Origin of the sequence: Asticcacaulis sp., from assembly GCF_051954415.1 — a bacterium.
Lineage (GTDB): Bacteria > Pseudomonadota > Alphaproteobacteria > Caulobacterales > Caulobacteraceae > Asticcacaulis.
In genome coordinates this window covers 1-57,671 of the sequence record NZ_JBQCHT010000032.1, presented here as the reverse complement: position 1 = coordinate 57,671, position 57,671 = coordinate 1, and the positions used below count along the sequence as shown (strand labels likewise).

Sequence of the window (57,671 nt, the reverse complement as noted above, 5' to 3'; positions counted from 1 at the left end):
CCGCCGAGATCCGCAAACGTTTCTTCAGCGAGATCGACGCCCTGCGCAACCGGCTGGAAGCGCACGACAGCGGCAAATAGGCCCGTATTGGTAATCAGGTGCCGGCTGTTTTTTCAACCGCGGCCGCCGCCACCTCTTCAAGCGACCGCTTCGGCCTGACCGGTGCTTCCGGCTTGCGGATGCCGAACATCTTGCGGAAGACATCGCGGCGTTCGTGAACGCTGGCCAGGACCAGCCCCATAGGTACACCCAGGTCGATCAGGGTATTTTCCGCCAGTTGCAGCGACGCCTCGATGGTTTCCGGCACAGCGTCGGTGGCCCCCATCTGGTAGAGGCGCTGGGCATGGGCGGCGTCACGCGCGCGGGCAATGATATGCACATCGGCGCGCATGGCCCGCACGGCCCTGACCACATCATCGGTAAAGGCGGGGTTCGACGCCGTGACCACCACGGCACGGGCGCGCTCAATCCCCAGGCTATGCAGGAATTCCGCCGCCGAGGCATCGCCGTACCAGGCTTCGATATGCTGCGCGCGGGCGCGTTGGGTGACCTGCGGATTGATATCGACCACCATGTAATCGATATTGTGCAGCTTCAGCATATCGGTGACCAGCTCGCCGACGCGGCCGAAACCGACGACAATGACCTTGGGCGCTTCGCTGACGATTTCCGGCGCCACGCTTGTGGGCGCTTCGCCGTTTTTCGCCAGGGCTTTCGACAGGCGCCCGGCGCCGGCGGCCAGAAAAGGGATGCAGAACAGCGAGATGATCGAGGCCAGGATGACCGTCTGACCGATCTCTGCGTTCAGCACCTTGTGGCCGATCGCCTGGTCGATGATGACGAAGGCAAATTCGCCCGCCGGACCGAGCACAGCCGCCGTTTCGATGGCGCTGCGGTTATTGAGGCCGAACAGGCGCGCCACCGGATAGATGACGGCCATCTTGACAGCGATCAGCGCCGCCGCCAGCCCGAAAACCAGCACGGGCTGGCTGATGACGGCGGCGACTTCGAGGCGTGCGCCGACGGTCACGAAGAACAGGCCCAGCAGCAGCCCTTTGAAGGGCTCGACCATATTCTCGATTTCGCGGCGGTATTCGGTTTCGGCCAGCAGCACGCCGGCGACGAAGGCGCCCAGTCCCATGCTGAGGCCGGCCATGACCGATATCTGCCCCGCCACCAGCACGCACAGCAGGCAGGCGGCCATGAACAGTTCGCGCGACCGCGAGAAGGCAACCGTATTGAACAGCGGCCGCAGCATCCAGCGGCCGCCAATGACCAGTATGCCGATGCCGATCAGGGCCGGGATCAGGGCCAGCAGGCCGGAAAGGCTGCGGCCATCTCCCGCCGCGCCGCCGGCCAGCATGACCACGGTGATCAGGATCGGCGCGACGGCGATATCCTGAGCCAGCAGGACGGCGAAGACACTGCGGCCGGAAGTCGTCTTCAGCGCCTTGCGGTCGGCGAGCACGGGAATGACCACTGCGGTGGAGGACAGGGCCAGCGCCATGCCGAGCGCCACGGAGGACACAAAACTGCGCCCGATCAGCAGGAACAGACAGGTCAGGGCCAGGGCGCACAGCAGAACCTGGAGCGCGCCGAGCCCGAAAACCAGGCGCCGCATCGATTTCAGGCGCTCGAAGGTCAGTTCCAGCCCGATGGTGAACAGCAGGAAGACGACGCCCAGTTCGGCAAGCTGGTGGACGGTATGGGAGCGCATGACGCTGAAGGCATCGAGCACCGGCCAGGCGGTGGCGAGGCGCCCCATGACATCCGGCCCCAGCAGGACGCCGATCAGCAGGAAGCCCAGGACGCTGGAGACCTTATAGCGCTGGAAGATGGGCACGACGACCGCGGAAGCCAGAAGAAAGACGATAATGAAGATGTAGTATCCTTGCGCCTCGGCATTCAGCACTGGGGCCAGGGTTTCTTTCGCAATCGCGGACATGTGGCTCGCGGCGGATGCGTTCATCTTCGGGTACTTATCCTCTTTAGGGGTGTGCCTTAACTATAAGGGGAGCCCTGCGCGAATTGTAACCCCCGTCGCGCACGTTTTCGTGAAACATGACGGAAAATTCATGTTGGCTGCGTTCATAAAAGCGCTAAGGTCAAAACAAGTATCTTTTTCAATCAACCGGACCCGGTAAGTAAAATCGGTTCCAAGGGGTGCCTCCATATGAAACTGCTGAAAATCCTTGCCGGCTCGACCGCTCTGACGGCTTTGGCGCTTAGTGTCGCGCCGGCCCACGCCACCGAGTGCTTCGATGCCTACTGCCACATGCAAAGCCTGGAAAGCGTTGACGCCCTGCTGGCGGCCGATACCTCCACCGGCAGCGATGACGCCGCACCCAATACGGTGGCGAAAAAATACGGCACCTGGGGCATCGATATTTCGGGCATGGATACCTCGGTCAAGCCGGGCGACAGCTTCTTCGATTATGTCAACGGCACCGCGGTGAAGGAAATGGTCATCCCGGCCGACCGCACCTCCTACGGCAGCTTCCTGGCCCTGCGTGAACTCTCGGAAAACCGCATGAAGGTGCTGGTGACCGGCCTGGCCTCGCAGACCGGCCTTTCCGGCGACGATGCCAAGATCGCCAATCTCTATAACGCCATGATGGACGAGGCGACGATCCAGAAGCTGGATGTCGCGCCGCTGGCACCTAGCCTGACCGCCATCCGCAATATCAAGACCAAGCCGCAGATGGCCCGCTACATGGGCAAGACCTCCGGCGAATTCGGCTCCAGCTTCTTCGGCGCCTATATCGATGGCGACGCCAAGAACCCGCAGATCAACGTGCTTTATCTCGGCCAGTCGGGCCTGGGCCTGCCAGACCGCGACTATTACCTCAAGGATACCTACGCCGACAAGAAAACGAAGTACGAAGCCTATGTGGCCAAGATGCTGACCATGGTCGGATATCCGAACGCCACCCAGGCGGCGAAGGATATCGTGGCAATGGAAACGAAGATCGCCGAGGTGAGCTGGACCCGCATCGACCGCCGCGATGACACCAAGACCTACAATCCGATGTCGCCGGCCGAACTGGCGAAATACGCCCCGGCCTTTGAGTGGAAGGCTTATTTCGAGGGCGCCGACCTGACGAAGGCGAAGAAGATCATCGTCAGCGAAAACACCGCCTTCCCGAAGATCGCGCAGGTCTACGCCGATACCCCGCTGGAGACCCTGAAAGCCTGGCAGACCTTCAGCACGGTCGATCAGGCCGCGCCCTATCTTTCGGAGCGCTTCGCCACCGCCCAGTGGGAATTCCGCTCACGTGACCTGTCCGGCGCCCAGGCCCAGCGCGAACGCTGGAAGCGCGCCATCAGCGTCACCGACGACGCGCTCGGCGAAGCCATCGGCCGCGCCTATGTGGCGCAGTATTTCCCGGCCGACTCCAAGACCAAGATGGAAGGGTTGGTCGCCGACCTGCGCGCCGCTCTCAAGATCCGCATCGAAAACCTGACCTGGATGAGCGCGCCCACCAAGGAAAAGGCACTGGAAAAACTCTCCAAGTTCGGCGTCAAGATCGCCTATCCGGACAAATGGCGCGACTATTCCGCCCTCGATATCAAGCCGGGCGATCTGTACGGCAATGTCGAGCGCTCATCGGCCTTTGAATGGGCGTGGAACGTCGCCAAGATCGACAAGCCGGTCGATCCACTCGAATGGGGCATGACGCCGCAAACCGTCAATGCCTACTATTCGCCGACGCGCAACGAGATCGTCTTCCCCGCCGCCATCCTGCAGCCGCCCTTCTTCGATCCCAATGCCGATATGGCCGTCAATTACGGCGGCATCGGCGGTGTCATCGGTCACGAAATCACCCACGGTTTCGACGACCAGGGCCGCAACTATGACGGCAACGGCTTCCTGAAAAGCTGGTGGACCGACGAGGACTCGGCCAAGTTCAATGCCCAGGCCAAAAAGTACGGCGAGCAGTATGACGCCTTCGAGCCCCTGCCCGGCGTCCACGTCCAGGGCGGCCTGACCATGGGCGAAAATATCGCCGACCTCGGCGGCAATCTGCTCGGCCTCGACGCCTACCGTATCTCGCTGCACGGCGCCGAAGCACCGGTGCTCGATGGCTTCACCGGCGACCAGCGCGTCTTCATGGGCTTCGCCCAGGTCTGGCGCTCGAAATATCGTGATGACGCCGTCAAGCAACAGGTGGCCACCGATCCGCACTCGCCGGCCGTCTTCCGCGTCATCGGCCCGGTGCGCAATATCGACGACTGGTACAAGGCGTTCAATGTGCAGCCGGGCGAGAAATACTACCTGGCGCCGGAAGACCGCGTCCGCATCTGGTAACCAGGGTCACAGACCCTGGACCCGGAATCGTGACGGTGGCGGTGGCGCCGCCGTCACGGTTCTCACAAAAGCCCGCCTCGAAAGAGGCGGGCTTTTCTTTCATACCTCCCCAACACGTTTGGGGAGCGGGACCGCACGAACGCGCGGCGTGAGATGTGGTGGTGAGGTTTCTTGCTTACTCCCCACATAACAAAAAAACGCGGCGCTCACCCCTGCTTAACACCCCTGTGATAACACCGTTTCCAAATTCATCCGTCTTAAGGCGGTCATAAAGGGGCACATATCATGGCAAACGGCTTGGCGCTGATTATCGAGGACAGCCAGACGCAGGCGCAGATCATCGGGCGTATGCTCGAAGACGAAGACTGGACCTATGTGCTGGCCAAGACCCTGGAAGATGCCGAGCGTGTCATACAACACCAGCACCCGACTCTGCTGTTTGTCGACGTTTTTCTGGGTGAGGAAAACACCCTGCCGCATCTTGAGCGTCTGCGCGATATGGCGCTGGAAGCGACCATCGCCGTCATGACGGCCGGCGACCGCCGCGAAGCCATCGAGGAAACACTCAACGCGGCCCGCAAGGCCAAGGTCGATTACATTCTGCGTAAACCTTTCTTCCGCAATCAGGTACGCGCCATCGTCAAATCGGCCGAACAGGATCAGGCCGAAGGCCGGCACCGCCTGCACGCGCTCGTCATCGATGACAGCCAGACCCTGGGCATCATGACCGGCCAGATGCTGAGTGACGCCGGCTACCGCGTCAGTGTCGTCAAATCGATGGAAGAAGCGCTCGATAATGTCGATATCGCCCACGTCGACCTGGTGCTGTCGGATATCTTCATGCCCGGCATGGGCGGCCTGGCCGGAATCAAGATCATCAAAACCACCTGGCCCTGGGTGAAGATCCTCGCCATGTCGGCCGGATTGAACACCCGCATTTCGCCCGAACGCGCCGTTTCAGCGGCGGTCAAGGCGGGCGCAGATGCGGAAATCTGCAAGCCCTTCAAAGCGGCTCAACTCGTGCATCTGACGCTGGAAATGATGGCCACATCGTCTGCGGCCCACAGCGAAAGGCTGGCTTAAAAAACCTTATACCTCCCCGGCTCTGCCGGGGAGGTATAAAAACCGCTAAGATTTCTTCCGGTTCACAAAACGAACAAGCGCCATAACTATTCCAGTAATCGTCAGGATGCTGCCGATCCCGACAGATACGGGCATGACCGTCATGCCGAACAACGCACCCGCGTTATCGCTTTCATACTCAAAGAAATATCACGTAAGCCATATGCTGCCCCCAATCAGCAGCAAGCCGGCCACAATCAAACTGATAGGCAAAGCGATACGCATTACCGACATCCCGCCCGGATCAGCCATTCGATTTCCTCTGCCAGTTTCTGCGGCGGCACGGCGATCAGGCGCTCTTCCAGGCCGATATAGACCACTCCATGCACGGCTGAAAACAATGTGCGGGCGCGGATAGTCAATGCCTCGGCTGAAAGCCCCGGCATGATCACCGACAGAGGCGCCCCGACATGGCGGAACAGGCCAAGCTGCGCCTCAACTGCCCAGTCCGGAAGCGGTGTCGTGATCCGCACCTCGAACATCATCCGCCACAAGGCCAGGTTCTCGCGCGCGAAGCGGAAATAGGCCAGGGCCACCGCCACCAGACGATCCAGCGCTTCGGCGCGAGTGGTCATCGGCAGGTGCGCGGTGTCATGCTCGAACAGGTCGTCCAGCCGGCCTTGCGTGCGCACGGTGATGCGCAGCAGCAGGTCGTCCATATCCTGCACAATATTATAAAGCCCGCCCAGCGCCACGCCGATATCGGCCGCCAGATCGCGCGCCTTCAGCGTATGGGCGCCCGTTTCACAGATACGTTTTTCCGCCGCGGTCAGCAGGGCTTCGAGCTGGGCCTGACGGCGATCGGCGGTGCTGGTGGATATCGGTTTGGCGGACATGAAGGGCTCACTGAAAATATTTTGAACATAGTTCATTTTAATGTTGAACGTCGTTCAAATTCACGCTACATAACTATTGTGAACAGCGTTCATATCATGGTTCGCCCCCGTGAGAAAGCGCTGTTTCACGCGCACTGTACGCCTCTGGGGGGCCGGATGTTTCATCATCCGGAAATGAGGGGGGATTGCACAGTAGCGTAACCGGGCGGCGGCGGGATAGCGCCGCCGCCCGGCTCTGCTCCGCCGGTGGAGAGTCGCCGGCATCCATTTGAGGTTTCAAGAGATGAAACGCCTGATCTTCGCCGTCACCGCCGCCACCCTGCTGACCCTGGCCCTGTGGATCGCCTTCCACGCCGCCAGTCCGAATATGCGCGGTTTCGCCTATGCCGACCGTGACTGGAACCGCGACCTGGCCCTGGCCGGCAATGACCTGCCGGTGCTGTTGAAATATAATCCAACCGATGGTGCCAGTTATGCCGGCCAGGTGCGGACATCAATGAAGCTGACAAGCGTGCAGCCTTAGGCAAGCCCCCCCACCACCACTGCCTAAGAAGGGCGCCCCCCCGTAAACAGGGGAGGTATGTAAGAGTATCGATCCGCCTTAAGGCGCAGAAGCCACACCCGATAGCGGATCGTCACCGGACACTCCCCCGCCAGGGATTATCCTTGCCAGAACCTGTGGATAGAGTTAGTCTTTAGTCTTAATCTTTGATTAAGCGGAGGGGTGCCGTGTTCGGGCTTAGGTTCAAGGTATTGATACTGGCGGGCGCTGTGAGCGCCATAGCCCTGCCCTGCGCCGCGCAAGAGATTGTCGCCGCCGCCCCGTCCAACCAGTACGCCCTCGCCGCCGGCGATGTCGCGGTCAGCGCCGTGGCCCAGCTCAATGACGCCGCCGAAACCGCCCACGTCCAGGAAAAGATCGAGCTTTACAAGCAGTTGATGGAACTGAACGGCGTGGCGCGCAATGTGCGCGAGGTCATCAACGCCACCAAGACCGCCACCCGCCTGATCGTCATCGACCGCGCCGGCCTGACCACGCTGACGCCGGAGCAGGACGCGCGCTACAATCAGATCGCCGACAAGATCCTGCTTGAAACGCAGAACAGCCTGATCGAAAACATCGCCGAAGCCCAGGCCCCGGCCTTCAGTTCCGACGAAATCCAACAACTCATCACCGCCAATTCGTCGATCGCGGCCGCCAAATACAATGCCGCCAAGTTCATGCAGCAGGATACATCCGCCGGCGGGGTCCAGACCTATATGGTCGAGGCGGTGATCAAGATCATCAAGACCTTTACGGAATCGCAGGCAAGCTAGGTCACGGCGGCCAATAACAGAGAACTTTTTTGGGGGTGGGGTTTGGCGTCGGTATCTTTTAAACGGTTGCGGATCAGTGCGTTTGCCTTGCTCGCCCTGCCGGTATTTTCGGCGCACGCACAGACGGCCCTGACCGTCAATCAATCGACGCAGTTGCAAGCCTATCTCAACCAGGGCATAGGCCAGCCGGTGCGCACCCCCAGTGACACCCAGGACGAGATCAACCGCGCCGTCATGCAGTCGATGAACAGCCTGACGCCCGAGCAACTGGCGGAATCCACTGCGGCCCCGGTCAATCCGGTCCGCAAAAAAGTGGAACTCGTCCGCGACGCCGCCGACGCCAGCACGACCGACGAAACGGCGCCCATAAAGAAAGCCAAGACCAGGGGAATGCTGGCCATCCTCGATCTTGGCGCGCCGGATACGGGCACGCCCAGCATCACATATGGTCTGGCCACCGGGCAGGGCGCGGCGCCGGTTGTGCCGGCCTCGGCCAATTTCGACCATGAAACCGCCGCCGCGGTGCTGGCGGCCTTCAAAGCGCCCGCCGGCCAGACACCGAACCCAACGGCTGAAAGCGCGGCAAGCTTCGCCGTCGCCCCCGTGCTCGATCCCGCCCTGGAGGAACGCGTCGACCTGGCCCGCGCCGTCTACCGCATCGACGGCACGGACGCGCTGGTGCGCCACTTCATCGCCACCCAGCACATGAAGCTGATCATCGGCGAAGTCGCCAACCACATCGACTTCTCCAAGCTGTCGGACAGCGACAAGTACCGTCTGGCCGCCATCGCCGCCGTGGCCCAGACCGAGCTTGAGGAAAAGGTCATCCGCATGAATGCCCTGATACAGGCGCAGACCCTGACCAAGCCGGAACTGCTGCAACTGCTGGCTGCCTATGACAATGATGCCCAGCGCAAGCTGACCGATATGCGCCTGCATGATGACGGCAAGGTCGATCGCGCCGCCGAACTGGATATCCGCCTGGCGCAGTTCCAGATCGTCAAGGCTTTCGAGGACACCCATTAAAACCATACCTTGCGGCGCGTCTGAAAACGGCTAAGAATAATGTCTGGACCGTTTGAGAGATTCCGCATGAAACGCCTGACCGCAATCGCCGCCTGTATTGCCCTGTCCACGCCGGCCCAGTTTACCCCGGTAATGGCCCAGACCGTCTATACCGGCGACAAGGTCGATGGCGCGGCGGTGATAGACAAACTGGACGTGGCGGACCTGCCGCCCGGCCAGGTGACGAAACTCTATTTCCGCGTGACGGATACGTCCATCGGTCAGGGCTGGTATGTGCCGGTGATCGTGGTCAAAGGCGCGAAGCCGGGCCCGAAACTTCTGATCACCGCCGGCATTCATGGTGATGAGTTGAACGGCATTTCCGTTTTGCAGCATCTGGCGCAATCGATCGATCCCAAGACACTTTCAGGCACACTGGTCGCCGTGCCCGGCCTGAATACCCCCGGCCTGCTGCATTCGACGCGCGGCTTCACCGCCGACGAGATCGGTACCAATGGCGACAACCTCAACCGCGCCATGCCGGGCAATACCGAAGGCGGCCCCTCATCGCGCTATGCCGGCCGGCTGTGGCACCAGATCTTCATCGGCAATGCCGATTTCGCCATCGACCTGCACACCCAATCACGCGGCGGCGCCTATCCCGGCTACGTCTTCGCCCAGACCGGCGCCGCGCGGCAAATCGCTGATCTCCTGCGGCCGGACGTCATCGGCATGGATGCCGGCGTCGAGGGCACCGTGGAAAACATGCTCAATCCGGCTGGCATTCCGGCGGTGACCTATGAACTGGGCGGTCCGGAAACCTTCAATGACGCCATGATCATCCGCGCCCTGCGTGGCGTCCGCAATGTCATGGTGGGCAAGGGGATGCTGGAGGGCCAGCCCGACCTCAGCGACCCGGCGCCCTTTGTCGGCAATGTCGTTACCGATATCGACAGTCCGCGCGGCGGCTGGACCACGGTGAAGGTAAAGCTGAAGGATGATGTGAAAAAGGGCGATGTGGTGGCGACCGTCAGCAATCCCTTCGGCGAAACCATCGCCACCATCACTGCACCGTCTGACGGCCATGTGCTGTCCATAGCCACCGATCCGCGCACCGAACCGGGCGACATGGTCGTGCGGATGATCGCCTGGTCGGACCAGGGCGTCTGCGCCCAGACCGGCTGCCCGGAAACGGCCCCGATGGTCAAGAGCCAGTAAGTGGACGCAGCGACCGCGGACTCAGTCTGGCAGCAGACGACACAAGCGATCGGGCGCTATGATTTTGCCGAAGCCAACAAACGGCTGACGGAAGCGCTGAGCCGGCTTGACGGCTCTGCGCGCATCCCGTTTCTGGCCCAGCAGGGCCGCGTGCTGGGACCGATGGGCCGCCAGGCGGAGGCGGTCGAGGCTGTTCGAGAGGCCGTGGACCTGCTGGAAACACCCGGCACCGAAGGCGATGCCGCCACCTGGCATGGGCTTGGCCTGACGCTTTGCAATGCCCGGCGGGAGGCCGAAGCCCTGCCGCTGCTTAAGCGCGCCGCCGAGTTGGCGCCGCACTCCGGCCCTTACTGGAAAACGCGCGGCGAAACAGAAGACTTTCTGGGCCTGACAGACGAGGCTGAACGCAGCTACGACGTAGCCGCTCGGACAGGCAACTGGGCGGCCCATCTGGCCCTGGCGCGGTTGAAACGCTGGACCAGGGAGCATAACCACATCGATCGCCTGATCAACGCACCTGTCAGGACCGCATTGCACCAGGCTTGCCAGGGCTATGCCCTTTTCAAGGAATATGACGATATCGACGACCGCGCGAATGCCTGGCGCTGGCTGCAAAAAGGCGCCGCCGCCGCGCGCAGCCAACCGGTCACGCCGAACCGCCCGCCATGGTCGGCGGCGGCTGAAAGCACTACGACAGACGTCTGGATAGCCGCTTTTCCGCCTGAACGTTCCGCCCACGTGCCAGCCATCAGGCGGAGCGCGCCACGCCGCATCTTTATCATTGGCCTGCCGCGTTCCGGCACAACCCTGGTCGAACGCATCCTGGGCGCCCACAGCCAGGTTCAGGCCCTGGGCGAGCTGCCGACCTTCCCGGCCGCCGTCAAGACCTGTTCCGGTTCGCAGACTCCGGCCCTGATCGACGCGGAAACCATCAAGGCCGCCGCGCATATCGATCCGCAGGCCATCGCCGATTTTTATGACCGGGAAATCGCCTGGCGTCATGACGGCTCACCCTGTGTCACCGACAAGCTGCCGCATAATTCGGACTATGCCGGCCTGATCCGGCTGGCCTTTCCCGATGCAGTGATCATCCATGTCCGCCGCGCGCCGATGGATGCGCTTTTCGGCGCTTACAAGCTCTATTTCGCCGCCGGCTGGTCATTCGATCAGAACGATCTCGCCGAACATTATCGCAATTACAGCCATCTGATGGCGCACTGGAAAACCTGCCTGGGTGACGGCCTGATCGATATCTCGCTTGAAGCCCTGATCCGTGATCCCGATATGGAAATCCGACGACTACTCGATGCCTGCGATCTGCCTTTTGAGACCGACTGTCTCCGTCCGCACAACGCAAAAGGCGCGGTGGCGTCGGCCAGTTCCAGCCAGGTACGCCAGCCAATAAACGCTGAAGGTATCGGCGCCTGGCGCCGATACGAAAAGGAACTGGCGCCTTTACGTGGCCGTTTGCAAAGCATGGGCGTAGTAGATTCCAATGGCGACACTTTGTCCTGAAAAAGTCACTGGTAAATTGTGATCACAATATGTAGTCTCCGCGCAACCTGATTGACGGAGCCGTCCCATGTCCCACAATGCCGATCTCGCTGCCCGCCGCGCCGCTGCCGTTGCCCGCGGCATTGGCCACGCCACCACGCTCTATGCCAGCCGCGCCGAAAATGCCGAACTGTGGGACGCGGACGGCAACCGCTTCATCGATTTCGCCGGCGGCATCGCCGTGCTGAATACCGGCCACCGTCACCCGAAGGTGCAGGCCGCTGCGCTGAAACAGATGGACGCCTTCACCCACACCGCCTTCCAGGTGGTGCCCTATGAAAGCTATATTGCGCTGGCGGAAAAGATAAACGCATTGGCGCCGATCGACGGACCGGCCAAGTGCGCCTTCTTTACCACCGGGAGTGAGGCGGTGGAAAACGCCGTCAAGATCGCCCGCTGTCACACGAAGCGTGACGGCGTCATCGCCTTTACGGGCGGCTTCCATGGCCGCACCGCCCTGACCTCGGCCCTGACCGGCAAGGTGGTGCCCTACAAAAAGGATCTCGGTCCGCAGCAGCCCGGCATCTATCACCTGCCCTTCCCGGTGGAAGCGCACGGCATCGATACCGATGACACGCTGAAAATGCTCGACTACCTGTTCAAGGCCGATATCGCGCCCGATGCCGTGGCGGCCATCATCATCGAGCCGGTGCAGGGCGAAGGCGGCTTCCTGATCACCCCGCCGGAACTGATGCGCGCGCTTCGTAAAAAGTGCGATGAGCATGGCATCCTGCTGATCGCCGACGAGGTCCAGACAGGCTTCGGCCGCACCGGAAAGCTGTTCGCCATGGAAAACTACGACGTCAGGCCCGACCTGATGACCATGGCCAAGTCGCTGGCCGGCGGCTATCCGCTCTCTGGCGTGGTCGGCCGCGCCGAGGTGATGGACGCGCCCATAGTGGGCGGCCTCGGCGGCACCTATGGCGGCAATCCTGTGGCCTGCGCCGCTGCGCTTGCCGTGCTTGAGGTGATCGAAGAGGAAAAACTGTGTGAGGCCGCCAAGGCCCAAGGCGCCAAGCTGAAGGCCCGGCTTGAAGCCCTGGCCCAGCGCAATGATATCGTGCCGATGGCCGCCATTCGCGGTCTGGGCGCCATGATCGCCTTCGATATCGTCACTGAGCGCGGCAGTTTCGCGCCGGATGCCGCGGCCACCAAGGCGGTGACAACCAAAGCCCAGGCCAATGGCCTGATCCTGCTGTCCTGCGGGGTCTATGCCAATACCATCCGCCTGCTGGCGCCGCTTACCGCCTCTGACGACATTCTCGATGAGGGGCTGGCCAAGCTGGAAGCCGCGCTGACGGTTTAGCGCCAGGCCGTCGCCCGCACAAACACATTGCCCGTCAGCCGGCCGATCCGCGGATCGGGGCTGAAATTGAAATCGTCGGGCAGGACGGCCGAGTGCAGCAGCTTGCCCGGATAGATGACGGCGCGGTTGAACCGCGCCTCGACCGACGCCAGTTCAACAAAGCCGTCCCGATCGCCCTTGTGATAGGCCTGGGTCACGCCGTAAAGCTCGGCATCCTTCATGCGGGCCGCGCTGTAAGCATCCTTGCGTTCGTCCGACAGGGTTTCAAAGCCGGAACCGAGGTGGCGGTAAAAGGCCGTGCCGCCGCCCGGCCGGCGCGACAGGTAGTGCAGGATGGCGAAGCCGTTCGAATCGTGATGGTCGAAATGCGGCACGGTCTGGAGCGGTTGCAGGTCTTCCGGCCTCGTCGTCACCAGGGAATAACCGGCATCGAGAATATCGTATTTGGTGATACCGTAGACGGACGCCATGACCGGGGCCAGCGACTGACAGACGGAGCTGACATAGTCGAAGCTTTCGCCATCCTGCGGCGTGATGCGCCGGCGACGTCCGGGATAATAATGGCCGCTCTGGCTTGGGAAGGGCGCCATATCCACGGCCAGATCGATGATGCGCTCCGGCTCCTGGACGAAATTATCGATCACCACGACGGGCGTCTCTTCCACACCAACCTTGAACACATTGACCGACACTTTATCCTCCATCTATCCGACTGTTCTGCAACACTTTAAGCCCGGTTGCAATTCTCGACCGTCAGTTTAGGCTGCGGCAAAACAACGGGGAGATACCATGCCGGATACCAGTAACGCCGAACCCATATTGGCACTCAATCCCCAGGCGCAGATCGAGGTCATCCGGTTCGGAGACGAAGGCCAGAATGTCCTGGTTGCCGATGACGTGCTGCTCGATCCGGAAGCGCTGCTCAGTTACGCGGCGCATTCACGCTTCGGCACACCGCCCACCGGCTCGAAATATCCAGGCCTGATGGCGCCGGTGCCGCCCGCCTATATCACCCTGCTCGCCGATGTCCTGAGGCAATCCATGGTTCAGGTCTTCGGGATGCACCCTGATTTGCCCCTGAAGACCTATGGCTTTTTTGGCCTGGCCACGCTGGGCGTGGACCAGATGGCCAGGGCGCAGGCCGCCCCCCATACAGACGCCCATCGGCTGAACAGTTTCGCCACCGTCCATTACCTCAGTCCGCGCCCGCAGGGCGGGACCGCCTTCTACCGCCACAAGGCCAGTGGCCTCGAACTGATCACGCCCATCCGCAGCGACAAGTTCAGCTATCTGCGCCGTCAGGAACTGGCCGGCGCGGATAACCAGCCGGTCCGCGATGCCTTTTATGACGAGATTCTGAGCATAGAGCCCCGGTTCAACCGGCTGATTCTTTACCGGGCGGGGCAACTGCATTCGGCGAAACTGGACCCGGCCACGCCTTTGAGCGAGTCGCCGGCGGACGGGCGCCTGACCGCCAACCTTTTCTTCAATACCGAGGGCTTTTAGGCCGTAAACTCATAAATATCGCGGCCATGGCGGCTGAAATGGCAAAATAATGCCAGGAGATGGGTGCCGGTCGTAGTCAACCTACGGCCAAACCCATCGACGCCGCAGGATGAAGCCATTTCGCCGTCGGCGACGATGCGGCCCATTTGCACGGACTACGGCGTCGAAAAATCTTGAAAATGTAGGCATTTCCTTCGCTTTTTCTCCTGCTATCCGCACAAATAGTCTCGCACCATGGCCATGATATTTATGAGTTTACGGCCTAACCGCCCGCCGCTTCCAGACTCTTGAAGGCCTCGGAGGCGCAATTGCGGCGGATAAAGTCCTCATGGGTCGGCAAACCCTTGACCCGATCGAGGACGGCCGATCGCCAGCGCCCCAGATGCAGGCGCAGGTCGTCATCGTCCATGGCGTCGGCTGCGGGATGGTAGTCTTCCGGCACCAGCCCCTGACCGGTGAGGATAGCCACCCAACTGACTTCGCGGAACAGCTCGGAATCGCGCCACAGGGTCTGGCAACTGGCACGGAAGACATCCAGCCGGTTTTGCAGGCTTTCCGGAATCGCCATCTGCCGGACGTGCCGCCAGAACGGCGTATCGTCGCGCTCGGTCACCTTGTAGTGGGCGATGATGAAGTCCTTGATATTGTTATAGGACAGTTCGACCTCGCGGTTGTATTCGGCGGCGATATGCGGGTTGAAACCGTGACGCGGAAAAAGCGCCAGGAAGCGGAACAGGCCCGACTGAACCAGATGGATGCTGGTCGATTCCAGCGGTTCCAGGAAACCACTGGCCAGGCCCAGAGCCAGGACATTCTTGTTCCAGGCCAGGTTGCGGCGACCGGTGACAAAACGCAGCACCTTCGGGTCGGCCAGGGGTTTGGCATCCAGGCGGCCCAGCAAGGTTTCACAGGCCGCGTCTTCGCCGATGAATTCATCACAGAAAACATAGCCATTGCCAGTGCGATGCTGCAACGGGATACGCCACTGCCAGCCGGCCTCACGCGCCGTGGCCCGCGTATAGGGCAGCAGTTCACCGGCACGTTCGCACGGCACGGCGGCGGCGCGGTTCATCGGCAGCCAGTGGCTCCAGTCGGTATAGCCGGTCTTCAGGGTCTGTTCGATCAGCAGCCCCCGGAAGCCGGAGCAATCGATGAACAAATCCCCCTCGATCACCCGGCCGTTTTCCATCTGGACCGAGGTAATGAAGCCGGTTTCCGGATGCTGGCTGACCGTGACGATCTTGCCTTCCTGACGCACGACTCCGCGTTTTTCGGCGTATTTGCGCAAATACCGGGCATAAAGCGCCGCATCGAACTGAAAGGCATAATTCACAGGCGGTTTGCCGGGTTCGCGCCGGACGCGCCCAAAGCGCCCCTGAAACGCGGCCTCCGTCTCGGCATTGTATTTGCCGATATCGACCGCGCTCAGCCCCGCCTTGTGATAATGGCGGAAATAGTAGTGCGGGAAGCTGAAGCCGTCGATTTCGGTGCCGAAAAGGCCGAACGGATGGAAATAGCTATGACCCTGATGCCGCCAGTCCTGGAACTGGATGCCCAGCTTGAAGGTGGCATTGGTTTCACGGATGAATTCATCCTCATCGAGGCCGAGGAAGTAGTTATATTCCAGGATTGGTGGGATTGTCGCCTCCCCCACGCCGACCGTGCCGATCTCCTCGGATTCGATCAGTGTGATATCATAGGCATGACTGCCCAGCGCCTTTATCAGCGCCGCCGCCGCCATCCAGCCGGCGGTGCCGCCGCCGACAATTACGATCTTCCTGACCGCTGGTTGCATTTCATTTCCCCGGACTCTGATACTATGAACGCATTGCCCCCGATCCTTCTCGCCGCCGGATCGCAGGCCTTGTAATTACACCCGCACGGGCACAATGCCCAAAGCCTGCTCCATCGGCTTCATCGGCTCCACCGCCGCCTTGATGAAGCCAAGCATTTTCTGGAAGTGCTGGATGGCCTCCGCATCGCTGACCTGATCGGCCAGCGGATCATAGGCTTTCGGGATCAGGCCGTGCCCCAGCAGCATGGACAGCCAGTCGTCCTCCTCGAAGGTTTCGTCATCATAGACCACCAGATTGCCGCGCGCCTCGAACAGATCCAGCTTGTAACGCAGGGCGTCCGGGACCTCAATATTGCGGCAGTGATCCCAGAATGGCTGGTCGAACCTCTGATTCAGAACATAGTGGCAAAGCTGGTAATCACGGATGCGCTCCAGCGATGACTGGACATTTCGGTTATATTCGGTGCTTTCGATACCGCAGTCCCGGTTGATCGGGAACAGCGAGATCAGGTGCGACAGGCCCAGCAGGTTGACGTGCATACGCACGCTGTCGATCGGATCGAGAACCGCCGCCGCCTCGCCGATAGCCACGCAGTTCTTCTCCCAGAACCGGCGGCGTGTACCGGCGGTAAAGGGGGTGACCACCGCATCGGGGTTGAGCTTCAGGGAGGTGAAGATACCCGCCGCCTCGTACGCTGCCTCATCGGTCAGGTCGTGGCTGGTATAGACCTGCTGCACCGCCGTACAGTTACGCAACGGATAAAGCCCGGCCCAGCCGGACCGGAAGGCCGAAACCTGGCTGAACGGCGGCAGGGGTGCCAGGGGCGCCGCATAGGTGGTCATCAGACGGTCGCAAGGGAACCACTGGCGCCACGAATCAAAGCCAACCTCAAGCCCCTCGCCAAGCAGGGCGCTTTCGGCGCCTGATGCATCGATGAAGAAGTCACCTTCTATGGTCTGGCCATCAGTCAGGGTGACACCGATGATATCGCCGCTCAGCGGATCGCGCGCAACCTCGGCCAGGCGCCCCGTAATGTGTTTGATTTTTCGGTCCAGCGCCACCGTCTTCAGCACATGGCAATAGCCCTTGGCTTCGAGATGATAGGCGTAATCGCAGATGGCAAAGCCATCTACCGCCTCGCCCGGCAGGAAAAAGCGGCCGTATTTCGCCGCCACGGCGTTCAGGGAGAAGTCATCGAACTCGGCCTTCAAGCCTTGCGCGCGCGCCTTGACCCAATAATGGTGAAAGGACACGCGGTTGAGCGGGCGCCCATAGGTCGAGTAGCCGTGAATGAAGGGCGGCTTCGTTTTCGACCAGTTATTGAAGCGCTGGCCCAGCGTATAGGTGGCGTGCGCCGCGTTCATCATCGGGCCTTCATTGATGCCGATGAGGTTATGATAGGCTTCCTGCTGTTTCAGCGTAGGGTAGACATCGCCCGGCCGCAGCAGGGAGGGCAATTCGACCACGGTAATATCAAGCCCTGACTGGCCCAGGGCCCGCCACAGCACATTGGCGCTGAGCCACAGGGCGTCGTCGCGCCCGACGATGACGACCTTCTTGACCGGATGATCAGACATTACCGGTCTCCTGCATCACCTTGGCGGAAGGATCGAAGCAGTAATCGCGCAGGAAATCGGCGTGCGTCGGCAGGGCATCGACGTTGACGGCCACCCGTTCCTGCATTTCCCGCATCTTTTCCAGCATGGCTTCAGTGCTCATATTATCGACCTGCCGGTCATAATGGCGCGGCAGGATATTCTGGCCGGTATAGACCGCTACCCAGCTTGGCGGCGCGAACAGGCCATCCCGATAGCGATGGATGTGACCGCGGTGTTTGAAGGTCTCCATCTTCTCGATCAGCGTATCGGGCACCGTCATTTCGCGGACATACCGCCACAGGCCGGTCGGGTCTTCCTCGGCCGGCTTCTGGTTGGCGTGATAATGCAGGATCAGGAAATCGCGCACCCGGTCATATTCGATATCGATGGTGCGGTTGAATTCGGTCACCAGCTTCGGATCGATCTCGCGGCCCGGAAACAGGCGCATGACAAAATCAGACGCCATCTGCGCCAGGTAGATGCTGGTCGATTCCAGCGGTTCGAGGAAACCGCTGGCCAGGCCGATGGCGATGCAGTTCTTGTACCAGGACTGTTTGCGACGGCCGGCGGCAAATTTTATGAGGCGCGGATCAGCCTGGGCCTTGCCGTCCAGACCCTCAAGGAGGACTTCAGCGGCCCGGTCCTCCGTGGTGAAGCGGCTGGAAAAGACATAGCCATTGCCGGTACGGTGCTGAAGCGGGATCCGCCATATCCACCCGGCCTCCCGCGCTGTGACGCGGGTATAGGGCGTAAAATCATCCGTCCGCTCGCACGGCACGGCCAGGGCGCGATCGCAAGGCAGCCACGGCGTCCAGTCCTCCCAGGGCACCTTCAGGGTTTGTCCCAGCAGCAGGCTGCGGAAACCGGAGCAATCGATGAACAGGTCGCCTTCGACCACTTCGCCTGAAGCCAGGGTCAGCGACCGGATAAAGCCGTCCTCCGGACGCAGATTGACTTCGACCACCTTGCCCTCGGTTCGTTGCAATCCCCGACCTTCCGCCCAGCGTCGCAGATAGCGGGCATAAAGGACCGCATCGAACTGATAGGCATAGGCGAAGGTGGAGCGCACAGACCGATCGTCTTCGGACGGGAAATCGAATTTCAGGTTGCGGCAGGCCATGATCGGGAAGGAATAGGCTTCCAGATCGCTGTCATGACCGTTGGCCCGCGCCTTCAGCCAATACTGGAACAGGGGCACGCCGTTGATGGCCTGACCATGGATGCCGAAGGGATGGACGTATCTGTCACCCTCGCGTCCCCAGTTGCGGAAATCGATACCGAGCTTGAAGGTGGCATTGGTGTCGCGCATGAATTCGGGCTCGTTCAGGCCCAGGAAATCATTGAAGCTTTTCAACTGCGGCAGGGTGGCCTCACCCACGCCCACCGTACCGATCTCATCCGATTCAATCAGGCGTACGGAGGCGAATTCCGGCTTGAAACCCTTGATGAAGCCCGCCGCAGTCATCCACCCCGCGGTTCCGCCGCCCAGGATGACGATTCGGATGGGATCTTTCTGCATGGTGCGACGCGCCTCCACTTTTTCTCTTGTTTCCGGCTCAGCATAACCAGGTTTTTCGTGACTGTGCGGTCATTTTCCGCAAGGGTCAAGCGCGTTCAAAAGGTGTTGGCCGCGACATAATTGCTTACAAAAAAAGACGCGCCGCCACGGGGGCAGCGCGTCTCTTCAAATGCCTTCCGAAGGATTAGTACTTCAGACGGATCTGGGCCTGGATACGCCGGTCGTTCTTGAACCAGGCGTTCGGCAGAAGGAGCAGCGCACGATCCGTGCCGTCACTCATCGGACCATCGACCTGCTGCATCAGAACCGTTTCGGTGCTGAGCAGGTTGGTACCTTCCAGCGACATTTCCACATTGTCGTTGATGCGGTAGGCCACGCGGCCATCGAGGAAGCCTGCGGCACGCTGCCAGATCGGCAGAGCCACGCAGCAGTCCTGGCGGGTCACGAGGTACTTGGAGCGCCAGTTATAAGCCAGGCGCGCCGACCACTTGCCCTTTTCGTACATGCCGATCAGGTTATAGGTGGTGTCTGACAGACCTTCCAGAGGTAGCTTGGTGAAGCCCAGGGCCGCCACCGAAGTACCGCCACCGGCCTGGCCGGAGGAGCCGTCGCCGGAATTGGTGACAACGCCGGTGCTTTCAATGCCGTCATTCTTCAGCTTGGTGAAGTTGGCCTGGATGCCTAGACCATTCCACGGCGAGGGCAGGTTGTCGAAGAAGGTCTGATAGGCCACTTCGAAGCCCTTGATCGCGCCACCGCTGGCATTGACCGGACCGCTGACCTCAACCGGACGGGTAATGCCGGCATTGGTGAAGTTTTGCACGTACTTACCGTAGGTAATGTAGTCGTGGAATTGCTTGTAGAAGCCCGTAAAGGTGAACGAACCGGTCTGCGAGAAGTAGTTCTCGATCGAGAGGTCGAACTGGTCGGCGGTGATCGGCTTCAGATACGGATTGTTAGCATTGGCCGTAAAGCGGGTTTTGGTGCTGACGATATTGCCCGAACTGTCGCAATTGAACGGCGAATTGGCCGACGTACAATTGTAATCAGAGAACGACAGGGACGACGTGCTCGGCAGAGCCATGCTGACACTGGTATAGTACTTCAGGTTGCCGATATCCGGACGCGACATGGCCTTCGAAGCCGCAAAGCGCACGAACCACTCAGGCGTCAGGCCGAAACGCACGTTGAAGCTGGGCAGCCAGTTCTTGTGGGTCACGTCAACCGTATAGGTGTTGGTATCCACCGTGCCGGCAAACGCGCGGTCGTCAGCCGACACATAGTAGCTCAGGCTGGGGTGCGCGGGCGCACCCGTAACCGGATCAGCCGGAACGATCGGATCCGTGTCGTAAACCGTGGTGTTGTGATAGTTCACGCCACCGGCGCTCGCATTATCTGTTTCGACATAGCGAACACCGATATTGCCGACCACAGTCACGCCATTGAAGATGGTGGCGTCAGGGCCGCCGAACTTCAACTGGACATAGGCCGCCTTCGTCTTTTCGGAGACGTCGGCGATTTCCGCCGGCAGGAAGCAGCGGCTGTCTTCACCCGCGCGGTGGCAGATGGGCGTCCACTGGTTCGACAGGGTGCCATCGGTGTAACGCGGCTGATAGTGCGTGGCATCGAAGGTATTCGCCAGGCCAGTACGGTCCTTCAGGTTGTTGATATTGAAGAACACGCCGTCAGTGATGTTGGTGACATCGCCACCGTAGAAGTTGCTGTCGAAGGTATGGATGCCGTAGGCATTCTGATCCGGGAAGGCCGAGCCGGTAATATAGTAGTTGTCGGCGTCGTAGTTCGACCAGTTATTGACAACACTGGCCCAGTTATAGGTGGTCCAGCGAACGGTCTGCTCGCGGTCGGCATAACGGACGCCGGCCTTCAGGGTATTCAGCCACGGCGAATCGAAGCTGTAGGCCAGGTCGGCGCGGGTGGCGAATTCATGACCGTCCGAATCCGTCACGTGGTCCATGATGAAGTGCTGGCGATAATTGGCCGGATTGGCGATCCCGCCCGGCGCCAGATACCAGCCCTCGGTGTGTGCATTGTCGATCGTGAACTTCGGCACGTCGCCTGTGAAATCGAGCGCGACATCGGCATAGGTCGCCAATTCAGTCGAAATGTCGTAATTGGTCTGGATGGCATCGACATACTGGATATCGAAATTGGTCTTCAGACGATCCGACACATCCCACTTGAAGTTGAACGAGATGTCCTTGGTGTCGTTCAGGCTGTCGCTCCAGCGGGTGTCGTTGGCATAGCCGCCGGCACGTTGCGAGGCCGGGCAGGCCGTCGAAGCTTCCCACGAATAGCAGGTACGCATCAGGCCGTTCGGCGAAGTGGCGCCATCCGGAGCGGTCCACGAGCCGTACCAGGCACCGTTGCCGTTGACGAGCGTACCCGACTGGATAAAGCCGTTGTCGTCAAACGTACAGTTGGAAACGCCACCCAGGCACTGGACGTTGTCGGAGGTATAAACATAGTTGATCGGCTGCGCCCAGGCATCAACGCCGGTCGAGGAGGTGGCGACGTATTCTTCCCACTGCTCACGCTTCTTCGACTGGTTGTATTGCAGGGTGGCAACCATGGTGTGGTCGTGGTTCTGCCACTGACCGGCCAGCGAGATACCGTCACGGACACGATAATAGGTGTTGTCGCGCAGGGCCGTGGTCATCGGCATATAGCGACGGTTGGTGTCGCCCCAATACGAATTGACGACCGGGACCATACGGCCCAGGGCGACGCCTTCGGAATTGGTGTAGATTTCGGAGTGGGCGCCATTGATCATGAAGCCGAATTCACCGGCCGAGGTATCCCAGCGGTCGGCATAGATGCCGGAAACCGTACCGGCGCCCTTCTTGACCAGGTCGCCATAGGTATATTCGGCGGTGGCGGCCAGGACGCGGCCCTTCTGGTCGAACGGCAGACGGGTGCGCAGGGAGATCGTGCCGGCGATGCCGCCTTCGATCAGGTCTGCGGTCTGGTTCTTGTAGACATCGACACCGCCCATCAATTCCGGCGACACGTCGGACCAGGAGAGGCCGCGCGACGAGTCGGCGGTGAAGATGTCACGGCCGTTGAATTCCGACCGGACCTGCTGCAGGCCGCGGACGACGACGCCCGATGGTTCGGCCGAGAAGTGGGCGGTATCGCCGGTGGCGGCGAAGCGGTTGACCGTGATGCCGGCGACGCGTTGCAGCGCTTCGGCAACCGACTTGTCCGGGAACGAACCGATGTCGTTGGCGGTGATCGAATCGACGACTGTATCGGCGTTCTTCTTGATATCCTGGGCCGATTTCAGGGCCTTGCGGACACCAACGACCACGACTTCCTGGGCTTCATCGCTTGAAGCGGCAGGTTCAGTGGTATCCTGTGCGTAAGCCGGTGCCACCAGAGTGGCGGCCAGGGCTGTTAGCGCAACCATGGACACGCCGCCCTTCAGAAGAGTCAGCCCCGGCCGGGCCTTAACTCCAAAACTTTTCATACTTTCTTCTCCCTAATTGTCATTGCCGGCAAACCCGAGATTTTGCCGGTGAGACCGCTTAAAATACAAAAAACAATCTGATTGAGCGGATGCGATCCTGACCTGACGGAATTGGCATTACCGCACGCTTGAGCCTTAATTTCGATTTCGCTTTTTTGACATAAACGTCAAATATCTGCGTTATCAAGGCGGGCGTGTCTTTATAAAATTCCGAAAAGGGCCCCTGGATGCGTCTCAACCTGATTTATTATTTCGTATTTATTTTTTTAGCCAACTGTTGGCCGAATATCCAGCCACATTATGACATTTTGGCCATAATCCAGTCTGACAATGGCGCGAATGTCACACATGCTGCAACAGTCTGAAACATTTATCCAGCCTCGATCCTAAGCGGAGCGCAGGCGAACCGCCATCCGCAAACCAAACCATCTCATTGTTTTACATACGAATTTAAAATTAAAATGCACGTCAGGGCAAAAAGTTGATTGAAATTTCGAAGGCTTTGCAACGCCGCGGGCAATTCAGGCCATCCGTCAGAGATTAATGATTTATGACAGCCTTCTGATGGCTTTCAGGAGGATATAACTGATTTTCCAGACAAGTTTTCATTTGCGCAACGCCTCATTTACCGAAAGATAGACGCCAGAACAGGCGTCATACATCCGCCGCGAACCACTCCAATACGTTTTCATAGTTATGTCAAAAATCGCTTCCCATCCGCCATTCCCCCCCGTTGAAACGCTTTCGCACCCCTCGCCGGAACGCCTTGCAAGCCTTGTCAGCGATGGCCGCCCCGTCCTGATCAAGGGGCTTGTCGCGCACTGGCCGGCGGTCAAGGCGGGGCAGGACGGCTCACAGGCGGTTGCCACTTATCTGAAGAGCCTGGATAATGGTCACCCGGCCAGTGTGCTGGAAGCGAATAACACCATACAGGGCCGCTTCGCCTACGGTCCGGACATGAGCGATTTCAACTTTCATCGCCGCCTCAAGTCCGTATCGGCCGGTATCGACCAGATACTGGCCGCCGAGGCGCACCCGAATCCCCCCTGGATCTATATTCAGTCAACCGAAACCCGGTTGCACCTGCCGCGGTTCGTGGCCGAGAACCCCTGCCCCATCCTGCCACCGGCTATCCAGCCGCGCATCTGGATCAGCAATGCGACCCGCGCCCAGACGCATAATGACAATGATCACAATATTGCCTGCGTGGTGGCCGGGCGCCGCCGCTTCACGTTGTTCCCGCCGGAGCAGGTCGCCAACCTTTATATCGGGCCGATGGACCATACCCCTTCGGGGCGCGCCATTTCCTTGGCCAGCCTTGAAGAGCCTGATTTTGAGCGCTTCCCCCGGTTTGCCGAGGCTTTGAAAACGGCGGTCATGGCCGAACTGGAACCGGGTGACGCGCTTTATGTGCCAAAATACTGGTGGCACCACGTCCAGTCCCTCGACACTTTCAATGTGCTGATCAATTACTGGTGGGGCAACAGCGCGCCCACGGCCGAAAACCCGATGGCGCCCTTCCTGGCGGCCCTGCTGGCGCTGAAGGACATTTCCCCGGCCGACAAGCGCTACTGGAAGGCCATGTTCGACCACTATATTTTCCAGATGAATGGCGATCCGGTGGCGCATATCCCGCCCGCACATCAGGGCGGGCTCGGCAAACCGACCGTGAAGACGCGCGCGGAAATCCTCGCCGCCCTGAAGGCACTGGTTGACGGACGTGGTTAATATTCAACCGTTGTTTCTGTTAACTATTTTATAAAAATCAATAGTTGATTAAAGCGGTCGCGCCCCGCTCCAGACTGTCGCGGGATTTGGCGAAACACAGTCGTAGCACCGGCAGGTCACGACCCGTTTCGCAAAATGCCTGGAGCGGAATGGTGGCCAGGCTGTGATGCCTTACCAGGTCATAGGCGAAATCCAGGCCGGAGCCTTGGATGCCTGAGGCCCGCAGGTCGATATTGAGGAAATAGGTGCCCTCGGCCGGCAGGAGTTTGAAGCCGCCGCCCGTCAGCCGTGCGCTGAGATAATCCCGCTGGCCTTTGAGTTCCGCAAGCGCCGCCCCGAAGCGCGCCTGAGGCAGGCCCAGGCCAAAGGCCACGGCGTGTTGCAGGGCTGGCGGCGTGGCGAAGGTGATGAACTGGTGCGCCCGCGCGACCTGATCGATCAGCGCCTTTTCAGCCACCACAAACCCGACCTTCCAGCCTGTGAGCGCGAATATCTTGCCCGCCGAACCGATCTTGATCGCGCGCCGCATCAGGCCGGGAATGTGCAGGACGCTGATGTGGTGGCGGTCAAAAACGACCTCTTCCCACACCTCATCACTCATCACGTAAGAACCGAAGCGCTCGCAATATGCACCCAGCAATTCCAGTTGTTCACGCGTGAAGCAGTGCGTGGTCGGATTGTTAGGCGTGGTGATCAGGACCAGTCTGGTCTTGTCGTTAAATACGTTTTTCAGGTCGTCGTCGCTAAATTGCCAGTGCGGCGGATTGAGCTGGACGATGCGCGGAATGCCGCCGGCGCGCCGGATCAGCGGCACATAGGCGTCATACATCGGCTCGAAAACGACCACCTCGTCGCCCGGCGTGATCATGGAAAAAATCGTCGCGCAGATCGCCTCCGTGGCGCCCGAAGTGATCAGCACCTGCGTCTCCGGATCGAATTCGAGCCCCTGCCGGCGCCGATAGAAATCAGAGACGGCCTGACGCAGGGCCGGCAGTCCGCGCATGGGCGCGTACTGGTTGGATTGCTCCATCAAGGCGCGAGCGGCGGCTTCGCGCACCTCCGGAAAACCATCTGTTTCGGGGAACCCCTGCCCCAGGTTGACCGCCCCGCGTGCCTTCGCTTCCAGCGACATGGTCTCGAATATACTGACGGGCAGATCGGCAAAGACAGGGTTCATAGCAGGCTCCGGAATCGCCGCCACCATACATGAAAAGGTCCGAAGGGGTGAAACCTTCGGGCCCTGATCTACGCCTAGCCGGGAGTTGTTAACTGCCCGCGTCAACGATGGCGGCGATGGTATCCGGGAAGGCTTGCGTAGCCGCCGCCCGATCAAAAAGGCCGGAGCTATGGTTGCTGGTCGGGCCATTGTCCCAGTACATCGGCAGGAGGCCGTGCTGATAGGCGGAGCGGGTGATGTATTCGTCCCAATGGTTGCGGTACTTACCGGTTGCATCGTATTCGGTGCGCCGCATGGCCGAGTATTCGCCCAGGATGACCGGCACGCCCTTGTCGATGAACCGGGCCTTCATCTTCTGGAACTGGCCATCCGTATAGGCTTCATTGGCCCAGGTTTCCGCTGCCGATGCCTTGGTGGCGATCGATCCCCACTGCCAGATGCCACTATTGGCATTGAGGGTGAAATTATACGGATCGTAATAGTGGACTTCCATCATCAGCTTGCCGGCCGCCGAATCGGCGGGCAGGGTCGCATTGCAGGCCACCGTATAATCGATATTGGTGTTGTAGCCCTGCACGACCAGGAAACGACCGGCATTATTGCCGCCGGTGGCACGCACGGCATTCACGAAGGTCTGGTTGAAACTGTTCTGCACCGCGCAGTTTTCCCTGGTCGGCGCGCTGTAAACATTGGTGACCATGACCTCATTGGTGCCGGCGAACAGCAGATGATCGTCAAAGCTCTTGAAGTTGCTGGCGATCTGGGTCCAGAATGTGGTCAGCTTGGCGTTGACCGCCGCCTGGTCGGCATAGGTCGGCTGCATCCAGCCGCCATCCCAGTGGACGTTGATAACAACATAAAGCCCGGCATTGCGGGCATAGGTCACCACCTCGGTAACGCGCGCCATCCAGGCCGGATCGATGGTATTGCTGCCGTCGGCATATTCACTCCAGGCTACCGGAATGCGCACGCTTTTGAAGCCCGCCGCCTTCACGGTGTTCATCAGGGCCTGGGTCGCCGCCGGATTGCCCCAGGCCGTTTCCTGCGACACCGTAAAAGGGGCCTTGCCGCTGCCGATGGCCTCAAGCGTATTGCCGAGATTCCAGCCCGGTGACATATCCTGAAGCGCAGTGGCTGCGCTCAGGTTAGCACCGCTATCTTCCGCATAGGCGCTGCCGCCTATGCCACAGATAACCAATGCCGAAAGTGCAGCCGCCTTACGGATATTCAAGCTCATTCCCAACTCCCGTTTTATATTTGAACTCCATTTCATCACATCCGGCGCACAAACACAAACGCCCGGCGTCATCCGGACGCCGGGCGCTGAAATGATCGATCGACACTCAGTTTAGAGCGTCGACGACACCTTCCACAGGTCGATGCCGCCTTCGGTGGCATAGGTATCGATATCGGCCAGTTCCTCGTCGGTGAAGGCTGGGTTATCGAGCGATTTCAGCGTATCGGCCAGTTGTTCGACCGTACGCGCGCCGACCAGGGCCGAAGTCACTCTGTTGTCGCGCAGCACCCAGGCGATGGCCATGTGCGCCAGGCTCTGGCCGCGCTTTTGCGCGATCGCGTTGAGCGCCTTGATGCGGCGGATATTATCGTCCGAGATCATGGCTTGGTTGAAAGACCCGGCCTTGGCGGCGCGGGCATCGGCCGGCACGCCGTTGACATATTTGTTCGATAGCAGCCCCTGAGCCAGCGGCGAGAAGGCGATGCAGCCGGTGCCCAGCTCAGCCAGGGTGTCGAGCAGCTCATCCTCGATCCAGCGGTTGAGCATCGAATAGGACGGCTGATGGATGAGCAATGGCACGCCTTCGCTTTTCAGGATTTCGGCGGCTTTGCGGGTCAGTTCCGGCGAATAGGAGGAGATGCCGACATAGAGCGCCTTGCCCTGGCGGTGCAGGGTGACCAGCGCGCCCATGGTTTCTTCCAGCGGCGTTTCCGGATCGACACGGTGTGAATAGAAGATATCGACATAGTCCAGGCCCATGCGCTTCAGGCTCTGGTCGCATGAGGCGATCAGATATTTGCGCGAACCGCCGACATCGCCATAGGGCCCCGGCCACATGTCCCAGCCGGCCTTGGTCGAGATAACCAGTTCGTCACGGTGCGCCTTGAAATCGCTGGCCATGACGCGGCCGAAGTTTTCTTCCGCAGACCCATAAGGCGGGCCGTAATTATTGGCCAGGTCGAAATGGGTGATACCCTTGTCGAAGGCATATTGCAGAATGGCGCGACCGGTCTCGAAGACATCGGCGCCGCCGAAATTCTGCCACAGGCCCAGGCTGATCGCCGGCAGTTTCAGCCCCGACCGGCCGCAGCGACGGTAGGGCATGGAGGTATAACGGTCATGAGCGGCAACATAGGGAACCGGAATAGCCATTTGGACGCCTCTTCTCTGGATATGATTTTCTGGTCCCGTCTCATAAATGGCTTTGCCGGCGCGTGTAAGCCTTTTTTGTGCGTCCGCCGTTATTTTAGCGCGTCAGTTTTCTCGCCTGAACGGATACCAGAATTGCTTCCAGTAACCCTTCGGCACCGGATGGCCGCCTATGCCATAGCCCGAAGGCCACTTCCCGTCCTTTGGCAGGTAGTGCGTGCCGAAAAGCTTGTCGATCCACGGGAAATGGACGGCGAAATTGACGTCGATCGCTTCCTTTTCGATGCCATGATGCCAGTGATGGAAACGCGGCGTCACCACGAAGGGCGAAAGCCATTTGTCATTGAAGCGCAGGTTGGCATGAACATAGGCCGAAACGAGATAGACGAAGAAGATATAGGAATAGAGCGCGCCCTGGCTGAAACCGAGGAGGTACATGGGAATAATGGTGAAGCCGCGCAGCAGCAGGATTTCGATCAGATGCATCCGTGAACCGGCCATCCAGTCCATGGCCTGGGCCGAATGGTGGACGGCGTGAAAGCGCCACAGGAACGGCACGGCGTGGAACGATCGGTGGAAGGCATACTGCATGAAATCGGAAACGATCATCAACTCGATGATCTGGATGAGGAAGGGCTGGCCGGCCACCATGGCGCGGAAACCGCCCCAGTTCCCCGTCTGCTTCATCAGGGCCAGGGTCGGCGCCAGCGAAATGAAGGCCATGGACTGAACGAACAGGCTGGAAATCAGGAAATAGAACAGGTCTTCGCGCCATTCGGTGCGGAAAAGGGGCTGCCTGTGCGTGCCGCTGAACAGCTTTTCCAGTGGCACGAACAGCAGGCCCTTGAGCAGCAGGTTAAGCACGAACCAGTCAATGCCGAGATTGAGCGCAGCGGCGGTGCCCGGCTGGCGGCTGCCGAGCGCGCCGAGTGACAGCGTGGCCAGGACGAGCACAATGGCCGTGAAGCCGATGATCTTGTTGCGCCGCAGGATCAGATTCAGGCAGGCCAGTCCGAAGCCCAGAAACGTCATGATCTGCACGGCCACCATATAGAAGGGGTGTTTGTGAACCGCATCCAGCTCATCAACCGAGAACCACGCCGGATATTGCTGGCTGAGAAGCAGCAGCAGGGCTGAGCCGCCAAGCGCCAGGCCCAGTACGCCGCTGATCCAGCCGGAGCCAAAGGCGCGGGCCTCTTCGGCCGCCTCCAGGTCGTTGCGGATGGCCAGACGCAGCTTGTTGATCATGTGATACCCCCATTATGACGCCGCAACCCTAGGCAGCATAACTTAACGTAAGGTTTCAGCAAGAGCCGGTATATCAAGAGGACTGTCCTTTCCGGAGCACAGTCGCGGAAAACCGTGTTTTTAGCCTGACGCCCGATTCCTTGGCAGATAAGGCATTGCAGGCTTACCTAACGGAAGGAAAGCGTATCCACCCGTTTTATGCGCTTGCGAAGGCGTCGCAAAGGGCCTAGGGCGGCGGGGCATAGACCCCGAAAATGGGGCTGTAAAAAAGAGGCCAAATATGATTTCCACCCTTTCGTGCCGTCTGCTGACGGGCACGGCACTCGCCGGCGTCCTGCTGGCGGGGCTGAATACCCCTGCGTTCTCACAAGACACGGGATCCGAACCTACCGAGGTTATCGTCACCGCACAAAAGAAGGCCGAGCCCCTGAGCCGGGCGCCGATCGCCATGTCGGTCGTCTCCGGCGACCAGATGGAGAAGGCCGGGGCGCATGACCTGAAGGACATGCAGACCCTGACGCCGTCGCTGCTGATCACCTCCACCGCCAACGAAGCCCAGACCACGGCGCGTCTGCGTGGGGTCGGCACGGTGGGGGATAATCCCGGTCTTGACTCCTCGGTTGGCGTGGTGATCGATGGCGTATCGCGCGCCCGCACCGCTACGGCGATGAGCGACTTAGGCGTGCTTGATCGCGTGGAAGTGCTGAAAGGCCCGCAATCCGATATCTATGGTAAGGGCGCCTCGGCCGGCGTGATCCAGGTGGTCAGCAAGCTGCCGTCGTTCACGCCGTCGCAAACCCTTGAACTAACCGCCGGTGAGCAGGGCACGCTTGGGATTGCCGGCTATGCCACTGGCAAGCTGACTGACAAATGGGCCGGATCGCTCTCACTGGTGAAGCGCCAGCGCGACGGGCAGTATACGGTCCATACTGGCGACGGCCCGCGCACCCGGACGGACGACGGCGACCAGAACTACTGGTCGGCCCGCGGGCAACTGCTTTATGATGGCGACGGCTGGTCGCGCCTGCGCATCATTGGCGATTATACGAAGCGCGATGAATCCTGCTGCGTCGGCACGGCCATCGCCATCGGCGGCACGCGCGCCTATGTCGATCAACTGGCGGCCGATGACGGCACCGCCTCGGTGGTCGATCCCAAGGCCCGCGAAGCCTGGTCAAATCGCCCGACCAAACAGAAGCTGATCGATTCCGGACTGTCGGCCCAGTGGGATCTCCGTCTGGCCAACAATGTCCAGCTCACCTCCATCACTGCCTACCGCCACTGGGATCACACCAATGGCTATGATGCCGATTTTTCCAGCGCCGATATCTATTACCGCGATCCGAACGGTGGTTTTGGCAACCGCATCGATACCTGGTCGCAGGAAATCCGCCTGAACGGCAAGAGCACCCATTTCGAGTGGATGGCCGGTCTCTACGCCAATTCGGAAGACCTGACGCGGCATGACGAAACCCTTTATGGCGCTGATTATGAATCCTATCTCGGCCTGCTGCTCAGCGGCGGCGCCAATATCAACCGCGTGTCGGAACTGACCGGCCTGCCGGTGGGGCAATCCTTCGTGGCCGGCCAGGGCAATCACGACACCTATCACCAGCATGAACGCAACATGGCGGTCTTCGGCCATGCGGAGTGGTTCATCACCGACACCGTCTCCCTGCTCGGCGGTCTGCGCTATAATCACCAGACCAAAAGCCTGACCTCGGCCTTCACCAACAGCGACAATGGCATTGCCTGCGCCAACGCGACCGGCTCCTTAGGCGTGCTTTGCCTGCCGTGGTCCAATCCGGCGTTCAACGACCTGACCCTGTCTCAGAAGGATGCTGAAGACGCCACTACCGGCTCGATCCGGTTAAAATGGCAGGCAACGCCGAACCTCATGACCTATGCCACCTACGCCACCGGCTGGAAGGGCGCGGGCTTCAATCTCGACCGCGAGCAAAAGACCGATTACACGGTGGATACGGATTCGTCCTTCAAGGCGGAAAGCTCGCGCTCGTATGAGGTCGGCTTCAAGGGCCGCTTCCTCGACCGGCGCCTGGCCGTTGACGTCGCGGCATTTGACGAAGCCTTCCGCAACTTCCAGCTCAATACCTTCCTCGGCACGACCTTCGTGGTCGATTCGGTCCCCCACTTGCGCTCGAAGGGTATCGAGGTGGAAAGCCGCTATGCCATCGGCGATTTCCGGCTCGATGGCGGCGTCACCTATGACGAGGCGAAGTTCGGCCCGGAAGCCGTGCCCGGCCTGCCCCTGCTGGCCAATGGCACGGCCTCCTTCGCACCGCGCTGGTCGGGTATCTATGGCCTCGACTATACGCGCGACATCGGCGGTTACCGCTTCAACGCCACCTTCAGCGCCAAGTATAACAGCGACTACAATACCGGCTCCGACCTCTCGCCGATCAAGGTACAGCCGGCCTACACGCTTTATAATGGCCGACTCAGCATCGGCGCGCCGGACGAAAGCTGGACGCTGGAACTGTGGGGGCAGAACCTGACGGACGAGACCTATTACCAGGTCGCCTTCGCGGCACCTTTCCAGAGTGGCACTTACGACGCCTTCATGGGCCAGCCGCGCACGGTGGGCTTGACCCTGCGCCTCAAGCGGTAATACCTTTTTACCTCCCCACCTCTGGTGGGGAGGGGGATCGCGCCAACAGGGCGTGGTGGTGGGGTTTCTTGCCTGGGGTTAAAGATGAACGAATTCTGGCGGGTGGCGTCCAGCCGCCGTATCGCGGTCAATGCCCTGAAGGTGTCCCTGGTGATCGGCACCGTTCTCAATATCATCAACCAGGGCGAAAATATCCTGCACGGTCTGCCGGTCGCCTGGGCGCATGTGTTTCTCAACTACTTCACGCCCTATTGCGTGGCCACCTGGAGCGCAGCGAAAAACGAACTGAGCCGCCGTACAGACAAGTGACTCTTGAGGATGTTACGGTTATAGAGCCGCCATGTCCGATACCAAACCCTACGAAGTCACTGTCCTGACCATGTTTCCGGAAGCCTTTCCGGGGCCGCTCGGCGTCTCGCTGATCGGCACGGCATGGAAAGAATCTCAACGCTGGGCCTTGGAAACACTGGACATTCGCAATTTTTCAAGCGATAAGCGCGGCTTTCTTGACGATACCCCCGCGGGCGGTGGCCCCGGTCAGGTCCTCAAGGCGGATGTGATCGCACAAGCTCTTGATTCAATTGAGCTTAACGATCGACCTCTCGTCTATATGAGCGCACGCGGCAGGCCCCTGACGCAGGCGAAGGTCAAGGAATGGGCCACCCGCCCAGGACTGATTGTCCTGTGCGGCCGGTTTGAAGGGGTGGATCAGCGGGTGCTTGACTCTCGCGGGTTCGAGGAAATCAGCGTCGGCGATGCCGTCCTAGCGGGCGGGGAAGCGGCGGCGATGGTGACGATCGAGGCGGTGGTGCGGCTTATTCCGGGGGTTCTCGGCGCGCAGGCCAGTCTTGATAATGAAAGCTTTGAGGATGGACTCCTGGAGCAGCCGCAGTTCACAAGACCGCGGACGTTCGAGGGCCTCGACATCCCCGAAGTGCTGTTAAATGGCGACCATAAAAAGGCTGCCAAATGGCGACAGGAACAAAGAGAGGCAACCACGAAGGAACGGCGTCCTGATCTCTGGGCTGCTTATCTTTCCAAATCACAGCTAAAGGGCAAATAAGCCTCAACGAGCGCGAAAGCGTTCATAATTATAGGAGGGTTCAAATGAACCTGTTGCAACAGATCGAGGCCGAAGAAGTCGCAAAGATGCGCGCTTCCAAGACCTTCCCCGAATTCCAGCCCGGCGACACCCTGCGCGTCAGCGTCAAGATCAAGGAAGGCGAGCGCGAGCGCGTCCAGGCCTTTGAAGGCGTCTGCATTGCCCGCGCCGGCGCCGGCATTAACGAAACCTTCACGGTCCGCAAGATCTCGTTCGGCGAAGGCGTCGAGCGCAAGTTCCCGCTGCTGTCGCCGCTGATCGAAGGCATCGAAGTCAAGCGCCGCGGTGTTGTCCGTCGTGCCAAGCTGTACTATCTGCGCGATCGCCGCGGCAAGTCGGCCCGTATCGTCGAGCGTTCGATGAACTCGACGCGCGGTTCCAAGGGCGCCGAACTGCGCGCCGCCATGGCCGCCGCTGAATCGTCGGGCAATGCCGACGCCGGCACCGAAGCATAAGGTTTAGCGCACGCTGAAAATGAAAGCCCGTCCTGGCAACAGGGCGGGATTTTAATTTATGCCGGCATTGAGCGCATTTCTGATATAAGGCTTTTCTTATTTCAAAAACTAACAAAAATTTGAAATAACTGGAAAGTCATGTGCGAATCTGACATAAGAGGGCCTCTTATTTCAAAAACTAAGCCATTTCTGAATTATGGACATATCTGCCTATCATGCCGGACGCTACGAATCCCAGCTTGAGTACCGCAGTTTCGTACCGGCGCCGATCCATCATCCCTGGCTTATTGCCGACCCGGAAGTGATCGAACTGTTGGGTCGCGCCGATCGCGCCCTGGGTGAACTGAACGCTTTCGCGCAACTGGTGCCGGATATCGATTTCTTCATCAGCATGTACGTCGCCAAGGAAGCAACGGAATCAAGCCGCATCGAAGGCACGCAAACCAATATCGAGGATGCTTTCAAGGCCGCCGATGACCTGTCACCCGAAGCGCGAAATGACTGGGGCGAGGTGCAAAACTATATACAGGCGATCAATCACGCTATCGCCAGCCTTGAGCACCTGCCATTTTCCAATCGTTTTCTTAAGGAAACCCATGCCATACTGATGCAGGGTGTACGCGGTCAAACCAAGCAGCCGGGAGACTTCCGTGTCAGCCAGAACTGGATCGGGGTTAGCCTGCGCAATGCCGTTTTCGTGCCACCACATCATGAACGCGTGGTCGAGCTGATGAGCGACATGGAAAAATTCCTGCATGATGACGCACTGAAAGTGCCCCCCCTGATCCGCATCGCTATAGCCCACTATCAGTTCGAGACCATCCACCCGTTTTTGGATGGAAACGGTCGATTGGGACGACTGATGATCTCGCTGTACCTGGCATCGGAGCGGTTGTTGGTGAAGCCGGCGCTCTATCTTTCGGATTATTTCGAACGCCATAAGACCGCCTATGTCGATCATCTGATGGCCGTGCGCAATGGCAATCATCTGCGAGACTGGCTTATCTTTTTCCTTTTTGGCGTGGAAGAAACAGCGCGGGCTTCGGCGGAGGTGTTCCGTCAAATTCTGACGCTCAAGGAACATATCGAGCGTGAAACCCTGCCGCGGTTTAGCCATCGTCGACAGGACAACGCCCAGCAACTCATCCGCTTCCTTTACCGGAGGCCTGTGGTGGACGTGAAAGCCGTGGTCGCGCATCTTGCGACCACGACGAATACCGCCACATCCCTGATCAACGACTTCCTGATGCAGGGTGTGCTGGTAGAAGTGACCGGCCAAAAGCGCAATCGGCTGTTTGTCTTCAGCCGGTATTTAAGACTTTTTGAAAGAGGCAGCTAAGGTTCCCGCAAACTCGTCAAAAACTCGACGGTGCCGAATCCGGTCCGTAATTGCCACTGGCCTTAAGTCCCGGTGCGGGCGCCAGGCTGGAGGACGAGGCCGAGCTTTCGCTGCCCGAAGGCAGGATTGACTTAGGAAATTTCAGCAGGTCACGGACATCGGTTTCGAGGTCGCCCGGCAGGCCCAGATCCTCGCGGATAAAGTGATACGCCTTGTTGCTGGTGCAGCTACAGACGCGCAGCTCGTTGTTCTTATTGCGCCAAATGATGAGCGGATAGGCGATGGTGACCTTGCTGTTGCGCAAAAGCGGCGCCAGTTCGGTGACGAATTCACGCGACGCCCACACCACGCCGGACCGCGCCATGTCGTCATCGGCCACGGGAATGTTTTCCGCCTTCCAGCTCTCGACCGGGGCATTGCGCCATTGCTGGTAAAGCGGCCAGCTCCGGTTCAGCCACAACTCGGCGATGGTGGAGCGTTCTTCCGGCGTCGACTGCTTGGTGGCGCCATTATCGGCCAGGGCGAAGGGCACGACACGGGTTTCGATTCCCCCGGCCTGAAGGCGTGGGAACTCGATCTCCTCATAAGCGCGGCAGGGCTGGCAGTTACGGAAGGTAACGAGATAGACCCAGCGTTTTGAAACCGGCTGGGTGACAGCGGTGGTGATGCCTGAGGCCGGCCCCGTGGTCAGGACGGCCTTTTGAAAATCGGGTGAGACATAGTCGGCGCGATCGAGCAGGCTCTGGATGGCGGCGACATCGGCCGGCGCCGTGATGGTCACAGGGGCATAGCGCTGGAACTGGTCCCAGTAGAACCAGTAGCCCAGCCCGAACAGAGTCGGCAATATGACCACCAGGGCCATGGCCCACAACAGGACTTTTCGGCTCATCATCACCCCCGCAAGCCTCCCCAGGACGTTTGATCGGAATGGACTATAATCCTTAACGCACGTCCCGAAAACCCATCATGGTTAATATAAGAAATCCATGCAAAAGGGCTAAAAATCGCCTGTCCCGTGCGGTTTGCCGGGGTCAGCGCTGCAGGAACATGGCGATGAGTGCAAAAACCACACACAAAACCGTGGCAATCCACAGGCCGGCATAGGGGGCCACGGCCTTTGGCCGCCGCCGGTCTTCGCTGACCGGCGCAGCAGATACGGCTTCCTGACGAAGCGAACGGGACGTGGCGTCGGGCATGACGGGAGTCATACAGAGACCCGCCCGCTTTGCCAAGCGCAATGCGCGCACCGGGTACACGTCGGGCACGCGTCGGCCGCTGCGGCCTTGCCGGAAGCAACCGAAGCGGGTTACGGAAAGCAAGCATGACCCTGCATATTGTCGATGAACTGATCCATGAGCGCGCGCCGAAGCTGGTGCGATCGCCAGCGTGGCCGGTGGTCAGGCCGGTGCTCTACACGGTTCTGGGGCGCAACAAGGCCGTGAGCATGGCCGATGCGATTGCCGGCATGGCGGGGCCAGAGGCGCTCGCTTACGTATCAAACCTGCTGTCGCTTGAGGTGGCCGCGCACCATCTGGACCGGCTGCCCGAAAGCGGCCGCTGCCTCATGGTTTGCAATCACCCGACCGGCATCGCCGACGGCATCGCGGTCTATGACGCCATCCTGAGGCGCCGGCCGGACGCCGTCTTCTTCGCCAATGCCGACGCCCTGCGCGTCAATCCGCGCTTTGCCGAGGCCCTGATTCCGGTGGAATGGGTCGAGGCCAAGCGGACGCGCGAAAAGACACGCCTGACCCTGCAAGGGGCGAAGGACGCGTTCGAGCGTGAACGCTGCGTGGTGATGTTCCCGGCCGGACGGCTGGCGCGGCGCAATGCGCAAAATCAATTGATCGATCCGCCCTGGGCGACGACGGTGGTTTCGCTGGCGCAGAAATATGCCGCGCCGATCGTGCCGGTCCATGTGGCCGGACCGGACAGTGTCTGGTTTCACCTGTTCAACCGCTTTTCGCAGGAACTGCGCGATATCACGCTTTTCCACGAATTGCTGAACAAGGCCGGCAAGCGCTTCGACCTGACTGTCGGGCCGCTGATCGATCCGCAGGCGGAAGGACTGGAAACCGGGCGCCTGAAAGCCTATGTCGAGTTGCAACTGCCGGAAACGCCGGATAAGGTTTTTCATGCCTGAAGCCATCGACCTTTCCCGACCAAACACCCTTCACCTGCCTGACGAAGCCGCCACGACCGCGCTGGGGACGCGCATCGCGCCGCTGCTGAAAGCCGGTGATGTCATCTACCTGCAGGGCGAGCTCGGCATGGGCAAGTCGTCCCTGGCGCGCGCAATCGTCCGTTCCCTGACAAATCCCGATCAGGACGTGCCCTCCCCCACCTTTACCCTGATGCAGACCTATGATGGCCCCGGTTTCGAGATCGCCCATCTCGATCTTTACCGGCTGAAATCACCGGAAGAATCCTACGAACTGGCGCTTGACGACGCCCTGCCGCACAGTGTCCTGCTGATCGAATGGCCGCAGCGCCTGGGGCATCTGGGCTTTGCCGACCGTCTCGATATTAACCTGACAGAGGGCCAGGCAGGTGGCCGGCAGGTTGTCATAACTCCGCGGGGGCAATTCCGATGAGCGACCGCGAAACCCTGAAACAATCCTTCCTGGCCACCCACGGTTTTGGGAATGCCGAGCGCCATGCCTTGCCGGGCGATGCCTCGACGCGTCGCTATGAACGACTGGTCTGCCCGGATGGCCCCCGCTTCATGCTGATGGACCAGCCGCCGAACGATGCCCTGCCTTGCGCCCCCGCCGATACGCCGGATGAGCGGTGCACCAAGGGCTATTTCGCCCTGGCCCGGCTGTCGGGCGGACGTCTGGAAGCCTTTGTGGCCGTGGCGCATTATCTGCGGGCGCAAGGGCTTTCCGCGCCGGAAATCATTGCGGCCGATACCGCCAATGGCCTGCTGATCAGCGAGGATCTGGGCGACAGCCTGTTTGTCTCGCTGATCGAAGAAGGCGAGGCCGAGGCGCCACTCTACCTCGCGGCCATAGAGGTTCAGGCGAAGCTGCATGAAACCACCCCGCCCGATGTGTTGGCCGGTGGCTGGCCGCTGCTGGTCTATGACGACCTAGCACTGAAAACCGGCGCGGATGTCTTTACCGAATGGTATCCGCAATATGATCGCACGATCGCACTGGGTGAAAAGGCCCTGACTGAGTGGGAATCCCTGTGGGCACCGCGCCGCAAGCGCGCCGAGGCCGGGGCCAGCGTGTTTATCCATCGTGACTTCCATGCCGAGAACCTGATCTGGCTGCCGAAACGGGAGGGCGTAGCCCGTGTCGGTCTGATCGATTTCCAGGATGCCCTGCGCGCCCATCCCGCGTGGGATTTGCTGTCCCTGCTGCAGGATGCCCGGCGCGATGTCTCTCCGGCGCTGGAAGCCCAGTGCCTCGAATACTATTTCGCGCTGCGTCCGCAGGTCGACCGGGCGGATTTCATGTGCGACTACACCGCCCTGGCGACGCTTAATGCCGCGCGCATCCTCGGCGTTTTTGCCCGCCTGGTGACGCGCGATAATAAGCCGAAATATGAAGCCTTTATCCCGCGCATGTGGGGTCACCTGAAACGCAATCTCGCCACCGAAGGCATGGAAGACCTGCGCGGCTGGTTTGTGCGCAATGGATTTGGAGAGCATCTGTGATCCCTGAAACCGCCTTTATTCTCGCCGCCGGTCTGGGCACCCGAATGCGTCCGCTCACCGATGATCGCCCTAAGGCGCTGGTCGAGGTCGGCGGTCGCACCCTGATTGATCATATGCTTGATCGGCTGAGCGCGGCGGGGGCAAAGCGGTTCGTGGTCAATATCCATTATTTCGCCGACCGGCTGGAGGCGCATCTGAGGGCGCGGACCGATCTCGATATCGTCATTTCCGATGAGCGCGACGCCCTGCTGGAAACGGGCGGCGGCCTGAAAAAGGCACGGCCCTTGCTGGGAGAGGCCCCCATCTGGGTTGCCAATATCGACAGCGTTTGGCGGGAATCCGCGCCCGACGGCACGGCGCTGAAGGCCCTCTGCGACCAATGGAATCCGGACGAGATGGACGCCGCCCTGCTGGTGACGTCGATGGAATCGAGCCACGGTTTCGATGGCGCCGGCGATTTCTTTCTGAGTGATGGCCGGCTGACGTTTCGCAATGATGCAGCGTCGGCTCCGTGGAACTATATGGGCGTCCATATCACCAAACCGCAGCTCGTCGATGATGAGCCAGACGGCGCGTTTTCCCTGTCGCGTATCTGGCGGCGGCTGGCGCCTGAAGGCCGGCTGCACGGCACAGTTTTCACCGGCGAATGGATGCACGTCGGCGATCCGGCGGCGCGTGATTTCGCCGAAGCGCGGCTTAAAGCATGAGCGGGACCGATATCTTCGCCCGGCCGGGGCCGCGCTGGTTCACCATCCCGTCCGGGCGCTGTTTTCTGGACGATCTGGCGAGCGGCATCTGCGAGGCCCTGGGTGACCGGCTATCGACCGCGCAAATCCTGACCCCGACGCGGCGCGGCGCGCGGGCCATGGCGCGGTCTTTTTCGCAACAGGCGCGCAACGACGCCCTGCTCCTGCCTCAGATACGAGCCATCGGTGATCTCGATGAGGGCGAGCCGCCATTCGATCTCGAAGCCCTGGCGCTCGATCTGCCACCGTCGCTTTCGCCCCTGCGCCGCCGCTTTGAACTGGCGCGCCTGATCACCACGGAATATGACGGGCTTGAAGGCCGCGATGTTTCGACGAAACTGGCGCTCGAACTGGCCGACAGCCTGGCCGGTTTTTTCGATTCGCTTGCCCTGGAAGAAATAGACGCCACTGAACGGCTGGAGAGCCTCGTTTCCGGCCTGGGCGGCGACCAATATGTGCTGGAAAGCTGGGCCGAGCACTGGCAGATATCGGCCAAATTCCTCAATGTGGCGGTGCGCGCCTGGCCGAAGCGCCTCGCCGAACTGGGCCTGATGGATCCATCGCAGCGGCAGGTCACCCTGATCCGGCGGCTGGTTGATCAGTGGACGGATCATCCGCCGCAAACGCCCCTGATCCTGGCCGGCTCGACCGGTTCAGCGCCATCCATGGCCGACCTGATGCACATCGTGGCCAATGCCGAACAGGGCGCCGTGGTGCTGCCGGGGCTCGATCTGCACCTCGATGAAGCGGTCTGGGCACAGATCGAGGAGTCGCACCCGCAGGGCACGATGAAGCGCACCCTGGACCGGCATGAAGTCAGCCGCGATCAGGTCCATACCTGGCCGGCCTCGATGGAGGCCGACCGAAAGGGCGATGCCCGCCGTCGCCTGCTCAATGAAGCCCTGCGCCCAGCCGAGGCCACAAAAGACTGGCTGGCCCAGATCGCCGTGCTCAAGGCCGAAGAAGGCGATACGCTCACCGAGGGCCTGAAGGGCCTGACGGAAATCCATACGGCACGCGATGAAGAGGCCGCCTCGGTCATTGCGCTTCTGATGCGCGAAGCCCTGGAAGACCCCGGCAAGGTGGTGGCGCTGATCACGCCCGATATCGCCCTGTCGCGCCGGGTGGCGGCGCGGCTGTCGCGCTGGGGCCTGCAACCGGATTCCTCAGCGGGTGAGCCACTGGCCAATACGCTGGTCGGGCGGTTCCTGCTCGATGTGCTGGCCCTGCTGGAGACGCCCCACGATCCGGTGCGCCTGCTGAGCCTGCTGGGTCACCCGTGGTGCCGCTTTGCCGATCATTTCGGTCGCTACGGGCTGGAAAGGGGCGCCCTGCGCGGCGCGGCCCCGGCCAGTATCGACAGCATAACCCACCGCCTGGTGACGCCGAATCACGAAGGTCGTGTCGATGAGGCCGCCACCGATCTGTGGGAACAATACCTCGCCTTGATCGAGCCGGCACAGGATTTTGTCTTCACCGATCTCGGCCGCTCGGTGGCCCGCATCATCGCCCTGGCGGAAAGCCTGGCTGTGGAAGATGGTCAGGTGCTGTGGTCCGGCGCGCCGGGTTTGCAAGCGTCGGAACTGCTGGCCGAACTGATCCGCGAAAGCGCCGGTTTTCCGGTCTCTGGCGTGCGCGAAGTCAGCGATATCGTGCGCCACCTGATCAATCAGGGCAAGGTGCGCACCGGCGGCAACACCCATCCGCGCCTGCTGATCCTGGGCGCCATTGAGGCGCGGCTCGTCAAGGCTGACCGGCTGATCCTGGCCGGCCTGGAAGAAGGGGTATGGCCGCAGGCGCCGGCGCTCGATCCGTTTTTATCGCGGCCAATGCGTCAGAGTCTGGGCTTGCCGACGCCGGAACGCCGCACCGGTCTTTCCGCACATGATTTCGTTCAGGCCGCCGCCGCGCCGGAGGTCTTCCTCATCACCCGCCATCGCCGCGAGGGCGAGCCGCAGGTGGCGTCGCGCTGGCTGTGGCGGCTGCAAACCCTGTGCGACGGCGCGGGCCTGAAAATCCCGACCGACGACCGCTACCTCGATTGGGCACGCGCCATGGATGCGGGTTTGGAGGTGAGGCCACCGGCACTGAAACCGGCCACCCGCCCTGCCCCCAAACCGCCAGTGGATGTGCGACCAATGTCGATGCCGGTGACGCAGGTCGAGGTGTTCGTGCGCGACCCCTACGCCATCTATGCGCGGCGGATTCTCGGCCTCAAGCCGATGGACCGCCCCAACGAACCGGTGGAGGCCCGCCAGCGGGGCACCGCCATCCACAAGAGCCTGGAACGCTTTGCCGAGAGCGGCGTGCTGGGCGATGAAGGCGTGCGCCGGCTGACGGACATGCTGGAAGAGGAACTGACGGCAACCCATCTGTCACCGGCGCAGATGGCCCTGCAAAAGCCGCTCCTGCCGGGCATGGCGCAGGAGTTCGTCGCCTTCGAGACCGCGCGCCGCGCCACCCGTCCGCGTCTGGTGATCGAGCAACAGGGCGAACTGAAACTGGCCACCGCTCTGGGGGAATTCACCCTGACGGCCAAGGCCGACCGCATCGAGGTGCGTGACGACGGCGTCGATATTCTCGATTTCAAGACCGGCCAACCGCCTTCGGCCAAGGCGGTGGCGGCGGGCTTTTACCCGCAACTGACCCTGACCGCCACCATTATCCGCCACGGCGGCTTTGCCGGCATTGCCCAGGAAAAACCAGTCGGCGAACTGCTCTATGTCCAGGTGACCCCGGACAGAACGACAACGCGCAATGCCGTGCCCAAAGGCGAGATCGCCACCGACCTGGCCGAAAAGGCGCTCGACGGTTTGCGCCGCCGGCTGGACGATTATGCCGATCCGGGCAAGCCCTATCTGTCATGGACCGCCCCGCAATACCAGAAGGTGCGCGGCGGGGATTACGACCATCTGGCGCGGCTCTATGAATGGAGCGTGCTGGGCGACGAGGAAACGTCCGACGAGGAGGTTTCGGAATGAATGCGCAAAACCCGAATGCCCAGAATATAGCGGCCGATCCGAAAGCCTCAGCTTTCCTGACTGCCAATGCCGGATCGGGCAAGACCTCTACCCTGGTCAATCGCGTGGCCCGCCTGCTGCTGAATGGCGCCAAGCCGGAGCGCATCCTGTGCGTCACCTATACCAAGGCCGCCGCCGCCGAAATGCAGGAGCGCCTGTTCGATCAACTCGGCAAGTGGGCGATCCGCAGCGACGACGACCTGCGCGCCGACCTGGAACGCATCGACGAATCGCCGCACGACCTGGCCCGCGCGCGCGCGCTGTTCGCCAGGGCGCTGGAAACGCCGGGCGGTTTGAAAATCCAGACCCTGCACGGCTTCTGCGAAAAGCTGCTGCGCCGCTTTCCGCTGGAGGCCGGGCTTTCCCCTGCCTTCCAGGTGCTGGATGACCTGGTCGGCGGCGAACTGGCAGCCAAGGCGTCCGCCGAATTGCTGACCCTTGAGGCGGCGGAATTTCGCGCCACCACGGAAGCGCGCGACCGTTTGATCCGTAAACTGAAGGTTTCCGGCTTCGAGCGGCTGCTGTCCCAGTTCATCCACCAGCATGATGATCTCAAGGCGGCGTTCGAGGCCCTGATGGCACGGCAAAAAAACTGGGCACTCGGCATTTACCAGAGCCTGGGGCTGGAAGAACTGACCTCACCGGATGAGGTTATTTCCGATTATGAAAACAGCCTTTACTGGCCGGGGATAGAAGACCTGGCCCGCTCGATGGCGACGACGGACGGCGCCTACAACCAGAAGACCGGCGCCAAATTGCTGGCCGTGATCGAGGCGCATAATGCCGGGCGTTTCGATATCCACGACTGGTACAAGTGCTTCTATACCGACAAGGGCACTTTCAGCAGCCATACCTATTCCGGCAAGGCCAGCGAGGCGGACAAACAGGAACTGCATCGCCTGGCCGAAGCCGTACCGGGCGTAATGGACCGCCAACGGGCGGCGGAAATCGCCGGCAATACGCTCGATGCCCTTCTGCTCTTCCATGCCTTCAGCAACATCTACCAGAGCCGCAAGAGCAGCGAAGGCGCGCTCGATTTCCAGGACCTGATCAACAAGGCGAAGAACTTATTGTCCCGTGGCGACATGGCAAGCTGGGTGCTGTTCAAGCTTGATGGCGGGCTGGAACATATCCTGGTCGACGAGGCGCAGGATACCTCGGAAGACCAGTGGGTGATTGTCAAATCCCTGGCCGAGGATTTCTTCAGCGGGCTTGGTCAGCTTGGGGGTCAGGTCAGAGACGCGCAGCTTCGTACGGTCTTTGCCGTCGGGGATGAAAAGCAGTCGATCTACGGTTTTCAGGGCGCGAGGCCGGACAAGTTCGCCGAGGCGCGCCAGTATTTCATCGGCCGGGCCGTCGCGGCAGGGCAAAGCCCGCGTGTGCCGGAACTGATCCTCTCCTATCGCACCCTCCCGGAAATCCTCGGTTTCGTCGATGCGGTCTATGATGCGCAGGATCTCTCCCACGCCCTGACGCTCGATTATAACCACGTCATCACCCACGAAGCTTTCCGCCTCAAGGAAAAGGGCCTGGTCGAGCTGTGGCCGCAGGTTCAGCCGATCGATGCGCCGGAGGTGACGGCGGATGATGTCGATATCGCGCCGGTCGATGCCGGGGCGCGTGATCCGGCTGCGAAGCGTCTGGCGAAGCAACTGGCGGCGACCATCCGCAGCGAGATCGAGGCCGGCCGCGTGGTTTTCAGCAAGACCGGCGAGCCCCGGCCGCTTCATGCCGGCGACGTGCTGATCCTGGTGCGCAAGCGCGACGCCCTGTTTGAGCATATCATCCGTGAACTGAAGATGGCCGGCGTGCCGGTTTCCGGCGCCGACCGGCTGAAGCTGGGCGACCATATCGCCTTCCAGGATCTGCGCGCCCTGATGCGTTTTTGTTTGCAGCCGAATGACAACCTTTCCCTGGCTTGTGTGCTGCGCTCGCCGCTGTGCGACCTGAGCGAGGACGATCTCTACACCCTGGCGCAGGGCCGCGAGGGCACGCTGTGGGGACGCCTGCGCGATCACCCAGAGACGGAGGGCCGCTTTGCCGAGGCACGAGCCTTCCTTCACTGGGCGCTGGCAACGGCGCGTGATCAGACGACGTTCGATTTCCTGGCGCGGGTGCTAAATCGCCGCGATGGTGGGGGCCGTTCGATCAAGCAGCGTTTCCTGACGCGTTTGGGCGACGAATGCGAAGATGTGCTGGAAGAAACCCTGGCCCTGGCGCTGAAGGGCGAAGGCATTGGGCTCAATGGTCTTTCCGCCTGCCTGGATCTGTTCGAATTCCGGGCGGCGCAGATCAAGCGCGAACAGGAGGAAGACGGCCGCAGTGTGCGGGTCATGACCGTTCATGGCTCCAAAGGGCTGGAAGCGCCGTGGGTCATCCTGCCGATCGGGCCGCAGCACACCAGCGCCAGCAAGGACGACCTGCTGCTAAGGGGCGAGAATGGCAACCTCTTCCTATGCGCCAATGGCCACAAAGGCGATACCGCCGGCATCAGCGAAATCCGCGCAGCCAAATCCCTGAAGGACGAACAGGAGGGCCTGCGCCTGCTTTACGTGGCCCTGACGCGCGCCCGCGACCGCCTGACGCTTTGCGGCTATGCCGGGAAAAAGACGCCGAAAGGCATTGCCTTCGATCCGTGGTATGATCTGCTGTGCAACGCTTTTGATAAGCTGGAACACAGCGTGGAGGCCATGCCGCTGAAGGCGCCCTTCGATGACCTGGAACAGGCCCAAACCGCCGTGATCCGGCTTTATGGCCAGCGTTCGGCAACCCTGGCGGCCGAAGCCGCGATCACGCCGCCGGAGGTTATTTTGCCGGATTTCGTCACCCGGATCGTGGCTCAGGCCGAGGTCGATCTCGAACGTGGCCGCGAACGCTGGGCGGCGATTTCGCAGATGGGCGACGAGGACCGCGAAGACGAAGAACGTGCCCCCTCGCCGCTGGAATCACAAAATGGCCTGGGTCGGTATCGCCGCGGCAATCTGATCCACAAGCTGTTTGAAATCCTGCCCGATATCGCTCCGGATAAGCGTGGTGATGTGGCGGCGCGTTATCTCGATCGTCAGCCCGATCTCAATGCCAGCCAGCGCCGTGAAATGGCCGGAGCGGTGATGAGCGTGCTGACTGATCCGCGCTTTACCGAAGCCTTCGGACCGGACTCCCGGCCAGAAGTGGCGTTGGCCGGGAGTATCGGCCGCAGCGCACGGGGCGACGCCATCATGCTGTCCGGCCGGATCGACCGCCTGGTGGTGACGCCGGATCGCGTGGTGATCATCGATTACAAGTCCAATCGTCCGGCGCCCGATCACGCGGAAGACGCTGCCATCGCCTATCAGCGCCAGATGGCCGGCTATGTCGCCCTACTGCGCCAGATCTATCCGCAAAAGACGGTGGAGGCGGCGCTTTTGTGGACCGACGGGCCAAGATTGACGCCCTTAAGTGAGGCTTTAGTAAATCTCAGGCTTGGCGAAATTTTGAATCGTTGATTTTGCGTCCCATAACCCCTACTTATAGCCCTGACACTATAGCAACGTCTGTCGCGCGTTTTTCCCCAAGCGACCTGAGGATTAAAATCCATGGCTACGCACAAGATCACCGACGAAAGCTTTGAAGCCGACGTTCTGAAGTCCGATACGCCGGTCCTGGTCGATTTCTGGGCCGAATGGTGCGGCCCCTGTAAGCAGATCGCGCCGATCCTGGAAGAGCTGGCCGATGGCTTGGGCGGCAAGGTGAAGATCGCCAAGCTCAATATCGAGGACTCGCCGATGACCCCGTCGCGCTTCGGCGTGCGCGGCATCCCGACCATGATGCTGTTCAAGAATGGCCAGATGACCTCCATGAAGGTCGGCGCCATGCCCAAGGCGAAGCTGGTCGAATGGCTCGGCGAAAACGAAATCGCCTGAGATCGGCTGATCGGAGAATTTAAGCCCGTTGTGGAAACGCAGCGGGTTTTTTTTATTGGAGCTCCGGCGATAGCGGTAGCGTGAGATTGGCCCTGAACATCTGTGCAATCTGTGAATCAAAAAGCAGACATTAACGCTTGTTACAACGTCGGCAAGGAAGGGTATCCACAGATTAGACAGATATTCCTGATCACCTCACGCTACCGCTATCGTCAGGACCAGACGGCATGACTCCCCCCTCTCCCCACTTGTGGGGAGAGGACGAGAGACGAGCGCAGCGAAGGCGATCGGGTGAGGGGCGTATCTAATGAACAAAAACCCTCACCCGACGTTCTACGGCCAAGGCTTGCGCCTTAACCTGCTCGTTGTCCTCTCCCCATAATCATGGGTAGAGGGAAGGGGAGTTCATGTCATTGAGACGGATGTCTAGCGAGGCCATGTGTCTTCCGAGAGCGCCAGGCAATCGCCGACCAGATAGAGCGAGCCGCAGATCAGCACCCGGACCGGCTCTGGCGGCAACGATTTGATGGCGGCGAGCGGGCTTGCGGCCACGCTGGCTTCCAGGCCCTTGCCTTGCGCGGCGGTGGCCAATTCGACCGGAGGGATGGCGGCGTCGCTGCTGAAGCCGACACAGTGGATATGCGCCTCAAGCCCCGCGAAATGTCCGAAGAATTCGCCGGCATCCTTGGTATTGATCAGTCCACAGATTAAATACAGAGGCTTGGGGTCGCGTGCCTGCTGACGGTCGATAAAATCGCGCAGGGCCCGCGCCGCATGGGGATTATGCCCGCCATCAAGCCACAGTTCGGATGCGGTATTACCCAGCGCCTCATACAAAGGGCCGGCCCGCAATGCCTGCAAACGGCCCGGCCATTGCGCGGATTTCAGGCCGGCTTCGATAGCCTCCGTGGAGAGGCCCAGCATTAGCGCAGCCTTGATGGCCAGTCCGGCGTTTTCAATCTGGTGTGCGCCGGCCAGCGCCGGCAGAGGCAGGTCATAAAGCGCATCTTCGTCCTGGAAAATGAGCCGGTCGCCTTCGCGCCAGACGTCTATGCCCTGGCCCATGCTGGTGAGGGAAATGCTGTGTTTCAGCGCCTGCCATTCCAGTGCCTGGGCCGCTTCGTCCGGTTGGCGGGCGCTCAGGGCTGGTGTGCCGCGCTTGAAAATGCCGGCCTTCTGGCGAGCGATCGTCGACAGGTCATTGCCGAGGAAAGCCTGATGGTCGTAATCGATCGGGGTGATGATCGTCAGCTTCGGATGCGCGATGATATTGGTGGCGTCGAGCCGGCCGCCGAGACCGGTTTCCAGCAGCAGCAGGTCGGCGGGTGTTTCCGAGAAGGCCAGAAAAGCGGCGGCGGTGGTCGATTCGAAGAAGGTTAAGGGCGCGCCGGCATTGGCAGTCTCGACGCGGCTTAAGGTATAGGCAAGGTAATCCTCGTCGATCAGGGTGCCGGCCAGGCGGATGCGTTCGGCGAAATGCACCAGATGCGGCGAGGTGTAGACATGGACGCGCAAGCCCTGCGCTTCGGCCATAGCGCGAAGCAAGGCGATGGTCGACCCCTTGCCGTTGGTGCCGGCGACATGAACGACCAGCGGCAGCCTGTCCTGCGGTAGCGCCAGTGCTTCGCAGACGCGCAGCATCCGGTCGAGATTGAGGTCAATCAGCTTGGGATGCAGGGCTTTCAGGCGTTCAAGCGGCGCGTCGAAGGGGAGAAGGCGGTCGGTCATGGGGCGGTTATAGAGAAAAGCAAGATGCCCCACCACCCCCTTCGCTACGCTCGGCGGTCCCCCTCCCCATCAAAGATGGGGAGGTATAAGAAGCGCATTATCTATACCTCCCCGACTTGTTGGGGAGGGGGACCGTCCGGCGAAGCCTTTAGGCGGAGACGGATGGTGGTGGGGTATCTTGCTTACTATCCTTGTCCGGCCGCCGGATCAGCCATGCGATCGCCGCGCAAATGCCAGACCAGGCGCCGAATATTGCTGCGGCCTGCCAGCGTCCGCCTTCACCCAGAGGGCCGAGGCCGCCGAAAAGGCCACCACACAGGACACCTGCCGCACAGTAGGATATAATCCCCCGCTTTCCGTAGCCATTTTGTGCTGTAGCATACAATAGGCAGTGGCTGAGCAGGCCGACAGGCACCATTAGCACCAGAACCCGAACGCTCAACATAATTACGATGGCACCAAAACTTTCAAAAGCTTCGGTTTGCCCCATGAAAACCTGTTGCATGAGGCCGGTACAAGCCAGCATGACGACTGTGCCGCCAAAGGCGCCCGCCAAAAGGGCGATAATTGTTCTGACTATGCGAAGGAGGTTCATAGCTGACTATCAGATGCAACTGAGACGGCACTTCTATCGTCCCAATCCGGTCGGCGGATCAGCCAGAAAATAGAGCCTAGCAGCACTCCAAAAACCAAGCCTTTCATGAGGCTGAATGGCTCAAAAATATCCAAACGAAAATTTTCATAGTTCAGGAACGTAGCTATAGTACACTGTAAATAGACAGAAAATATTATGGATACGACAAAGGCAAAAAAGCCGATATTTGAGAGTGCTCCATTCAGGCCCAGCTTTTGAAGTGTAAATTGTATAGGCAAGCCGACAATCACGACATGAAACAGTATCGCAAAGAACCCTAGCCCAAACGCCCAAAAAACGACTCCAATTGAGCCGATAGGGTTAAGCCTGAAAAAATACAAACAATATGCGGATACGAGGAGACCACCAATCAAGGCGCTGCCAAAAGTGGCAGCCAAAGATTTATCTATTCTTCGCCAAGTGCTCTGCTTCATGCCCCTTCCCCCGTCACTCAAAAGTAACTTATGTCATGGGGTGTGGGGTCTGTGACCCCACAACTTGCATTTCAAATAAAAAATCCGACCAAATGGCCGGATTTTTTATTTGAAGGAACAGGCTTGCGGCCGCAGGCCCCAAACCCCATAACCTAGGCCGCCTTGCGCTTGCCACTCATCAGCATCGACATCAGCGCGCCCAGCACTTCCGGCAGTTCGGAACGCGACACGACACGATCGACCATGCCTTTTTCGACCAGAAATTCCGAGCGCTGGAAGCCTTCCGGCAGTTTTTCGCGGATGGTGGTCTCGATCACGCGCGGGCCGGCGAAGCAGATCAGCGCCCCAGGTTCGGCCAGGTGGATATCACCCAGCATGGCATAGGAGGCGGTGACGCCGCCGGTGGTCGGGTCGGTCAGCACCACGAGATAGGGCAGTTGCGCCTTCTTCAGCTCCTGGATGGCGAGCGTCGTGCGGGCCATCTGCATCAGCGACAGCGCGCCTTCCTGCATCCGCGCGCCCCCGGCGGCGGTAAAGGCGACCAGCGGCACCTTGCGTTCCACGGCGGCCTTGGCGGCGGCGATAAAGCCTTCACCAGCGGCCATGCCGAGTGACCCGCCCATAAAGGCGAAATCCTGAACGAGCACAATGCAATCGACGCCCTGCACCTTGCCGTAGCCGATGGCCATGACATCACGTTCGCCGGTGGCGTTACGGGCGGCCTTCAGGCGATCCTTGTAGGGCTTGCCATCAGAGAAATGCAGCGGATCTTCAACCACTTCCGGGGTCGGCAGGCTCTCGAACTGGCCGTCATCGAAGGTGAATTTCATGCGCGCCTTGGGGCCGATACGCATATGCCGGCCGGATGGCGTCACCCACAGGGCAGCTTCCAGGTCGGAGCGATAAATCATGTCGCCGGTATCGGGGTCTTTCACCCACAGGTTTTCCGGCGTTTCGCGCTTGCTGCCGACGAAATTGGAGATGCCGGGGGCGATCTTGGACAGCCAGTTGCCCCGTTCGCGGCGCTCGGCGGATTTTGCGGCGGGGGGCAATTTGGGGCCCTTGTCGGACTTGTCAGCCATAGCCATACGTCATCTTACTCCGGTTACACCTGTTTTGCCCTTTGGGCCGCCAGCCGAGCAGAATGGACAGCGTCTGCCAAAATGGCGGCCTTTTCCAGCACATTCGTGCGGTTCGGGTTATTTTCTGGTAAATTTTTCGTTTGCGCCAATGCCGCGATCTCGTCCACCAAAGCCGAACCGACAACGGCCGCATCGGCAATGCGCGCCACGCTGGCCGCGCTTTCCGGCGTGCGGATACCGAAGCCCACGGCCACCGGCAGCTTGGCCGCTTCGCGTACCCTGGCCACCTGGTCGGCGATGGCATCGGCATCGACGGCCTTGACGCCGGTGACGCCCGCCACCGAGACATAATAGATGAACCCGCGTGTGCGCCGGACAATGGTTTGCAGGCGGCTGGCATCCGTGGTCGGGGTCGCCAGGCGGATCAGGGCGATATCGTTGGCATCGAGCGCATCGGTCAGCTCTTCGGCCTCTTCCGGCGGGCAGTCCACAACAATGAGCCCGTCGGCGCCGGCTTCCGAAGCGCTCTGGGCAAAGCGCTCATAGCCGAGGAATTCGACCGGGTTCATATAGCCCATCAGGATGATCGGCGTGTCCTGGTCGATCTCGCGGAAACGCTTCACCAGCATGAAGACATCGCGCAGCTTGGTGCCGGCGGCGAGGCTGCGTTCAGCGGCGCGCTGGATAGTTGGGCCCTCGGCCATCGGGTCAGAGAAGGGGAAGCCCAGTTCGATGATATCGGCGCCAGCGGCGGGCAGGCCCTTCAATATCTCGAACGTGGTTTCCAGATCGGGATCACCGGCCATGATATAGGCGATGAAGGCGGATTTGTTTTGCGCTTTCAGGTCGGCGAAGCGCTTGTCGATACGGGCCACACTCATGATAACAGACTCGCTCCCGCTTCACCCATGTGCTTGGCGACCGTGGCGATATCCTTGTCGCCGCGGCCGGAGAGATTAAGCACCACGATCCCGCCCTTGCCGACTTCTTTCGCCAGTTCGCCGACACGCGCGATGGCGTGCGAGGATTCGAGCGCGGGGATGATGCCCTCCAGCTTGCATGTCAGGGCGAAAGCGGCGAGCGCTTCCTCGTCAGTGGTGGTCACGTATCTGGCGCGGCCGATATCGAAGAGGTAGGCGTGTTCCGGCCCGATGCCCGGATAGTCGAGGCCGGCCGAGATTGAATGGCCTTCGAGGATCTGGCCGTCGTCGTCCTGAAGCAGATAGGTGCGGTTGCCGTGCAGCACGCCGGGGCGGCCGCCATTCAGCGAAGAGGCATGGCCGTTATAGACATCGAGCCCGTGACCCGCCGCTTCGACGCCGACCAGCTTGACCGTGTCGTAATCGATGAACGGATGGAACATGCCGATGGCGTTCGATCCGCCGCCGACGCAGGCGATGACGGCATCCGGCAGGCGGCCTTCCATTTCGAGAATTTGCGTGCGGGTTTCCTTGCCGATGACGGTCTGGAATTCGCGCACCATCTCCGGATAGGGGTGCATACCGGCGGCGGTGCCGATCATGTAATAGGTGTCGTGAACATTGGTCACCCAGTCGCGCAGGGCCTCGTTCATGGCGTCCTTGAGCGTGCCCTGGCCATTAGTGACCGGAGACACCGTGGTGCCGAGAAGCTGCATCCGGAAGACGTTCGGTTTTTGGCGCTCCACATCCGTGGCGCCCATATAGACGGTACAGGGCAGGTCAAAGCGGGCGCAGACCGTGGCCGAAGCAACGCCGTGCTGGCCGGCGCCGGTTTCGGCGATGATGCGCGTGCGGCCCATGCGTTTGGCCAACAGGATCTGGCCGATGCAGTTGTTGATCTTGTGCGCGCCGGTGTGGTTCAGCTCTTCGCGCTTGAAATAGATCTTGGCGCCGCCGAAGTGCTCGGTCATGCGCTCGGCGAAATAGAGCGGCGACGGCCGGCCGACGAAATGCGTCATCAGGCTGTGATATTCGGCCCAGAATGTTTCGTCACTCTTGGCGTCATGCCAGGCTTGCGTCAGTTCCAGGACCAGCGGCATCAGGGTTTCGGGGACATAAAGCCCACCGAACTGGCCAAACCGGCCTTTCGCGTCCGGCTGGCTGTAGCTGTTTCTGAGAACGGGATCGCTCACCGTGGAAATTCCTCTGTAAAAATGACTCCAAACGCTGTTTGCGTTTGGCAAGCACGACCGTGCGCCCGAGCTTTTGCGAGGCAAGCCCCGCGGCGTTTGAGCGCACAGAGATGTGCCTTATAGAGATTTTGCGGCGCGAAGGAAGCCCGAAATCAGCGCATTGTCCTTCACGCCGGGTGCGGATTCGACACCGGATGAGATATCCAGCATTTGCGCACCGGACTCTTTTACGGCGGCGGCGACGGTTTCGGATGACAGCCCGCCGGCCAAAAACCACGGTTTGGCTGCGGCGTGATGACGCATAAGCGTCCAGTCAAAGCTCAGGCCCAGGCCGCCCGGCAGGGCCGCGTCCTTCGGCGGCTTGGCATCAAACATCATATATTCGACATACGGCTCATAGAGGTACGCCTCATCGAGGTCGCTTTTTTCGCTGACGCTGATCGCCTTTATCAAGGGCAAATGGGTTAACGCGGCAATTTCGGCCACGCGCTGCGGCGTCTCCTTGCCATGCAGCTGGATCAGGTCTGGCTTCACCTCGTCCCGGAGCGTTTCCAGCAGGTCATTTTCCGGATTGACGACAACGCTGACAAGCGGAATGGTAGCGTTAACGCCACGAATCGCCGACATCAGGTCTTTCATGGCGTTGAGCGTCAAATGGCGCGGACTTTTGGCGAAATGGATAAAGCCCAAAAAGTCAGCGCTGTCATTGATCGCGGCGATTGCCGCATCGATTGTCCGAATTCCGCAAATTTTTACCGCAGGCGGCATAAAAAGACCTCTATTTGGCATTGTTTTGGACAGATGCTTTAGTAAAAATCAAGATTTGGAAGTTAATTTCCAGACTTAATTAAGCCGGCCCACAAAAATAAAAAGGCCGGATATAAAAATAAGAAGATAGGGCAAGGAAATTATGACGGATTACGTGTTGCTGAGCGATATCAGTAATGGCAGCTATCTTAAGCTGGCCATGGCGCGGCGTGGCGAACGCCCGCGAGAATCGACTCATTACGCCTGTAACAGCCTTGAAAGCTATAAGACAGCTATTTCCGACTTTCTGGAAGCGCAGGACAAGCCGCGACTGGCCGGCGCGGCCATTTCGGCCGCGGGCTGGGAACGCGGCGGAGTCATTCAGCTCCCCAATCATGGCTTTTCGATCGACCGTGCAGACATGCGCGGCTTTCTCGATACGCCGCGCATCAACCTGGTCAATGATTTCGTCGCCAAGGCCCTGGCCATTCCGCGCCTGCACGGCAATGAATGTGAAAAAATCTGCGGCGGCGATGCTGTTGAAGAGCAGGTCATCGCCGTGATCGGCCCGCACAATGGCCTGGGCATGTCGGCCCTGGTGCCGGACGGCATGGGCGGCTGGACGGCCATGCCGACCGAGGGCGGCCATTCTGACCTGGCCCCGACCTCGGATATCGAAGAAGCCGTCCTGCGCGTGCTGATCGACAAGTACGGCCATGTGTCGCGCGAGCGCGTGATCTCCATTCCCGGCGTGGCCGATATCTGGGCCGCACTGGCGCAGATTGAAGGCGATGATGCCAGGGCGCCGTCCATCGAGGAAATTATCGCCCTCGCCTCGACCGGCGATCCGCGCGGCAAACAGGCGATTGACCTCAGCATGGGCTGGTTCGCCGCCATGGCCTCGGACGTGGCCCTGATCCTGGGGGCGCGCGGCGGCGTCTATCTGGCCGGCGACCTGCTCGACATGATCGGCGACCTGTTCGATGTTGACGCCTTTGTCCGGCGTTACAGCGACAAGGGCCGCCTGAGTAATTATGTGTCGGAGATTCCGGTCTACCGGACCCTGGCGCCGGATATGGAGATTATCGGCCTGGCTACTCTCTTTGATTAGCCGCCGCAGGATTCACGGATCACCAGTTGCGTCGGGATACGCGTCATCTCGACGGGCTCATTATCGATCAGCGCCGCCAGGGTATCAACCAGAACCCGCGCGGCGGTGGTCGTATCCTGCCGGACGGTCGACAAAGTCGGGTTGATGCATGTGCAGGCCCACAGGTCATCGAAGCCCATGACGGATACGTCCTTTGGCACGTTCAGGCCGCGCTTTTGCAGGGACTGGATGGCGCCGATGGCCAGCAGGTCGGTCACGGCAAAGACGGCATCGAAGGCCACGCCCTCATCGAGCAGGCGATCGATCGCCGCTGCGCCTTCCTCACGTGAGATAAAGCAGTCGATCGCCAGTCGTGGATCGGGCGTCAGACCGGCCTCGGCGTGGGCGCGCTGGTAGCCCTTGTAGCGCTCGAAAAATTCTGAATGGGCTTCGGATGCCTCACCCAGAAAGACAATGCGCTTGCGGCCCAGTTTGATCAGGTGCGCCACCGCCTCGTGCGCGCCCTCCTCATTCTGCGAGCCGATGAACAGGTTGGGCGTTTCCGGCATGACCGGCCCGAAGACCACCCAGGGCTCGCCCACCTTGGCCAGCACGGCTACCTTGCGGAGATAGGATTCGAAATCGCGGTAGCCCAAAAAAATAATGCCGTCGGCACGGCGGGAAAAGCCATAATCAGCGCCCCAGTCGGCATCGGCCTTTTGCAGCGACATCAGCACATCCACGCCCTTGGCATTGGCGTAATCGAGGATCGAACCGATCAACGGCAGGAAGAACGGATTGATGCGGTTATCGGAATGATCGAGGTCTTCGGACACCAGCACGGCGATGGTGTTGATCTTCTTCGAGCGCAGCTTCCGCGCATTGATATCGACCGTATAGTTGAGCTGAGCGGCGGCATCGAAGACGCGCTGGCGCACCGCCTCGCTGACCGAGGAGGCGCCCGAAAGCGCCCGTGATACGGTGGCCTGCGAGACACCGGCAAGGGCGGCAATATCAAAGGAGGTAGGACGTTTCATCGTGTGACTTTTGTTATTTTATCGGATCATTACATGATCCGACAATCACTCCAAGCTCACAATTTCATTTGATTTTTAACGCCGGATAAAGAGACCGAGCACGCTTAGGTGAAACTCTTTCAGCAGAGTGCAAAGTTTCATGCCAAAGCGCGTCACATACTGTGCATTTATTCAGAAAAGTGGGGCCATCTTCGAACGTTGCTATACGCTCGAAACGGTCAAAAGGCGCATGATATCCAACTCGGCAATGCTCACATAACTTATTTCTGAAAAACCACATCTCACCACCCCATTAGATGTTGCAACAAGGTCAAGGCCGATTTCAGACAAAATCCCCCTTCCCTGTCATTAAGTTAAATGCAGTATGGCCATTGGCTAAAATGAGCAAGTGTACCTTTAGTCCACATAATCGCGCATGATCTCCTCCACCCAGTCCATGAAGGCGCGGACCCGGCGGGCCTGGTGACGGCGGCGGGGATAGACCATGGCGACCGGCAGGGGTTCAGCCTCATATTGCCGCAGAATTTCCACCAGCCGGCCCTCCGCGACATGGTGTCGATTGCCGGTGCGCGGGGATTGCAAAATGCCTAGCCCCGCCAGGGCGGCCGCACTGAAGGCTTCGGTGTTATTGACCGTTATGCGCCCCGGCATATCCACGACCCTGTATTCATCGCCATCGCGGTATTCGAAACCGAACGGCCGCGCGCCGAGTGTCAGGGCATAATGGATCAGGTGATGGTCCTTCAGGTCATCAAGCGTCTTGGGTTCGCCATGCCGTTCCAGATAGGCCGGACTGGCGTAGTTTCCCATGTGCATCAGGCCGAGCGATCGCGTCATCAGGGCGGAATCGCTCAGAGCCCCGACGCGGATCACACAATCGAACCCCTCCGCCACCACATCCACCCGCCGGTCGGTGCAGGAAAGCTCGATCTCCAGCCCCGGATGCCGATCGAGGAATTCCGGCAGGCGCGGCACGAGGAAATTGCGCGCCAGGCTGACCGGCATATCGACGCGCAGGGCGCCGGTCAGTTCGCTTTTCTGCTCGAACATCGAATCCAGTTCGTCGAGCTCCGCCAGCACCTCGCGGCAGCGCTCGTAATAGGCGTGCCCGTCATGGGTAAGCTGCACCTTGCGCGTGGTGCGGTAAAGAAGCTGGACCTTGAGATGGGCTTCCAACTGGCTGATGGCCTGCGAAGCGCTCGATTTCGGCAGGCCCAGCGACAGCGCCGCCGCCGTGAAGCTTTGCAGCTCCGCGACCCGGACAAACAGGGACATGGCCTCAACGCGATTCATTGTTCATAAAATCCGAATAGTGATGTTTGATTTAGTAAATTTATCATCGAAATAAAAAACAGTACACAGTTCTTGGCCAATCTAAGGAGATTCCCATGACCAACAAGATCGCCCTCATTACCGGCGGCAGCCGGGGCCTCGGCCGCAACATGGCGCATCACCTCGCCGCCAAAGGCACCGGCATCCTCTTTACCTATCGTGAGCGCAGGGACGAGGCTGACAGCCTGATCGAAGAGCTGAAGCTTATGGGCCGCAAGGCCGTAGCCTTGCCACTCGATACCGGCGTTTCGGCCAGCTTTCCCGCCTTTGCCGCGCAGGTGAAGGATGCCCTGCAAACCCGCTGGGGCCGCGACGATTTCGATTTCCTGATCAATAATGCCGGCATGGCGCTTTACGCGCCTTTTACCGAGGTCACCGAGGCGCAGTTCGACGGCATCATCAATGTCCACTTCAAGGGCGTTGTCTTCCTGACGCAAGCCCTGCTGCCGCTGATCAAGGACGGCGGCCGCATCCTCAACCTGTCATCGGGCCTGGCGCGATTCAGCTATCCGGGTTCGAGCATTTACGGCGCCACCAAGGCGGCCATCGATGCCCTGACGCGCTACATGGCGCTGGAACTGGGACCGCGCCGCATCACAGTCAACGCCATCGCGCCGGGGGCGATCGAGACCGATTTCGGCGGCGGCCGCGTGCGCGATAATGCCGATATCAATGCCGCCATCGCCAAACAGACGCCGCTGGGCCGCGTCGGCCTGCCGGACGATATCGGTGGCGCGGTGGCGCTGCTGCTGTCGGACGAAGCCGGGTGGATCAATGGCCAGCGCATCGAGGTCGCCGGCGGGATTCATGCGTAATTGGCATGCTTGATGTTTCAGCTTCCCTACTTATTGTAGGGAGGCATTTTTAATACAACAAAAACCGATCTCTCCCCTTGATAAACAGGTGCGTTACTATATCGGTCAACTAAAATTTGTTACAAGGGAATTTTCTATGAATGGTAAATGCACAAAAGTTGTCGATACGCCGCAAGACGTTAATTTGTTGGCATTTCTATCCAAGCTTACCGAGTTAAGCCACGAAACAGGGATTGGCATAGCATTACCAACCGAACTCTTCATTATGGAACCAGACGATATAGCTTTTTCCTATGTTTGCGATAGTGAGGGAAAAATGTTTTTAGCCTAAACGCACCGTTAGACCGCTATTTGGAAGAGGTATACTTATATCGGGATCAACACCTTTAGTTCGGCGTAATTCATCAAGCACGTGCTGGGCATCAAGGGTTTGCCCTACAAGCTGTTGTGAGGCAAATCGAGGATTTTCCACTTGCTTGGCACGATATACGATAAGTGACTTCGCCTCACCGGATATTACACGTTGAGATAACGCCCGCATGTAATACATATTAGGGCGTAAACCCATAAACGGGATTCCCATTTAGAACTGATCGTGATTCAAGGCTTCCGGTGAACAGGGAGCCTTTTTCATGACGCGTCGCCGCTACGAGTTGACCGATACAGAATGGGATGTCATCGCGCCTTTGT

Annotated in this window: 49 protein-coding genes (1 of these 49 running past the window's edge); 27 read left to right on the top strand and 22 right to left on the bottom strand. The window is 60.2% G+C overall.

What is annotated here, in order from left to right; translation table 11 throughout:
- Positions 1-80, top strand: the 3' portion of a protein-coding gene (locus ACTHND_RS10920) for a prephenate dehydrogenase/arogenate dehydrogenase family protein (RefSeq protein WP_440177973.1). It extends 679 nt beyond the left edge of the window; only the last 80 of its 759 coding nucleotides appear in the window; its start codon lies beyond the left edge, outside the window; its stop codon occupies positions 78-80.
- 14 nt (positions 81-94) lie between these two features.
- Here the strand turns inward: ACTHND_RS10920 and ACTHND_RS10915 are convergent, their stop codons facing one another.
- Positions 95-1,969 carry a cation:proton antiporter domain-containing protein gene (locus ACTHND_RS10915; protein WP_440177972.1) on the bottom strand — a complete coding sequence of 625 codons (1,875 nt, stop codon included), beginning with the start codon at positions 1,967-1,969 and terminating at the stop codon, positions 95-97.
- 204 nt (positions 1,970-2,173) lie between these two features.
- On the opposite strand from ACTHND_RS10915, the gene ACTHND_RS10910 reads away from it, so the two are divergent.
- On the top strand, positions 2,174-4,309 hold the full coding sequence (locus ACTHND_RS10910) for a M13 family metallopeptidase (RefSeq protein WP_440177971.1): 2,136 nt from the start codon (positions 2,174-2,176) through the stop codon (positions 4,307-4,309).
- 285 nt (positions 4,310-4,594) lie between these two features.
- Positions 4,595-5,392 (top strand): response regulator, encoded by a 798-nt coding sequence (locus ACTHND_RS10905; protein WP_440177970.1) that lies wholly within the window; start codon positions 4,595-4,597, stop codon positions 5,390-5,392.
- A gap of 263 nt (positions 5,393-5,655) precedes the next feature.
- On the opposite strand, the gene ACTHND_RS10900 is transcribed toward ACTHND_RS10905, so the two are convergent.
- Entirely contained in the window at positions 5,656-6,267 is a 612-nt protein-coding gene (locus tag ACTHND_RS10900; protein ID WP_440177969.1) for a TetR/AcrR family transcriptional regulator, read from the bottom strand.
- Between the two features lie 283 nt (positions 6,268-6,550).
- On the opposite strand from ACTHND_RS10900, the gene ACTHND_RS10895 reads away from it, so the two are divergent.
- The 6 genes from ACTHND_RS10895 to gabT all read left to right on the top strand — a co-directional run bounded on the left by ACTHND_RS10895 (position 6,551) and on the right by gabT (position 12,667).
- Complete coding sequence (locus tag ACTHND_RS10895) at positions 6,551-6,790, top strand: hypothetical protein (RefSeq protein ID WP_440177968.1); 240 nt, start codon at positions 6,551-6,553, stop codon at positions 6,788-6,790.
- 206 nt (positions 6,791-6,996) lie between these two features.
- A complete protein-coding gene (locus ACTHND_RS10890; protein ID WP_440177967.1) occupies positions 6,997-7,584 on the top strand; it encodes a hypothetical protein in 588 nt (195 codons plus the stop codon).
- A 42-nt stretch (positions 7,585-7,626) separates the two neighbouring features.
- A complete protein-coding gene (locus tag ACTHND_RS10885; RefSeq protein ID WP_440177966.1) occupies positions 7,627-8,610 on the top strand; it encodes a hypothetical protein in 984 nt (327 codons plus the stop codon).
- A 66-nt stretch (positions 8,611-8,676) separates the two neighbouring features.
- Entirely contained in the window at positions 8,677-9,807 is a 1,131-nt protein-coding gene (locus ACTHND_RS10880; protein ID WP_440177965.1) for a succinylglutamate desuccinylase/aspartoacylase family protein, read from the top strand.
- Complete coding sequence (locus ACTHND_RS10875) at positions 9,808-11,322, top strand: tetratricopeptide repeat-containing sulfotransferase family protein (RefSeq protein WP_440177964.1); 1,515 nt, start codon at positions 9,808-9,810, stop codon at positions 11,320-11,322.
- Positions 11,323-11,389: 67 nt separating this feature from the next.
- Complete coding sequence (gene gabT, locus ACTHND_RS10870) at positions 11,390-12,667, top strand: 4-aminobutyrate--2-oxoglutarate transaminase (RefSeq protein ID WP_440177963.1); 1,278 nt, start codon at positions 11,390-11,392, stop codon at positions 12,665-12,667.
- Here gabT and ACTHND_RS10865 read toward each other — a convergent pair.
- On the bottom strand, positions 12,664-13,371 hold the full coding sequence (locus tag ACTHND_RS10865) for a DUF6445 family protein (protein ID WP_440177962.1): 708 nt from the start codon (positions 13,369-13,371) through the stop codon (positions 12,664-12,666). The genes gabT and ACTHND_RS10865 overlap by 4 nt on opposite strands.
- A gap of 85 nt (positions 13,372-13,456) precedes the next feature.
- On the opposite strand from ACTHND_RS10865, the gene ACTHND_RS10860 reads away from it, so the two are divergent.
- Positions 13,457-14,173 (top strand): DUF6445 family protein, encoded by a 717-nt coding sequence (locus tag ACTHND_RS10860; RefSeq protein ID WP_440177961.1) that lies wholly within the window; start codon positions 13,457-13,459, stop codon positions 14,171-14,173.
- 262 nt (positions 14,174-14,435) lie between these two features.
- Here the strand turns inward: ACTHND_RS10860 and ACTHND_RS10855 are convergent, their stop codons facing one another.
- From ACTHND_RS10855 to ACTHND_RS10840, 4 genes are all read right to left on the bottom strand, one after another.
- Positions 14,436-15,968 carry a tryptophan halogenase family protein gene (locus ACTHND_RS10855; protein ID WP_440177960.1) on the bottom strand — a complete coding sequence of 511 codons (1,533 nt, stop codon included), beginning with the start codon at positions 15,966-15,968 and terminating at the stop codon, positions 14,436-14,438.
- 75 nt (positions 15,969-16,043) lie between these two features.
- A complete protein-coding gene (locus ACTHND_RS10850) occupies positions 16,044-17,546 on the bottom strand; it encodes a tryptophan halogenase family protein (RefSeq protein ID WP_440177959.1) in 1,503 nt (500 codons plus the stop codon).
- A complete protein-coding gene (locus tag ACTHND_RS10845; RefSeq protein ID WP_440177958.1) occupies positions 17,539-19,086 on the bottom strand; it encodes a tryptophan halogenase family protein in 1,548 nt (515 codons plus the stop codon). The genes ACTHND_RS10850 and ACTHND_RS10845 overlap by 8 nt, the downstream gene beginning before the upstream one ends.
- Before the next feature lie 184 nt (positions 19,087-19,270).
- Complete coding sequence (locus ACTHND_RS10840; RefSeq protein WP_440177957.1) at positions 19,271-22,573, bottom strand: TonB-dependent receptor; 3,303 nt, start codon at positions 22,571-22,573, stop codon at positions 19,271-19,273.
- 696 nt (positions 22,574-23,269) lie between these two features.
- Between ACTHND_RS10840 and ACTHND_RS10835 the strand changes: the two genes are divergently transcribed.
- Complete coding sequence (locus ACTHND_RS10835) at positions 23,270-24,301, top strand: cupin-like domain-containing protein (RefSeq protein ID WP_440177956.1); 1,032 nt, start codon at positions 23,270-23,272, stop codon at positions 24,299-24,301.
- Between the two features lie 37 nt (positions 24,302-24,338).
- Here ACTHND_RS10835 and ACTHND_RS10830 read toward each other — a convergent pair whose 3' ends face one another.
- From ACTHND_RS10830 to ACTHND_RS10815, 4 genes are all read right to left on the bottom strand, one after another.
- Positions 24,339-25,478 carry an aminotransferase gene (locus ACTHND_RS10830; protein WP_440177955.1) on the bottom strand — a complete coding sequence of 380 codons (1,140 nt, stop codon included), beginning with the start codon at positions 25,476-25,478 and terminating at the stop codon, positions 24,339-24,341.
- Positions 25,479-25,566: 88 nt separating this feature from the next.
- Positions 25,567-26,715 carry a glycoside hydrolase family 5 protein gene (locus ACTHND_RS10825; protein ID WP_440177954.1) on the bottom strand — a complete coding sequence of 383 codons (1,149 nt, stop codon included), beginning with the start codon at positions 26,713-26,715 and terminating at the stop codon, positions 25,567-25,569.
- A 111-nt stretch (positions 26,716-26,826) separates the two neighbouring features.
- Entirely contained in the window at positions 26,827-27,867 is a 1,041-nt protein-coding gene (gene mgrA / locus ACTHND_RS10820; RefSeq protein ID WP_440177953.1) for an L-glyceraldehyde 3-phosphate reductase, read from the bottom strand.
- Positions 27,868-27,969: 102 nt separating this feature from the next.
- The gene (locus ACTHND_RS10815; RefSeq protein ID WP_440177952.1) at positions 27,970-29,112 is read right to left on the bottom strand and encodes a sterol desaturase family protein; all 1,143 of its coding nucleotides are present in this window, start codon (positions 29,110-29,112) and stop codon (positions 27,970-27,972) included.
- A gap of 280 nt (positions 29,113-29,392) precedes the next feature.
- Here ACTHND_RS10815 and ACTHND_RS10810 point away from each other — a divergent pair, with 280 nt between their 5' ends.
- The 5 genes from ACTHND_RS10810 (at position 29,393) to ACTHND_RS10790 (ending at position 34,637) form a co-directional block, all read left to right on the top strand.
- On the top strand, positions 29,393-31,741 hold the full coding sequence (locus tag ACTHND_RS10810; RefSeq protein ID WP_440177951.1) for a TonB-dependent receptor: 2,349 nt from the start codon (positions 29,393-29,395) through the stop codon (positions 31,739-31,741).
- Positions 31,742-31,825: 84 nt separating this feature from the next.
- Positions 31,826-32,050, top strand: coding sequence for a nitrate/nitrite transporter NrtS (nrtS, locus tag ACTHND_RS10805; RefSeq protein ID WP_440177950.1), 225 nt, complete (start codon positions 31,826-31,828; stop codon positions 32,048-32,050).
- 31 nt (positions 32,051-32,081) lie between these two features.
- The gene (gene trmD / locus ACTHND_RS10800; RefSeq protein WP_440177949.1) at positions 32,082-32,804 is read left to right on the top strand and encodes a tRNA (guanosine(37)-N1)-methyltransferase TrmD; all 723 of its coding nucleotides are present in this window, start codon (positions 32,082-32,084) and stop codon (positions 32,802-32,804) included.
- Positions 32,805-32,848: 44 nt separating this feature from the next.
- Positions 32,849-33,298 (top strand): 50S ribosomal protein L19, encoded by a 450-nt coding sequence (rplS, locus tag ACTHND_RS10795; protein ID WP_090646868.1) that lies wholly within the window; start codon positions 32,849-32,851, stop codon positions 33,296-33,298.
- 196 nt (positions 33,299-33,494) lie between these two features.
- A complete protein-coding gene (locus tag ACTHND_RS10790; protein ID WP_440177948.1) occupies positions 33,495-34,637 on the top strand; it encodes a Fic family protein in 1,143 nt (380 codons plus the stop codon).
- Between the two features lie 16 nt (positions 34,638-34,653).
- On the opposite strand, the gene ACTHND_RS10785 is transcribed toward ACTHND_RS10790, so the two are convergent.
- Entirely contained in the window at positions 34,654-35,526 is an 873-nt protein-coding gene (locus ACTHND_RS10785; RefSeq protein ID WP_440177947.1) for a hypothetical protein, read from the bottom strand.
- A gap of 142 nt (positions 35,527-35,668) precedes the next feature.
- A complete protein-coding gene (locus tag ACTHND_RS10780) occupies positions 35,669-35,833 on the bottom strand; it encodes a hypothetical protein (RefSeq protein ID WP_440177946.1) in 165 nt (54 codons plus the stop codon).
- Between the two features lie 125 nt (positions 35,834-35,958).
- On the opposite strand from ACTHND_RS10780, the gene ACTHND_RS10775 reads away from it, so the two are divergent.
- The 7 genes from ACTHND_RS10775 to trxA all read left to right on the top strand — a co-directional run bounded on the left by ACTHND_RS10775 (position 35,959) and on the right by trxA (position 45,969).
- Positions 35,959-36,780, top strand: a complete 822-nt coding sequence (locus ACTHND_RS10775) for a GNAT family N-acetyltransferase (protein ID WP_440177945.1) — start codon at positions 35,959-35,961, stop codon at positions 36,778-36,780.
- A complete protein-coding gene (gene tsaE / locus ACTHND_RS10770; protein WP_440177944.1) occupies positions 36,773-37,231 on the top strand; it encodes a tRNA (adenosine(37)-N6)-threonylcarbamoyltransferase complex ATPase subunit type 1 TsaE in 459 nt (152 codons plus the stop codon). The genes ACTHND_RS10775 and tsaE overlap by 8 nt, the downstream gene beginning before the upstream one ends.
- On the top strand, positions 37,228-38,301 hold the full coding sequence (gene amgK, locus ACTHND_RS10765) for an N-acetylmuramate/N-acetylglucosamine kinase AmgK (RefSeq protein WP_440177943.1): 1,074 nt from the start codon (positions 37,228-37,230) through the stop codon (positions 38,299-38,301). Before tsaE ends, amgK begins: the two co-directional genes overlap by 4 nt.
- Complete coding sequence (gene murU, locus ACTHND_RS10760; RefSeq protein ID WP_440177942.1) at positions 38,298-39,008, top strand: N-acetylmuramate alpha-1-phosphate uridylyltransferase MurU; 711 nt, start codon at positions 38,298-38,300, stop codon at positions 39,006-39,008. The genes amgK and murU overlap by 4 nt, the downstream gene beginning before the upstream one ends.
- Positions 39,005-42,028 (top strand): double-strand break repair protein AddB, encoded by a 3,024-nt coding sequence (gene addB, locus ACTHND_RS10755; RefSeq protein ID WP_440177941.1) that lies wholly within the window; start codon positions 39,005-39,007, stop codon positions 42,026-42,028. Before murU ends, addB begins: the two co-directional genes overlap by 4 nt.
- Positions 42,025-45,552 (top strand): double-strand break repair helicase AddA, encoded by a 3,528-nt coding sequence (addA, locus tag ACTHND_RS10750; RefSeq protein ID WP_440177940.1) that lies wholly within the window; start codon positions 42,025-42,027, stop codon positions 45,550-45,552. Before addB ends, addA begins: the two co-directional genes overlap by 4 nt.
- Before the next feature lie 90 nt (positions 45,553-45,642).
- Positions 45,643-45,969, top strand: coding sequence for a thioredoxin (gene trxA, locus ACTHND_RS10745; protein WP_090646889.1), 327 nt, complete (start codon positions 45,643-45,645; stop codon positions 45,967-45,969).
- 426 nt (positions 45,970-46,395) lie between these two features.
- Here the strand turns inward: trxA and ACTHND_RS10740 are convergent, their stop codons facing one another.
- The 7 genes from ACTHND_RS10740 to ACTHND_RS10710 form a co-directional block, all read right to left on the bottom strand.
- Positions 46,396-47,697 (bottom strand): bifunctional folylpolyglutamate synthase/dihydrofolate synthase, encoded by a 1,302-nt coding sequence (locus tag ACTHND_RS10740; protein ID WP_440177939.1) that lies wholly within the window; start codon positions 47,695-47,697, stop codon positions 46,396-46,398.
- Between the two features lie 148 nt (positions 47,698-47,845).
- Entirely contained in the window at positions 47,846-48,292 is a 447-nt protein-coding gene (locus tag ACTHND_RS10735) for a hypothetical protein (protein WP_440177938.1), read from the bottom strand.
- Positions 48,289-48,765, bottom strand: a complete 477-nt coding sequence (locus tag ACTHND_RS10730) for a hypothetical protein (RefSeq protein ID WP_440177937.1) — start codon at positions 48,763-48,765, stop codon at positions 48,289-48,291. The genes ACTHND_RS10735 and ACTHND_RS10730 overlap by 4 nt, the downstream gene beginning before the upstream one ends.
- A 152-nt stretch (positions 48,766-48,917) precedes the next feature.
- A complete protein-coding gene (locus ACTHND_RS10725) occupies positions 48,918-49,853 on the bottom strand; it encodes an acetyl-CoA carboxylase carboxyltransferase subunit beta (RefSeq protein WP_440177936.1) in 936 nt (311 codons plus the stop codon).
- Between the two features lie 17 nt (positions 49,854-49,870).
- On the bottom strand, positions 49,871-50,728 hold the full coding sequence (gene trpA, locus ACTHND_RS10720; protein ID WP_440177935.1) for a tryptophan synthase subunit alpha: 858 nt from the start codon (positions 50,726-50,728) through the stop codon (positions 49,871-49,873).
- Positions 50,725-51,960, bottom strand: coding sequence for a tryptophan synthase subunit beta (gene trpB, locus ACTHND_RS10715; protein ID WP_440177934.1), 1,236 nt, complete (start codon positions 51,958-51,960; stop codon positions 50,725-50,727). The genes trpA and trpB overlap by 4 nt, the downstream gene beginning before the upstream one ends.
- 117 nt (positions 51,961-52,077) lie before the next feature.
- Entirely contained in the window at positions 52,078-52,671 is a 594-nt protein-coding gene (locus ACTHND_RS10710; RefSeq protein WP_440177988.1) for a phosphoribosylanthranilate isomerase, read from the bottom strand.
- Here ACTHND_RS10710 and ACTHND_RS10705 point away from each other — a divergent pair.
- Both ACTHND_RS10705 and ACTHND_RS10700 read left to right on the top strand, forming a co-directional pair.
- Positions 52,598-52,807 carry a hypothetical protein gene (locus ACTHND_RS10705; RefSeq protein ID WP_440177989.1) on the top strand — a complete coding sequence of 70 codons (210 nt, stop codon included), beginning with the start codon at positions 52,598-52,600 and terminating at the stop codon, positions 52,805-52,807. The two genes, ACTHND_RS10710 and ACTHND_RS10705, sit on opposite strands and share 74 nt — an antisense overlap.
- Before the next feature lie 63 nt (positions 52,808-52,870).
- Positions 52,871-53,818, top strand: coding sequence for a glucokinase (locus tag ACTHND_RS10700; RefSeq protein WP_440177933.1), 948 nt, complete (start codon positions 52,871-52,873; stop codon positions 53,816-53,818).
- Here the strand turns inward: ACTHND_RS10700 and ACTHND_RS10695 are convergent.
- Positions 53,815-54,834: a LacI family DNA-binding transcriptional regulator gene (locus ACTHND_RS10695; protein WP_440177932.1), complete on the bottom strand. Its 1,020-nt coding sequence runs from the start codon at positions 54,832-54,834 to the stop codon at positions 53,815-53,817. The two genes, ACTHND_RS10700 and ACTHND_RS10695, sit on opposite strands and share 4 nt — an antisense overlap.
- Before the next feature lie 396 nt (positions 54,835-55,230).
- A complete protein-coding gene (locus ACTHND_RS10690) occupies positions 55,231-56,127 on the bottom strand; it encodes a LysR family transcriptional regulator (RefSeq protein ID WP_440177931.1) in 897 nt (298 codons plus the stop codon).
- A gap of 95 nt (positions 56,128-56,222) precedes the next feature.
- Between ACTHND_RS10690 and ACTHND_RS10685 the strand changes: the two genes are divergently transcribed.
- Positions 56,223-56,981 (top strand): SDR family NAD(P)-dependent oxidoreductase, encoded by a 759-nt coding sequence (locus tag ACTHND_RS10685; RefSeq protein ID WP_440177930.1) that lies wholly within the window; start codon positions 56,223-56,225, stop codon positions 56,979-56,981.
- 88 nt (positions 56,982-57,069) lie between these two features.
- A complete protein-coding gene (locus ACTHND_RS10680; RefSeq protein ID WP_440177929.1) occupies positions 57,070-57,312 on the top strand; it encodes a hypothetical protein in 243 nt (80 codons plus the stop codon).
- Positions 57,313-57,671: the final 359 nt, after the last annotated feature.

Excerpts from the sequence above, each read along its gene's own strand:
- ACTHND_RS10915 (WP_440177972.1), bottom strand. The coding sequence starts at position 1,969 with ATGAACGCATCCGCCGCGAGCCACATGTCCGCGATTGCGAAAGAAACC.
- ACTHND_RS10910 (WP_440177971.1), top strand. The coding sequence starts at position 2,174 with ATGAAACTGCTGAAAATCCTTGCCGGCTCGACCGCTCTGACGGCTTTG.
- ACTHND_RS10905 (WP_440177970.1), top strand. The coding sequence starts at position 4,595 with ATGGCAAACGGCTTGGCGCTGATTATCGAGGACAGCCAGACGCAGGCG.
- ACTHND_RS10900 (WP_440177969.1), bottom strand. The coding sequence starts at position 6,267 with ATGTCCGCCAAACCGATATCCACCAGCACCGCCGATCGCCGTCAGGCC.
- ACTHND_RS10895 (WP_440177968.1), top strand. The coding sequence starts at position 6,551 with ATGAAACGCCTGATCTTCGCCGTCACCGCCGCCACCCTGCTGACCCTG.
- ACTHND_RS10880 (WP_440177965.1), top strand. The coding sequence starts at position 8,677 with ATGAAACGCCTGACCGCAATCGCCGCCTGTATTGCCCTGTCCACGCCG.
- gabT (WP_440177963.1), top strand. The coding sequence starts at position 11,390 with ATGTCCCACAATGCCGATCTCGCTGCCCGCCGCGCCGCTGCCGTTGCC.
- ACTHND_RS10865 (WP_440177962.1), bottom strand. The coding sequence starts at position 13,371 with ATGGAGGATAAAGTGTCGGTCAATGTGTTCAAGGTTGGTGTGGAAGAG.
- ACTHND_RS10860 (WP_440177961.1), top strand. The coding sequence starts at position 13,457 with ATGCCGGATACCAGTAACGCCGAACCCATATTGGCACTCAATCCCCAG.
- ACTHND_RS10855 (WP_440177960.1), bottom strand. The coding sequence starts at position 15,968 with ATGCAACCAGCGGTCAGGAAGATCGTAATTGTCGGCGGCGGCACCGCC.
- ACTHND_RS10850 (WP_440177959.1), bottom strand. The coding sequence starts at position 17,546 with ATGTCTGATCATCCGGTCAAGAAGGTCGTCATCGTCGGGCGCGACGAC.
- ACTHND_RS10845 (WP_440177958.1), bottom strand. The coding sequence starts at position 19,086 with ATGCAGAAAGATCCCATCCGAATCGTCATCCTGGGCGGCGGAACCGCG.
- ACTHND_RS10840 (WP_440177957.1), bottom strand. The coding sequence starts at position 22,573 with ATGAAAAGTTTTGGAGTTAAGGCCCGGCCGGGGCTGACTCTTCTGAAG.
- ACTHND_RS10835 (WP_440177956.1), top strand. The coding sequence starts at position 23,270 with ATGTCAAAAATCGCTTCCCATCCGCCATTCCCCCCCGTTGAAACGCTT.
- ACTHND_RS10830 (WP_440177955.1), bottom strand. The coding sequence starts at position 25,478 with ATGAACCCTGTCTTTGCCGATCTGCCCGTCAGTATATTCGAGACCATG.
- ACTHND_RS10825 (WP_440177954.1), bottom strand. The coding sequence starts at position 26,715 with ATGAGCTTGAATATCCGTAAGGCGGCTGCACTTTCGGCATTGGTTATC.
- mgrA (WP_440177953.1), bottom strand. The coding sequence starts at position 27,867 with ATGGCTATTCCGGTTCCCTATGTTGCCGCTCATGACCGTTATACCTCC.
- ACTHND_RS10815 (WP_440177952.1), bottom strand. The coding sequence starts at position 29,112 with ATGATCAACAAGCTGCGTCTGGCCATCCGCAACGACCTGGAGGCGGCC.
- ACTHND_RS10810 (WP_440177951.1), top strand. The coding sequence starts at position 29,393 with ATGATTTCCACCCTTTCGTGCCGTCTGCTGACGGGCACGGCACTCGCC.
- nrtS (WP_440177950.1), top strand. The coding sequence starts at position 31,826 with ATGAACGAATTCTGGCGGGTGGCGTCCAGCCGCCGTATCGCGGTCAAT.
- trmD (WP_440177949.1), top strand. The coding sequence starts at position 32,082 with ATGTCCGATACCAAACCCTACGAAGTCACTGTCCTGACCATGTTTCCG.
- rplS (WP_090646868.1), top strand. The coding sequence starts at position 32,849 with ATGAACCTGTTGCAACAGATCGAGGCCGAAGAAGTCGCAAAGATGCGC.
- ACTHND_RS10790 (WP_440177948.1), top strand. The coding sequence starts at position 33,495 with ATGGACATATCTGCCTATCATGCCGGACGCTACGAATCCCAGCTTGAG.
- ACTHND_RS10785 (WP_440177947.1), bottom strand. The coding sequence starts at position 35,526 with ATGAGCCGAAAAGTCCTGTTGTGGGCCATGGCCCTGGTGGTCATATTG.
- ACTHND_RS10780 (WP_440177946.1), bottom strand. The coding sequence starts at position 35,833 with ATGCCCGACGCCACGTCCCGTTCGCTTCGTCAGGAAGCCGTATCTGCT.
- ACTHND_RS10775 (WP_440177945.1), top strand. The coding sequence starts at position 35,959 with ATGACCCTGCATATTGTCGATGAACTGATCCATGAGCGCGCGCCGAAG.
- tsaE (WP_440177944.1), top strand. The coding sequence starts at position 36,773 with ATGCCTGAAGCCATCGACCTTTCCCGACCAAACACCCTTCACCTGCCT.
- amgK (WP_440177943.1), top strand. The coding sequence starts at position 37,228 with ATGAGCGACCGCGAAACCCTGAAACAATCCTTCCTGGCCACCCACGGT.
- addB (WP_440177941.1), top strand. The coding sequence starts at position 39,005 with ATGAGCGGGACCGATATCTTCGCCCGGCCGGGGCCGCGCTGGTTCACC.
- addA (WP_440177940.1), top strand. The coding sequence starts at position 42,025 with ATGAATGCGCAAAACCCGAATGCCCAGAATATAGCGGCCGATCCGAAA.
- trxA (WP_090646889.1), top strand. The coding sequence starts at position 45,643 with ATGGCTACGCACAAGATCACCGACGAAAGCTTTGAAGCCGACGTTCTG.
- ACTHND_RS10740 (WP_440177939.1), bottom strand. The coding sequence starts at position 47,697 with ATGACCGACCGCCTTCTCCCCTTCGACGCGCCGCTTGAACGCCTGAAA.
- ACTHND_RS10735 (WP_440177938.1), bottom strand. The coding sequence starts at position 48,292 with ATGAACCTCCTTCGCATAGTCAGAACAATTATCGCCCTTTTGGCGGGC.
- ACTHND_RS10730 (WP_440177937.1), bottom strand. The coding sequence starts at position 48,765 with ATGAAGCAGAGCACTTGGCGAAGAATAGATAAATCTTTGGCTGCCACT.
- ACTHND_RS10725 (WP_440177936.1), bottom strand. The coding sequence starts at position 49,853 with ATGGCTATGGCTGACAAGTCCGACAAGGGCCCCAAATTGCCCCCCGCC.
- trpA (WP_440177935.1), bottom strand. The coding sequence starts at position 50,728 with ATGAGTGTGGCCCGTATCGACAAGCGCTTCGCCGACCTGAAAGCGCAA.
- ACTHND_RS10705 (WP_440177989.1), top strand. The coding sequence starts at position 52,598 with ATGGCGTTGAGCGTCAAATGGCGCGGACTTTTGGCGAAATGGATAAAG.
- ACTHND_RS10700 (WP_440177933.1), top strand. The coding sequence starts at position 52,871 with ATGACGGATTACGTGTTGCTGAGCGATATCAGTAATGGCAGCTATCTT.
- ACTHND_RS10695 (WP_440177932.1), bottom strand. The coding sequence starts at position 54,834 with ATGAAACGTCCTACCTCCTTTGATATTGCCGCCCTTGCCGGTGTCTCG.
- ACTHND_RS10690 (WP_440177931.1), bottom strand. The coding sequence starts at position 56,127 with ATGAATCGCGTTGAGGCCATGTCCCTGTTTGTCCGGGTCGCGGAGCTG.
- ACTHND_RS10685 (WP_440177930.1), top strand. The coding sequence starts at position 56,223 with ATGACCAACAAGATCGCCCTCATTACCGGCGGCAGCCGGGGCCTCGGC.